Source organism: Thermogemmatispora onikobensis, from assembly GCF_001748285.1.
GTDB classification, from domain to species: domain Bacteria; phylum Chloroflexota; class Ktedonobacteria; order Ktedonobacterales; family Ktedonobacteraceae; genus Thermogemmatispora; species Thermogemmatispora onikobensis.
Map to the genome: position 1 here is coordinate 1 of NZ_BDGT01000020.1, position 57,671 is coordinate 57,671.

42 protein-coding genes and 1 pseudogene (1 of these 43 running past the window's edge) are annotated in these 57,671 nt (G+C 60.8%); 20 read left to right on the forward strand and 23 right to left on the reverse strand.

The window, feature by feature from the left end:
• Positions 1-929, forward strand: a pseudogene (locus tag BGC09_RS10490) (excinuclease ABC subunit UvrA); the annotation flags it as partial.
• A gap of 132 nt (positions 930-1,061) precedes the next feature.
• Here the strand turns inward: BGC09_RS10490 and BGC09_RS10495 are convergent.
• The 4 genes from BGC09_RS10495 to BGC09_RS10510 form a co-directional block, all read right to left on the reverse strand.
• On the reverse strand, positions 1,062-2,039 hold the full coding sequence (locus BGC09_RS10495) for an SMP-30/gluconolactonase/LRE family protein (RefSeq protein WP_069803959.1): 978 nt from the start codon (positions 2,037-2,039) through the stop codon (positions 1,062-1,064).
• 320 nt (positions 2,040-2,359) lie between these two features.
• Positions 2,360-2,662: a hypothetical protein gene (locus BGC09_RS10500; protein ID WP_069803960.1), complete on the reverse strand. Its 303-nt coding sequence runs from the start codon at positions 2,660-2,662 to the stop codon at positions 2,360-2,362.
• Positions 2,663-2,787: 125 nt separating this feature from the next.
• Positions 2,788-4,323: a hypothetical protein gene (locus BGC09_RS10505; protein WP_069803961.1), complete on the reverse strand. Its 1,536-nt coding sequence runs from the start codon at positions 4,321-4,323 to the stop codon at positions 2,788-2,790.
• Positions 4,304-5,071: an ABC transporter ATP-binding protein gene (locus BGC09_RS10510; RefSeq protein ID WP_084658384.1), complete on the reverse strand. Its 768-nt coding sequence runs from the start codon at positions 5,069-5,071 to the stop codon at positions 4,304-4,306. Before BGC09_RS10510 ends, BGC09_RS10505 begins: the two co-directional genes overlap by 20 nt.
• Positions 5,072-5,500: 429 nt before the next feature.
• Here BGC09_RS10510 and BGC09_RS10515 point away from each other — a divergent pair, with 429 nt between their 5' ends.
• Positions 5,501-6,616, forward strand: a complete 1,116-nt coding sequence (locus BGC09_RS10515) for a helix-turn-helix domain-containing protein (protein ID WP_069803962.1) — start codon at positions 5,501-5,503, stop codon at positions 6,614-6,616.
• A gap of 1,449 nt (positions 6,617-8,065) precedes the next feature.
• Here the strand turns inward: BGC09_RS10515 and BGC09_RS23410 are convergent.
• The 5 genes from BGC09_RS23410 to BGC09_RS10545 all read right to left on the reverse strand — a co-directional run bounded on the left by BGC09_RS23410 (position 8,066) and on the right by BGC09_RS10545 (position 13,672).
• Positions 8,066-8,194, reverse strand: coding sequence for a hypothetical protein (locus BGC09_RS23410; RefSeq protein WP_275935507.1), 129 nt, complete (start codon positions 8,192-8,194; stop codon positions 8,066-8,068).
• A gap of 357 nt (positions 8,195-8,551) precedes the next feature.
• Entirely contained in the window at positions 8,552-10,087 is a 1,536-nt protein-coding gene (locus BGC09_RS10530; RefSeq protein WP_069803965.1) for a glycosyltransferase family 4 protein, read from the reverse strand.
• A gap of 215 nt (positions 10,088-10,302) precedes the next feature.
• Positions 10,303-11,172, reverse strand: coding sequence for a peptide chain release factor N(5)-glutamine methyltransferase (prmC, locus tag BGC09_RS10535; RefSeq protein ID WP_069803966.1), 870 nt, complete (start codon positions 11,170-11,172; stop codon positions 10,303-10,305).
• 76 nt (positions 11,173-11,248) lie between these two features.
• The gene (locus tag BGC09_RS10540; protein ID WP_069803967.1) at positions 11,249-11,656 is read right to left on the reverse strand and encodes a DUF2203 domain-containing protein; all 408 of its coding nucleotides are present in this window, start codon (positions 11,654-11,656) and stop codon (positions 11,249-11,251) included.
• Between the two features lie 72 nt (positions 11,657-11,728).
• Entirely contained in the window at positions 11,729-13,672 is a 1,944-nt protein-coding gene (locus BGC09_RS10545) for a hypothetical protein (protein WP_069803968.1), read from the reverse strand.
• A gap of 384 nt (positions 13,673-14,056) precedes the next feature.
• Between BGC09_RS10545 and BGC09_RS10550 the strand changes: the two genes are divergently transcribed.
• On the forward strand, positions 14,057-14,674 hold the full coding sequence (locus BGC09_RS10550; protein WP_084658387.1) for a sulfite oxidase-like oxidoreductase: 618 nt from the start codon (positions 14,057-14,059) through the stop codon (positions 14,672-14,674).
• 146 nt (positions 14,675-14,820) lie between these two features.
• Here the strand turns inward: BGC09_RS10550 and BGC09_RS10555 are convergent, their stop codons facing one another.
• From BGC09_RS10555 to BGC09_RS10590, 6 genes are all read right to left on the reverse strand, one after another.
• On the reverse strand, positions 14,821-15,630 hold the full coding sequence (locus tag BGC09_RS10555; protein ID WP_141727732.1) for a hypothetical protein: 810 nt from the start codon (positions 15,628-15,630) through the stop codon (positions 14,821-14,823).
• Positions 15,631-15,848: 218 nt separating this feature from the next.
• Positions 15,849-17,312, reverse strand: coding sequence for a SpoVR family protein (locus tag BGC09_RS10560; protein WP_069803970.1), 1,464 nt, complete (start codon positions 17,310-17,312; stop codon positions 15,849-15,851).
• 25 nt (positions 17,313-17,337) lie between these two features.
• On the reverse strand, positions 17,338-18,486 hold the full coding sequence (gene yhbH / locus BGC09_RS10565) for a sporulation protein YhbH (RefSeq protein ID WP_052890013.1): 1,149 nt from the start codon (positions 18,484-18,486) through the stop codon (positions 17,338-17,340).
• 293 nt (positions 18,487-18,779) lie between these two features.
• On the reverse strand, positions 18,780-20,675 hold the full coding sequence (locus BGC09_RS10575) for a PrkA family serine protein kinase (protein ID WP_069803972.1): 1,896 nt from the start codon (positions 20,673-20,675) through the stop codon (positions 18,780-18,782).
• A gap of 850 nt (positions 20,676-21,525) precedes the next feature.
• Positions 21,526-22,971 (reverse strand): sensor histidine kinase, encoded by a 1,446-nt coding sequence (locus tag BGC09_RS10585; protein ID WP_069803974.1) that lies wholly within the window; start codon positions 22,969-22,971, stop codon positions 21,526-21,528.
• A gap of 284 nt (positions 22,972-23,255) precedes the next feature.
• Positions 23,256-24,128, reverse strand: coding sequence for an SAM hydrolase/SAM-dependent halogenase family protein (locus BGC09_RS10590; protein ID WP_218104015.1), 873 nt, complete (start codon positions 24,126-24,128; stop codon positions 23,256-23,258).
• 436 nt (positions 24,129-24,564) lie between these two features.
• Here BGC09_RS10590 and BGC09_RS10595 point away from each other — a divergent pair, with 436 nt between their 5' ends.
• From BGC09_RS10595 to BGC09_RS10615, 5 genes are all read left to right on the forward strand, one after another.
• Entirely contained in the window at positions 24,565-26,910 is a 2,346-nt protein-coding gene (locus BGC09_RS10595) for a hypothetical protein (RefSeq protein ID WP_069803975.1), read from the forward strand.
• A 292-nt stretch (positions 26,911-27,202) separates the two neighbouring features.
• Positions 27,203-27,790 (forward strand): hypothetical protein, encoded by a 588-nt coding sequence (locus BGC09_RS10600; protein ID WP_069803976.1) that lies wholly within the window; start codon positions 27,203-27,205, stop codon positions 27,788-27,790.
• 263 nt (positions 27,791-28,053) lie between these two features.
• On the forward strand, positions 28,054-28,362 hold the full coding sequence (locus tag BGC09_RS10605; protein ID WP_081838886.1) for an ATP-dependent Clp protease adaptor ClpS: 309 nt from the start codon (positions 28,054-28,056) through the stop codon (positions 28,360-28,362).
• Between the two features lie 350 nt (positions 28,363-28,712).
• Complete coding sequence (locus tag BGC09_RS10610; protein WP_069803977.1) at positions 28,713-29,279, forward strand: universal stress protein; 567 nt, start codon at positions 28,713-28,715, stop codon at positions 29,277-29,279.
• A gap of 470 nt (positions 29,280-29,749) precedes the next feature.
• A complete protein-coding gene (locus BGC09_RS10615; RefSeq protein WP_069803978.1) occupies positions 29,750-30,355 on the forward strand; it encodes a GAF domain-containing protein in 606 nt (201 codons plus the stop codon).
• Positions 30,356-30,464: 109 nt separating this feature from the next.
• Here BGC09_RS10615 and BGC09_RS10620 read toward each other — a convergent pair whose 3' ends face one another.
• Positions 30,465-31,640: a DUF711 family protein gene (locus BGC09_RS10620; protein WP_069803979.1), complete on the reverse strand. Its 1,176-nt coding sequence runs from the start codon at positions 31,638-31,640 to the stop codon at positions 30,465-30,467.
• Between the two features lie 158 nt (positions 31,641-31,798).
• Between BGC09_RS10620 and BGC09_RS10625 the strand changes: the two genes are divergently transcribed.
• The 7 genes from BGC09_RS10625 to serS all read left to right on the forward strand — a co-directional run bounded on the left by BGC09_RS10625 (position 31,799) and on the right by serS (position 43,476).
• Positions 31,799-34,921, forward strand: a complete 3,123-nt coding sequence (locus BGC09_RS10625) for an AAA domain-containing protein (protein WP_084658389.1) — start codon at positions 31,799-31,801, stop codon at positions 34,919-34,921.
• An 8-nt stretch (positions 34,922-34,929) separates the two neighbouring features.
• Complete coding sequence (locus BGC09_RS10630) at positions 34,930-35,949, forward strand: ribokinase (RefSeq protein ID WP_069803981.1); 1,020 nt, start codon at positions 34,930-34,932, stop codon at positions 35,947-35,949.
• A 140-nt stretch (positions 35,950-36,089) separates the two neighbouring features.
• Positions 36,090-36,401 (forward strand): iron-sulfur cluster assembly protein, encoded by a 312-nt coding sequence (locus tag BGC09_RS10635; protein WP_069803982.1) that lies wholly within the window; start codon positions 36,090-36,092, stop codon positions 36,399-36,401.
• A 569-nt stretch (positions 36,402-36,970) separates the two neighbouring features.
• Positions 36,971-38,014: a LamG-like jellyroll fold domain-containing protein gene (locus BGC09_RS10640; protein WP_141727734.1), complete on the forward strand. Its 1,044-nt coding sequence runs from the start codon at positions 36,971-36,973 to the stop codon at positions 38,012-38,014.
• A 224-nt stretch (positions 38,015-38,238) separates the two neighbouring features.
• Positions 38,239-39,969, forward strand: a complete 1,731-nt coding sequence (locus BGC09_RS10645; protein ID WP_069803984.1) for a zinc ribbon domain-containing protein — start codon at positions 38,239-38,241, stop codon at positions 39,967-39,969.
• A 279-nt stretch (positions 39,970-40,248) separates the two neighbouring features.
• Positions 40,249-41,337: a hypothetical protein gene (locus tag BGC09_RS10650; protein WP_141727735.1), complete on the forward strand. Its 1,089-nt coding sequence runs from the start codon at positions 40,249-40,251 to the stop codon at positions 41,335-41,337.
• Between the two features lie 849 nt (positions 41,338-42,186).
• Positions 42,187-43,476, forward strand: coding sequence for a serine--tRNA ligase (gene serS / locus BGC09_RS10655; RefSeq protein WP_218104016.1), 1,290 nt, complete (start codon positions 42,187-42,189; stop codon positions 43,474-43,476).
• Between the two features lie 73 nt (positions 43,477-43,549).
• On the opposite strand, the gene BGC09_RS10660 is transcribed toward serS, so the two are convergent.
• A complete protein-coding gene (locus BGC09_RS10660) occupies positions 43,550-44,083 on the reverse strand; it encodes a metallophosphoesterase family protein (RefSeq protein ID WP_069803986.1) in 534 nt (177 codons plus the stop codon).
• A gap of 150 nt (positions 44,084-44,233) precedes the next feature.
• Here BGC09_RS10660 and BGC09_RS10665 point away from each other — a divergent pair, with 150 nt between their 5' ends.
• On the forward strand, positions 44,234-44,944 hold the full coding sequence (locus BGC09_RS10665) for a metallophosphoesterase family protein (protein WP_069803987.1): 711 nt from the start codon (positions 44,234-44,236) through the stop codon (positions 44,942-44,944).
• A gap of 138 nt (positions 44,945-45,082) precedes the next feature.
• Here the strand turns inward: BGC09_RS10665 and BGC09_RS10670 are convergent, their stop codons facing one another.
• From BGC09_RS10670 to BGC09_RS10695, 6 genes are all read right to left on the reverse strand, one after another.
• Positions 45,083-45,286 carry a hypothetical protein gene (locus tag BGC09_RS10670; protein WP_069803988.1) on the reverse strand — a complete coding sequence of 68 codons (204 nt, stop codon included), beginning with the start codon at positions 45,284-45,286 and terminating at the stop codon, positions 45,083-45,085.
• A gap of 652 nt (positions 45,287-45,938) precedes the next feature.
• Complete coding sequence (locus BGC09_RS10675) at positions 45,939-47,201, reverse strand: ABC transporter substrate-binding protein (protein WP_069803989.1); 1,263 nt, start codon at positions 47,199-47,201, stop codon at positions 45,939-45,941.
• Positions 47,202-47,434: 233 nt separating this feature from the next.
• Entirely contained in the window at positions 47,435-48,688 is a 1,254-nt protein-coding gene (locus BGC09_RS10680; RefSeq protein ID WP_069803990.1) for a branched-chain amino acid ABC transporter permease, read from the reverse strand.
• Positions 48,685-49,584 (reverse strand): branched-chain amino acid ABC transporter permease, encoded by a 900-nt coding sequence (locus BGC09_RS10685; protein ID WP_069803991.1) that lies wholly within the window; start codon positions 49,582-49,584, stop codon positions 48,685-48,687. Before BGC09_RS10685 ends, BGC09_RS10680 begins: the two co-directional genes overlap by 4 nt.
• 217 nt (positions 49,585-49,801) lie before the next feature.
• Positions 49,802-50,674 (reverse strand): ABC transporter ATP-binding protein, encoded by an 873-nt coding sequence (locus tag BGC09_RS10690; RefSeq protein ID WP_069803992.1) that lies wholly within the window; start codon positions 50,672-50,674, stop codon positions 49,802-49,804.
• Positions 50,671-51,474 (reverse strand): ABC transporter ATP-binding protein, encoded by an 804-nt coding sequence (locus BGC09_RS10695; RefSeq protein ID WP_069803993.1) that lies wholly within the window; start codon positions 51,472-51,474, stop codon positions 50,671-50,673. Before BGC09_RS10695 ends, BGC09_RS10690 begins: the two co-directional genes overlap by 4 nt.
• 343 nt (positions 51,475-51,817) lie before the next feature.
• Between BGC09_RS10695 and BGC09_RS10700 the strand changes: the two genes are divergently transcribed.
• From BGC09_RS10700 to BGC09_RS10715, 4 genes are all read left to right on the forward strand, one after another.
• The gene (locus BGC09_RS10700) at positions 51,818-53,959 is read left to right on the forward strand and encodes a helix-turn-helix domain-containing protein (RefSeq protein WP_084658391.1); all 2,142 of its coding nucleotides are present in this window, start codon (positions 51,818-51,820) and stop codon (positions 53,957-53,959) included.
• Positions 53,960-54,346: 387 nt separating this feature from the next.
• Positions 54,347-55,513: an acyl-CoA dehydrogenase family protein gene (locus BGC09_RS10705; protein ID WP_141727737.1), complete on the forward strand. Its 1,167-nt coding sequence runs from the start codon at positions 54,347-54,349 to the stop codon at positions 55,511-55,513.
• A 210-nt stretch (positions 55,514-55,723) separates the two neighbouring features.
• Positions 55,724-55,972 carry a hypothetical protein gene (locus tag BGC09_RS10710; RefSeq protein WP_141727738.1) on the forward strand — a complete coding sequence of 83 codons (249 nt, stop codon included), beginning with the start codon at positions 55,724-55,726 and terminating at the stop codon, positions 55,970-55,972.
• A gap of 378 nt (positions 55,973-56,350) precedes the next feature.
• Positions 56,351-57,671 carry the 5' portion of an MFS transporter gene (locus BGC09_RS10715; RefSeq protein ID WP_069803996.1) on the forward strand. 143 nt of this gene lie beyond the right edge of the window, so the window shows 1,321 of its 1,464 coding nt (coding positions 1-1,321); the start codon lies at positions 56,351-56,353; its stop codon lies off the right edge, out of view.

Genomic DNA, 57,671 nt, shown 5'->3' on the forward strand with positions numbered 1-57,671 from the left:
GCGTCTCCGGCTCGGGCAAAAGCTCGCTGATGATCGATATTCTTTATCGCAAACTGGCGCAGGCGCTCAACCGCGCCCACGAGAAGCCGGGAGCCCACGACCGTATCGAGGGCATCGAATACCTGGACAAGGTGATCGATATCGATCAGTCGCCCATCGGACGCACGCCGCGCTCAAACCCGGCAACCTATACGAATGCTTTTACGGGCATCCGCGACCTGTTCGCTCAGGTGCCCGAGGCACGTCTGCGTGGCTACCAGCCAGGCCGCTTCTCCTTCAACGTCAAGGGGGGGCGCTGCGAGGCCTGCAAGGGCGAGGGTATTGTACGCATCGAGATGAACTTTTTGCCCGATGTCTACGTGCCCTGTGAGGTCTGTCACGGGAAGCGCTACAATCGCGAGGCGCTAGAGATCCGCTATAAGGGGAAGAACATCGCCGAAGTGCTGGATATGACCGTCGAGGATGCCATGCACTTCTTCGAGCACGTGCCGACGGTCTACAGCAAGCTGAAGACGCTCTACGATGTTGGTCTGGGCTATATCCGCCTGGGCCAGCCGGCGACGACCCTCTCCGGCGGCGAGGCGCAGCGTGTGAAGCTGGCCACAGAGCTGTCGCGCCGCGCTACGGGTCGAACCCTCTATCTGCTGGATGAGCCGACGACGGGGCTGCACTTCGCCGACATTGAGCGCTTGCTCAACGTGCTCCAGCGCCTGGTCGATGCCGGCAATACGGTGCTGGTCATTGAGCACAACCTTGATGTGATTAAGTGCGCGGACTGGATCATTGATCTGGGACCGGAGGGCGGCGAGGCCGGCGGCGAGGTGATTGCCGAGGGCACCCCCGAGGAGGTGGCCAGGCAGGAGCGTTCTTACACCGGCCAGTTCCTGAAAGAGATCTTCGCCCGCGAAGGCCGGGAGGTCAGGATCTGAGGGCTCCCTCCCGGTCCTTCGCCCCTTGCTTTTCTGCCGCTCAGCACCCTCCAGAGCGCTGCGAGCGCCTGGGACTTGTGCAGCAGCAGGGCCACCCGTTGTCTCCCTGTCCCAGTTCCCTATTAGTGGCCGCTAGCTGGTCCAATGGCGCATCGGCAGTCCAGGCACAGGTGAGCGGAAGGTGGGCAGGCGTGACATCGCCAGCGAGCCAATGTAGACGGTCCGCAGGTCAGGCCCTCCAAAGGTGATGCTGGTCAGCGATTGGAGCGTCTGCCCGGCACAGGCGGCCATGTCGGCAGGGGTAGCCGTGCCGTTGGCGATTTTCTCTTCGAACGTTGACAGGACCTCCTCGTTGGCCTCTTCGAAGACGACATGATAGTCACCGTCGGTGGTGATAATGCCGAGGCCGTTGCGCAACGGGGTCGTCACCCAGACATTGCCTTCGGCATCAAAGGCAAAGCCATCGACGACGGCCCCCAGGCCAAGACCATCGGGTCCAAAGACCTCTTTATCGGTCAGGCTGCCATCAGGCTGGACGCGGAAGCGCAGGATGCGGTTTTTCATGGTCTCGGCAACATAGAGAAATTCCTCTTTGGCATCCAGACGGATCTCGTTGGTGAAATAGATGCCATCATAGACGATACGGGGTCCCTTCTCGTCAAGCAGCACAATATAGCCATCGGGCCGTGGCTGTGCCGCGGCGGGCCACCACTGCTGCTCTCGCGTTGAGAAGGCCAGCCAGAGGCGATCTTTGCTGTCGATAAAGACATAGTTGGCGCAGGTGGTGGGAACGCCATCGATCTCGGTCAGCACCTCCTTACTGCGGCCATCGGGATAGAGGCGCTGAATATGCCCGTTGCCGATATTGGCGATGTAGAGCGAGCCATCGCGCGCCATCGCCAGGCCATTGGGTTCGCCTCCCAGACCACCGAAGAATTGTTGGCCGCCATCGGGAGCAATGCGCATGACTCCGCCGCGACCGTCTGAGGTCCAGAGGGTGCCGTCCGGCTGCGCGATGATCGACTCGGGGCGGACAAGGTCGTGGCCAGTGTAGGTGAGATCGCTCAGTTCAAGGCGAAATTCTTTGATAGGGGAATGGCTCTCGCTCATGGTGCTTCCTCCCTTTCTTCTTTGAAAAGGGTCCTGCTACCTGGACCAGTCGTTGATCGCCATAAGGTGACTGCCTTCGTCATGGCGCCGCTACTGGCCTCAGAGGCCGAAAGAGGCACACAGAAGTCGCTGCCTCATTCTGTGACAGATTGTATACTATCGCATCAGACTGATGCAACAGTATGGCACGGGCGCGAGAGCCAGCCCGGTTTCTCCTGCGCTTGCTGGAGTGCAGTACCCGGCGAGCAGCGAGCTGCAGCACAGTCGACCCGTCCTGCAGCCCGGAGCAGGGTAGTGCGCAACCGCGAGGGAGGACGCAGCTAGATGTTTGAGCGGGAGCCTCTGCTCGTGCCGCCCCTGCCCAGACCCAGCAACCAGGCCGGGACGGTGCAGAGCAGGGCCAGAATGATTCCAATGAGAGCCATGTTCTTTAGATCCAGGGCTATGCTAAAGGATGGGCCGCCCTCGAGCTCGGCGAGTGGTAGCGAGAAGAGCACCAGGTGAAGCGACTGCCCCGTCAGCATCCCATAGGCCGTCAATCCTGCCACTCCCAGGAGCAGCAGAAGCAGAGCCGCGAAGATTCCAAACATTACACATTCAAACACACGTCTGACCAGTTGCATAAGGATCACTCCTCTCCTTCTTCCTTGTGCCAGTGAGCGAATCAATCTGCGCCAACATCAGCAAGCTATAAGAAATGCTCCTTTTCTTCTCTTCCAGAGCCAGTCTGTGCTGATGGCTTCTTCGTTCAATCACGCTCGTGCTCCAGGCGGGTGGTTCCCAGCCAGAGGCTGCCTCTGTAGAGCGCCAGCACCAGCAGCAGGGCGAGGGTGACCTCGATCAGCAGCTGCCCCCAGCTGCCACCAGGCAAGGCTGGCAGCATTCCCTGTATAGAAATGTAGAGGATGGATAGAGGCAGATCGACGAGAAAAAGTGCACAGCCCAGGGTCAGCATGCTCAGCGGATCATCGGGGGAGTAAGGCAGCAAAATGCCCATGAGGAAGCAGAGCGGCGTCACCATGAGAGCAGGTGGCAGCCAGAGCAGCAGCAGACCGGGCAGGCCGGCTACCAGCAGCAATACCAGGGTTGCCAGTAACCAGAGGAACAGCGTCAGCCCCAGGCAGGTCCAGAACTTGGCGGAGAGCAAAAGACGCAGCTCAAGCGGCGTCGCAGCCAGCAGGCGGTAGGCCCGGCGATCGCGCCCCCATGAGGACTGGCCGAAGCCGGCCAGCAGCGGTAAGAACAAGGGCGGGACCACCTGCGCTAGCGTCAGGTGGAAGAGGGGATTGGCCGCGCGTGTCAGGAGCAGGCCCACCAGTGCGACCAGCCACATCCCAAAGATCATCACTCCGTCGATGACCAGGTAGGGAGAGCGACAGAGGCTCTTCAGCTCGTAGAGGCAGGCTGTCCACCAGAGAGGTGGCGCGAAGGGAAGCCGACGCAGGGGGGCCCACTGACCGCGTGTGCCGCTCGTCAGGCGTTCGCAGCCTTCCAGCAGCAGGGTATAGAGTAGCCCAGCCAGCAGCGTCGCGGCCAGCAGAAGCGCGATCCCACTGAGGATGGCCTCCGGACGCGGCTCCAGAACAAGCGCCATCCAGCGGGCCGGCCAGAGCAGCGTCCAGAGCGGCAGGGGACTCGACAGGGCCGGCAGTAGCGTGAAGATGGGCGCTTCCAGTAGGACCAGTCCCAGGGCCAGGCTTAGACCCAGCACGCTGAGCCGTACTCCTTGATGCTCTCCGCCGAAGAGACGCAGCGCTCCATAGAGCAGCGCCTGATGAAAAGCCAATGTCAGGAGATTGTAGCAGAGAAGGGCTAGCACAAGCGCCAGCACAAGTTGGAAAGGGGTAATCAGGCCCAGGGTCATCAATGCTAACAAGGCTGGTCCCCAGAGCAAGCCCTGGACAACCAACAGTGTCAGTAAGCCCGGCAGTAGCAAGCCAATTCGCAGCTGCAGCGTCGACAGAGGAAGTGGCAGCATCATGCGCCTTAGCCGCGTATCATCGGGCGAGAGCATGATAATCAGAGTAAGAATGATAAATGAGAAGACGAGGAAGAAATTGCAGAGACTCAGCGTTATCAGTGGCCGTAGCAGCTCTCCCAGGTCCCCTTCTGGCAACAAGCTCTCGCCAAGCTTGTGGAAGAAACTATACGTCAGCAAGCCAATCAAAGGCAGGGCCAGGAGCAAGAGCGGGAGCAGCAGCCACAGCCCCGGGAGACGGCGCAGTAGCTGAGCCAGGCGATGGCGCCAGGTTGTGATCACCAGTCTAGAAACGTGCCAGAACACGATCAAGCTCCTTCTCCTGCTGAGCCAGCCCGAGAGCCTGTAGAAAGGCCTCTTCCAGGTTGGCAACACCATAGTGCTCTAGTAAGGCCCGCTGGGTACCCTGGGCCACCACCTGGCCCTGATGGAGCAGGATCACCTCATCGCAGAGGTCCTGAGCCATGAGCAGGTCGTGCGTGGAGATCAGCACGCCTACCTCCCGTTCTCGCAGCCGACGCAATAGACGCTTGACCAGAATGGTCATCTCGGGATCAAGGCCCGAGAGCGGCTCATCGAGCAGCAGCAGGCGCGGCTGATGGAGGAGGGCCGCAATGACCTGCAGCTTCTTGCGCTGGCCGTGTGAATAGGTCTCCAGGAGGTGGTGAGCCTTCTCTTCAAGCCGCAGAAGGGCCAGATACTCCCTGGCCAGATTCCACTGTTCTTCAGAGAGGCCATAGATGCGACGGAGGAACTGGAGATATTCGAGGCCGGTGAGGTGCTCGATCACATCCTGGGAGTCAGGAACAAAGCCAAAGAAGGCTTTCTTGCGCGCGGGCACGCGCTGAAGCTCTTCGCCATTGAGGAGAATGGAGCCGCTCGTCGGTGGTAGCAAACCGACGAGCATTGAGAGCAAGGTGGTTTTGCCCGCTCCGTTGGGGCCAAGGAGGCCCACAATCTGACCTGCCGTTACCGTGAATGAAACGCGATCGACGGCTGTGAAAGTACCGAAGCGCCGGCTAAGCTGGCGTACTTCGAGCAGCGATGCTTGCATCCTACCTGTTTCCCTCCTTGCATGCGAATGAAGCTAGAGTAAGCTCTAGCTCTGATTGGTAGTAAGAGTGGGGAACGTGTCCTTACGTCTCTGGCGTCGCTGCCGTCTCGAACAGACCTGGCATCCCAGTGAGCGTTGTGTTTTTTCAGCTCCTTTCCGCCGGCTGCTCCTGATTGCAATCCTCTGCCAGGACTCTCTCTTTGGTTAAACGTTTCACTCTCGCTTTTTCCAAGCGCTACGCGGGTAGCTCTTTCTAAGAGGATACCATATCTTCTCTGGAAGCAGTTGCTCCTTCCTGATGGAATGACATCGAGATAGCGAAGTTGAAATATAGAAGTTCATGCTTTATAATCCTCTGCAGAGAGCAGATCCCTGCACTCTCCAATTTTCTGCTATCAGACCGCGACAGGGAGGTCGGAGGCGATTGCCATGAAGCGCGAAAGGGGCCAGCGCTGGGAAGAGAACAGCGCTTTGAGAAAGGCGCGCGAAGAGCGTGGCTGGAGCCGTGAATATCTGGCCAGTGTGCTTGGCACCAACGCCTTTACGATCTACCGCTGGGAAAGTGGTAGGGCCTATCCAGGTCCCTATTTCCGTCAGAAGCTCTGTGCTGCCTTCGGATACGAGCCCACAGCTCTTGGCCTCACTGGCAGAAAGCGGCATGCCACTCCTCCCTTGGGGGAGCCGACGAACCCGCATCCGCAGCCAACACCTTCTTCCACGCCGCCTTTGTCTACATTTTGGTCGCATCTGCCCTTGCAGGGACGCACAGCTCTATTGAATCAGCTGCGGAATTCGCCACGCCTGGCTGCCCGTCTTGCTCCCCATCGCATTGTACCGGTGCCGCCGCTAGAGCCAGCAGCGGCTCTGGAATTGCTACGGATGCTCGCGCCTCAAGCTGTGAACCAGGAGCCAGCCCTGGCCATGCGCTTAGTCGAAGCTGTTGGCGGCTTGCCTCTGGCCATCTTACTCCTGGGCAGTCACCTCTATGAGGAGTCGCTGTACGAGCAACCGCGCCGTATTGCAGCGGCTTTTCGCTGTCTTCTTGAGCGGCCTGCTCGCTGGTTCTCGCTCTGCTTGCCAGCGAGTGGCAACCATGCCGGCCTGCTCAGGGAGAGCCTGCAGCGCAGTCTTGCTCGTTTGCCTTCCGCTGCCCTGGCTCTTCTCCATTCCCTGGCTGTTTTCTCTCCCCAACCTAACAGCTTTAGCGAGGAGGCTGCCGCTGCAGTTTGTCTGTGTGAGGCGACGACCTTCACTATGGCGCTCGATCTCCTCTGTGATAGCGGCCTGCTGGAATGTCGGGCCGCCCGTTATAGCCTGCACCCGGTGGTTGGCGCCTATCTTCGGCTTGATCAGCCCGAGCTGAGCGCCGCCGAGCGCCATTTAGTTGACTACTACGCCGCCCTGGTCCGGCAGCAGCTCGCTGCGGGCAGCCCTCCATCGCTCGTTGAGCAAGAGAATCTTCAGACCGCTCTGCAGCTAGCAAAGCAGCACACGCTATGCGCAGAGCAACATCTCCTGCAGGCGGCTCTCGAGGCCCTGGAGTAACGGCGTTTCTTTCTGAGCGGCTAGGCCCGCCGGACCTTCCAAGAACAGCGAGGGAGCAATCTGTTATGTCAGGACTGCCCCCTCTGCTCGCTGATCAGTCAGCGCACAGTCCTGCTTAGAACGCCAGGGCCTGCCCCCGTCGGGGTGGACCTGGCTGTAGCGGTACCACTGCAATAGCTTCTTTTGGTCCCAACTAGCCTGGCCCGGTCGTCTCCACTTTCAGCCCCTCCAGCACTGCCCGCTAGCGCCTGGACTCTGCTGATGGTCCATCCGCCAGTCTACCACGTTCGCTCAAATCCCTTGAGAAGCATCAGAAGGCTACCAGCGGTGCACCTGGCCTGCTGTTTATAGCGTTGCAGATGGGAGTATAAAAAGATCCCCCTGTTCGTCCACCGTGGCTGTCCAGGGGCTGGCTTCAGCTCCACCAAGCCCATAACCACATAGGAAACTGTTGTCCCAGTACACCCAGACTAGTGAAGCGGTGACTGTGAGTAGATAGTTTCCCGACGAGGCCGTAGCGTCTGGAGCAATAGCCCGAGCTGCCACAGAGCTAGTCTTCTGCTGAAGGGTCTTAGCAGTTACAAAGGCAATCCCTGGCGTCTTCCTCAACTTCGCTAAACTATATTTTTTCACCACCCCATGTGCTGTCTGTACCGTCTGATCAGGCTGGGGAGCAGAATCGGCAGAAACTCGAGTCACAGGAACGAAAGCGATGACAAGAGCAATCAGGACAGCCAACCCCCAGTGCTTTGGGCAAGGCCTTTGCTTCAACCAGCCCGATAGCTGCCACTTGCCGCACTTGACGCCGCTGACGACGGGCCCGCCAGGTCTTCACGCTCAGCTGGATCTCTCTGACAAGCAGGACGAGAGTCACCAGCAGCCCCACACTGAGCACCGGGGTCGCAGCTTCCAGGATCATTACCTGCTCCGGACACGGCATCTCAGGAACCTCCTTGGAGCGTCAAGAAAACAAAAAAGCCAGCTGCCAGTACAGCGACGAATACGCCTATCGCTCCAATCAGCTGCCCCACACGTTCCGGACCAGGTGGCAAACGCCACACTCGTAGCCAGAGGATCAGATCGCTGACGAACAGCGCCAGGAAGCAAACAAGAGGCAAAATTATGCGAAGCACGGCAGACTTCTCCTCTACAAGGGTAACTACAGCTCGCCAATCTCATAGTACGAATCCCTTCACAAGAGGCGTTCTCACCCCACAACCCTTGAAAGATGCATCTAAGGCAAGAATACCAGGTACTCATCTAGAGAGCCAGCGCCTTTACTAGTCTCCTTGCTAGTCTTCTTCTCTCATCCTCTCCTCACTTCATGTAGGGCCGCCAGCCCAATCTGGCCGTTACTGCTAACAATGTAGCCCTCTCCTATCTGCCGTTGCCGATCAGCCAGCACAACGTCTAGACTGTATTCCTGAGCCTTACGACTGTACGTAACTGTTACGTCTTGCTGCGATCCTGCGATCCCAATGGTTGTCTATAGCAGAGCGATAGAATCGTTTCCTGCTCCCAGCGCGGCCCCGTCTGACGATAGAGATAATAGCCTTCCAGCAAAGCATCAGAAAGCATCAATCCTCTTTGCTTCAAAAATTCCTCTACCTGAGTAAAACCTGGCATTGTCGTAAGCGCTGCTCTTCTAGCCTAACAGGCTTGAGTCTTTTGGCTAGTCCTTTTTCTTTGTGAGGTCCACAGAGAAATCCGCTATAGTGTGTCTGGCATCGCCTGCATTACCTCATGGGGCATAGATCAGCCTTCCCCACTTACCCCAGCAATCCGCGCGAGCAGAGTCTTCTTTATCACAAGCCCTGGTGATGATGGAACCGAGGGAATTCTTCAACAATTATGCTGATAAGATCAACCAAGTCTCAAAAAAACGTATCGAGGCATAGGCAATGGCCTTGAGCCAGCCAGGCTGGCTCAAGGCCGCTAATGCAGCTGATCTATTCCGGTCTGCAGTCGCCATTCACCTGGCTCCAGGCGAGAGGCCTCCTCGCTGCTTGAGGCTGGTTGCGTCCAGCTATTGCCGCTGACCTGATTCCTCGTTGAGGCAGGGGTCGAGGTCGAGGTCGAGGTCAGGTGTTCCGTGGGCAGTGTCGTCTCTTGCTCCTGAGTCGTCGCCGAGACGGCAGCGCCATCGGCATGGCCAGAAGGAGAAGAATCACCGAGTTGGAGGCGTCCCCCGCGCTGACGTTGGCGATAATCGATCCAGACGATCAGGGCCACCATAATCACCACTACCAGCAGAATACTGATAAACTTAAAGAGATGGGCATTTTGCCGATTGGCAATATCAAGCGACAAAATTGACAGGCCAGCCGCCAAAACCCCAAAGGCCAGGGTCACACCATAGAACAGATAACAGATCTGCTTCACCGTCAACCCGGCAGCCATCAGCCGATGGTGCAGATGCGTCTTGTCATAGTGCCAGGGGCGCTGACCGTGCCGCACGCGATTGATCGCCACCACCGCCACATCGAGAATCGGCACCCCGAGCAACATCAGGGCCAGGGCCAGCTTTGCGCCGCCAATCGTCGACATCACCGCCAGCCCCAGGCCCAGAAACATCGATCCTGTATCGCCCATAAAGATACGCGCTGGATTCCAGTTATGGGGCAGAAAGCCCAGCACCGCACCCGTGAAGATTGCCGCCAGTACCGCGATGCTCTCCTGATGGAAGACCCAGCTAATCAAAGCGGTAAACAGACCGGTGATCCCTACCACTCCAGCGGCCAATCCATCGACCCCATCGATCAGATTGACCGTATTCATCATGCCCACCATCCAGAACCAGGTAAAGCAAAGGGCAGGGATCGCCGCTAGCGTGATCGCATTATCGCGCACTCCCAGATAGACCAGGCCAGGAGCAAAAGGATTATTAAAGGAGAAGAGAAAGATCCCGTGAAAGCGGCCCTCCCAGGGCGCCAGCAGAATCGCCGCCGCCACCGTTTGCGCCAGCAACTTAATCAGAGGTTTCAAACCAATCAGATCATCGATGAGGTGGACCGTCACCAGGAGCAGCGAAGCCAGCAGGAACAGCCAGTAGACCGTACTCTCCACATACAGAGAGGTAGGGATATTGCGCGCTGGCGTATAGAAGAGCAGCGAGGCCACCACGAACGAGAGAAAAATAGCCACGCCTCCCAAACGAGGGACAGGGACCGTATGCACACGGCGCTCCGAAGGATAGTCGAGCCAACCCATACGGCGACAGAGCGCTCGCACGACAAAAGTCAGCAGATAGGTCAGAACAAAAGCAGCAATGCCTCCGAGCAAGGGCAGCGCCAGTGGAGGAAGCCAGGAAGCCACAGGCAGAAGCGCCGCCATAGTCAACTGCAAGTCACCGGCCTGGACCATGTACCGTCTCCTGTGAGGAGCCTGTCGCTGCTCCTCACCGTGTTCTTCATCTGCCTCTCCGTTGCCCTGGCCGGCCAGCTTCACCACTTCCAGTGTAGTGGCAGCCATCCAGGAAACACAACGGTAGTCCGATTATACGGACTCTATCAGAAGGAACGCAATGAGTTCCCCGATTTATACTAGTCCGGAATGGGAGAGCAAAGGAAAAGAGTATGCCCATCTGGCGTGCTTTCGTCTCTTACCCTTTACCCCGGTCGTCATTCTCTCTCCGTCCGCCGCGCGGGCGGCTACCCTCTACGGTCAGTCCGCAGAGAGAAGACGCCTCAGAAGGCCAGAATGAGGAGGCGCTCCTGACCCGCATAATCGCGTCGACAGGTCAGTCGCAGCGCAGGCCAGAGCTGGCGAGCGAGTGCTTCTAGCGCCTCACGCTGCCGATGGCCGATCTCTAGAAAGACCATCGCCCGCTCTTTGAGCAGGGGACGCTCGTGGAGCTGCCGGAGCAGGCGCTCCAGCAGCGCTAAACCGCGGGGACCGGCAAAGAGAGCCTCCGGTGGCTCAAAGTCGCGCACATCCGGGGCAAGCAGCTCTCGCTCCTCAGTGCCAACATAGGGAAGGTTGGCCACCAGCAAATCGACCGGCTCGGGCAGCGGCTCCGCCAGGTCACCCTGCAGCAGGCGCACGCGCTGACTGACTCCATGCCGCTGACAGTTCAGTTGCGCGACCTCTAGCGCCTCCGCCGAGCTGTCGCAGGCATACAGGTAGGGCAGACGCGGCTCACTCACCGCTAGAGCCACGGCGATCGCACCAGAGCCAGTGCCGATATCGGCCACGATCGGCACCTCTTCCCGCCTCAAGCGCTTCCGCGCTTCAGCAAGAACCTCCTCTACCAGGAGCTCTGTCTCGGGGCGCGGAATGAGAACACGCCGATCGACGAGCAGGTCCAGCCCGAAAAACTCCTTGTGACCAAGCAGATAGGCCACTGGCTCACCGCGTTGGCGCCGCTCCAGTAAAGCCGTCAAGCGTTGCCACTCTGCCGCTGTCAGCTCCCGCTCAGGATGAGCATAGAGGGCTGCGCGCTCCACGCCCAGGACATGGCCCAGCAGCACCTGCACATCACGTCCAGCCTCCTGAGCGGGTCGGCCAGCGGCCTGGAGCAGACGCCTTCCCCACTCCAGGGCCTCTCCGACCGTCATCAGCCTTCCTCCCTCGTTCGCTCCGACTTGTCTCGACTCAGCAGCCTGCTTCAGCCTCCTCCGTTCTCCCCCCGCTCTACTCCTGCTCCTCATCAAGCGGGCGTCGCCCCTGAAAGCCCGCATCAAGTGGATGCCAGTACTTGATGCGCTCTTCCCCCAGGTGCCAGCAGAGATAGACCTCCCGTCCCTCCCGCAGGCTCAAAAAGTCAACCAGACCCATATCGGGATCTTTCAACTCACAGCCCAACTCGCTAAGTTCCGCCAGTGCCTCCTGCAGCCGCCGCAGATGGAGCACCTGCGCTCGCTGAATCTCCATCATGGTCTCATTGACATCATGACCATTTTTCATGATACGCAGTCGGATCGCATGAGCACGCTCTTCCCCCTCCCTGAGCTGACGCCGCTGCTCCTGAATATGATGCAGGATCGGCGAGATGACCGGCAGTAGGGCCTCGGCCTCCTCGCGCGTAAAATAATGAGGCATCCCAACCCTCCTTCTTTTAGGACTACTGTCACTCCAGCTGTCTGCCCTGCCGCTCTCCCCCCAGACCCGCGGCTAGCGACCAGCGGAGGGAGTGCCCTTGCTCGCAGGGGGCAGCGTAGGAGTCACCTGCGGCGAAGCCGTTGGTGGCGGGGTCGCCGTTGGTCCAGCGAGCTGGATGCTCACATCATCGAAAGTCTTAAAGACCATCACCTGCCCACCGCTATCATAATAGTCGCCTTTGACTACATCCCCAGGCTGCACCAGCGGCAATTTCGGCGAGAGCGAGAGATTAGCCGTGAAGATGTACGGCTGGCCAGCAAGCTGCAGGTAAAAGATTGTGTTCGACCCCTCCTGTACGGAAGCAATGCGCACCACCTTGCCTACCACGCTCTTGACGGTGCCGCTGGTGGGGCGGTTGGCGGCTGACGCCTGCTGCGTCAGCCATTGCTGATAAGCCTGCAAGGCGCCGCTCAGCGTCGTATCGTACTGGACATTGCTGCCATTGAGGTTGCGTGCGTCCACAATGCCCACCGCCTGAAAGATACTGCCGCTGCTGACATGTTGGACAAAGATGGCGACCCAGGTCGGTTCTCCATAGAGCTGATAGAGCTGTACACTATCAACATCGTAGCTGCGCAGATTAGCTCGCGTCGACTGAATGGTATTCTCGACATTGCTCCCGATGCCAATCCCCGTCAGCGGGTAGAACGTTCCGCGATTCGTATGGGTATCAAAGAGAACGATGCCCGTACTGGAATTGTCATTGAGCGACGAGGAGGTCATGGGCACCAGCCAGACCGGCTGATCAACACTGTTATAAAGCAGCTGGGGCTCGCTCGCCGGCACCTGCTGATTGGCGCCCGAAGGATTGAACCAGGGAGCGGCATGGTAGAGACCCCACCACTGCAGGTACTGCGTGACGGTCGCCGCCGGCATGACGCGATCCACCCAGCTCGGAACCTCCTGGGGAAGATAGCGCGTGATCTGGCCAGTATGGGCATCAACCAGCAGGACCTCGCTCAGGACGTCACCGGTATAGCCTCGCGAAGGCTGCATCAGCGAGATGGTCCAGTAGGGATGATAGCGGTCATCCAACTCTAACGTTGGATCAACCAGACGCCCATAGGTGTAGCCGCTCAGATAAACGTGACGCAGCAGATCCTGATTGAGCAAAGCCCCCGGCAAATAGGCCAGGGTCTTATCTCCCCCAGTCATCAGCCGCGGAGTCGCTTCGGGATTCTCAGCATCGACAACTACAAAGCCAGGAGTATGGGAGTTGGAGAGATTGACAAAGATGTTGTTGTAGCTGAGCGGCGCTACGTAGTAGAGGTGATGGTTGATGGACTGCAGTGTGTAGCTGTTAGGATCGAGATTGTAGGTCGATCCGAGATTCTGGCCGGTAGCCCCCAGGATCTGCTGCCCCTCGTAGGCCGCTACACCTGGACTGACCAGCACAATATGGTTGGGATCAGTCGGCGGCAGCGTCGGCGAGTTGGCCGCTTTGATCTGGGGAATGGCCGCCAGAGCTTTGGCATTGCTGTCAAACCAGGTAGTGAAGACGACGATGAGTCCCGAAACCACCAACCCCACGATCCCCACTACTACCAGCCCAAAGAGGCCAGCCGCCACGTTCCCACGCGCAACAGCCTGACTCTGCTTGCCCACCTCCTCCTGTCGTGCCCCTTGTCCCCGCGTCACCCGGCGTCTCTCTGTACTCGTCGCCGTCTCCTCCCCTACTCTGAGAATCGGACGCAACAGCGATAAGAGGTTCGCCAGGCTACTGATCGCCAGCGGCCAGAGCACCCACTGCCAGCCCCCTAGCGGTCCAGTCAGCGCCGGAAGTTCAAAATAGACGAGTAGAAAGCAAAAGAGGACGTTGAAGAGGAAATAGCTCCCGAACCAGCGCAGAAAGCGGCGGGCCTCAAACGGCTCCCGCCGTCCAAATCCCAGGCGACCCACCGTCAATATAGCCATGACAATCAGCGCCCCGCCGATTGCCAGAAGGACCGTAATCATCGCACGCTCCCTCCTGCCTCTGCCTCCAGCAGGTAAACCCACGTAGTGATCTGCTCTGCTCACTGGTAAAGCGAGGGATCTGCTCAAGCTCGCGGCCTGCTCTCGCCCACCCCTGTCTCCGGCCATCCTATCTATCCTGCTTCATTCCTCCGTGGTCTGGTCCTCACCAGGCCGGCACCCTCGCTTGTACAGCTGCCCCTCTATTGTAGTGCCTGCTAGAATAAAGCACAACACCCGCCCATCAGCAGTCCTCTGGAGTCCCTCACCAGCCCAGGGGAATTTTCCTCTGGGCGAGACTGTTATGACTGTTGTAACATACTGTCTGCCTGACCTTTGCCAGCTATTGCTCACCTGGAGATTACCAGGCACAAGGAGTCAAGCCGCATGAGTCTGTTTAAACGACAGGCATCCGAAACAGCAACCAATCCCACCGCCAAAGAAGGGATGGGAGCAGACCGGCTGCCGCCCGGCCAGTATCTGACCAAGAAATGGCCTGTACTGAGCTACGAGCGCACGCCGAGCTTCCCGCCCGACTGGCGACTCAAGATCACCGGCGAGGTCGAACATCCTCTTGAACTGACCTGGGAAGAATTCCTCGCGCTACCACGGGTGACCATTACCACCGATATCCATTGCGTCACCACCTGGAGCCGTTTCGATAACACCTGGGAAGGCGTCCACATCCGCGAGCTTCTCAAGCGCGCCCGCCCGCTGCCGAGCGCCAGGTACGTCATGGCCCATTCCTGGACCGGCTATACGACCAATATGCCGCTCTCCAGCCTGGACGACGATGACGTGCTGATCGCTATCAAGCACGATGGCAAAGACCTGGAGCCGGAGCACGGCGGCCCGGTGCGCCTGGTCGTACCCAAGCTCTACTTCTATAAGAGCGCCAAGTGGCTCGACGGACTGGAGTTCATGGCTGAGGACCGCCCGGGCTTCTGGGAGATGCGCGGCTACCACAACCGCGGCGACCCGTGGCAGGAAGAACGCTACTGGTAGTTGCTTGTAGTTGCCTGCCCTTTCGCTAGCAGGCAACAGAAAACAGACCGCGCGCCGGTCGCCCCGCCCCATCATTGCCGAAGCTTGACCTCAGCAAGGCTGGCCGGAGCACCGGCGCGGCGCAGTACGTCGATTGAGACAGAGCGCTAGGAGCGGTTCCTGCGCAGCATGTTAATCACGACCGCGATCAAACTATAGAGCGAGTCGCCAGCTCCGTAAAGACAGCGCTTTCTGGCCTTACCGCGTGGGTTCATCTTCCCTCCACTGCCACTCTCTGGGGTGAGGCTTCCCTCAAACGCCAGCGGATGAGCCTCATCCGCCTTATCATCGCTCCAGTGCAGCTCAGGAAAGGTGCGCACAGCCACCTCAGCCGTATAGTCACCACAGGCGATCAGCGTCGCCGGCGAGAGGACCCGAAAGCGCCATTCCGGCTCCACCTCCTCCATCAGGAGCAGCTCGTCCAGCTTCTTCACGCTCTCAAAGGAGCCATCCAGATCGAGGCCGAGCGCAGTACGCGCAGCTTCCATGAGGACGTTCATATTGTGCACTGCGACGCTGGTGTGCTCATCGTGAGGAAGGCGGGGATCACGAGGATCGACTCGCCGCACCAGCTCCTCCTGGAGCGCCCGATAGCCCTCATCCAGCTCCCAGCTGAGGGGAAAGGGCTGGGACCAGTCCCCAGCACTCTGAACGAAGCCATTCTCCTGCAGCACCTCCTCCTGAGCAGGGGTCAGTCGATCCTCCTCTCGATGCACAATGCGCAGAGAGATCCCCTTGGGCAACCCCTCCCTATAGAGCATCTCATTGCTCACTGCGCTCCAGCGAGCACGATCGATCACCTGCCGGAGTCCCTCGGCGAAGGCTGGCGCATCCTCCTGCTGCGGTTCATAGTAGATGCCAATCAACTGCCACAACCCGGCCTCTTGAGCGATGAACATGTTTGCGGTAAACGGCATACACTCCTCCCTGGAAGATATCAGCGATCTCGACCAGGAGCGACAAAGAGGAGCGCCCGCCAGTGGTCCGTTTTTACCCCTCAAGTACCTGGAGGAAATGCAGGAATAGGTAACCCAAGGCCATATTTTAGAGCAGATCACCCAAAAAGACAAGTGGCGCGGCGGCCAGGCAGAAGCAGCCAGCTACCGCGCCAGTCCATAGGGGTCCGAGCCAGCCATCAGCGCTCAAGCGTCGTCTTACTACTGCGCTCCCCATCGTAAGAGAGCAGAATGCGCTTGCCATCGTAGACTGTCTCCAGATGCACCGGGCGGCCCCAGAGCTGATAGACATACTGCAGCGTTCTCTCAGCATAGACCAGGTCAAGGTCCTGGCCCTCGTGCAGATGACGCAGGTATAGCTCACGGTTGCCCCGATAGTCGCCGTCGTCGACCACAATATAGGGGAAGCCAAAGTTGGTCATGCTGGCCACGATGCCGTCGCGCACCTTCTCCCAGTTCTTTTCTACAATCACCCACTCATCGCCTTCCTTTTTATACAGGTAAAGATCCAGCTCCTCAACCAGATCCTTGGTCAGATAGTTGCGCAAGAAGGAGACATCGTTATCCAGCTCGCGAACCTCAAAGATCTTCTGGCGACCCATGCCCGGCTTGCGCCCCAGGCGCTCCTGCTCCTCCCTGGTTGGGCTATCCCAGCGGCGCTCGATATCCTCGAAAATCTTGTAGCCCAGATAGTAAGGATTGAGCGAGGTGCGCGAAGGCGAAAGGACGCTCGCGTGCATGCGCGCAAACTCCACCGTCTCGGCATCGGAGATAATGCCGCGATCGGCCATTTCGCGCATGATGCGCGAATGCCAGATAGAGGCCCAGCCCTCGTTCATGACCTTGGTTTGCATCTGGGGCACAAAGTACAAGAACTCCTGGCGCACAATCTCGATCACATCGCGCTGCCACGGCTCCAGAATAGGCGAATGGCGGATCAAAAAGAGCAGGAGATCCTTCTGAGGCTTCTCAGGGAACTTTGGAGGACGGCCCCGGCGGCGCTCACGCTCCTCCTCGGCGCGACGCTCCTTCGCCTCGCGATCCAGTGCCCAGAGATCATCGTACTCCGTCGAGGGCCGCGTGCGAGACTCCTCACCTCGTCTGAGCTGCTCCTCTTCCTCCTCGTCGTCCTCGCCTCTCAAGAAGAGATGGTAGTCAACATGCTCCTGAATCGAGAGCACGGCGTCGAGAAAGTGCTCCACCTCCAGCTTGCCGTGATCGAACTCATACCTGGCAATGCGCTCGGCATTGAGGCTGGCGCGTTCGATCATCCGGCGCGACGTATGCTGGAAGTAGACATTATTCTTAAAGAAATCGGTATGCCCGAAGACATGCGCCGCCACGAAGGTATTCTGGAGCAGATCATTCATCTCCATCAGGAAGGCGTAGCTCGGGTTCGTGTTGACCACCATCTCATAGATCTTGCTCAGCCCCAGGTCATAGAGCATCTTCTGACGGTAGTAGGCCTTCCCGTGAGTCCAGTGGCTGAAGCGGCCCGGCAGGCTGTAGGAAGCGAACTCGTACATGATGGTCGCCGGGACCAGCTCGAAATGAGTCGGGAAGGGGTCCAGCCCGAACTCATGGGCAATATCCCAGGCATAGCCAATGCGATCACGCAGGCGCTCCAGATCGGTCTCCGCCATAGGCATCTCTCCCTTGCCGTTACACTTATCTGCCAGCAGGCACAGCGTCGCCGCGGCGCGCGAAGAACTTGCGCAGCGCCGGATAGACTTCCTTCTTATCCGAGATCGTCACTGCCACAAACTTCTTGTCCGTGATACGGCTATAGGCCGACATCAACGTACTGGGAGAGCGATAGTGACCCTCGCGGATCTCACCATAGCCGAAGATATTGCACAGCTCGATGAGCTGCTGCACCAACTGCACGCAGCGATCATTATCCCAGGGAAGGTTGTCGCCATCCGAGAAATGGAAGGGGTAGATATTCCAGTCGTGGGGATTAAAGCGCTCCTTGATGATTTGTAGCGCCAGCTCATAGGCCGACGAAACCTGCGTGCCGCCGCTCTCGCCCTTGTGGAAAAACTCCTCTTCCGTGACCTCCTTGGCCTCGGTGTGGTGGCTGATGAAAACAATATGGACGTTATTATACTTCGTTCGCAGGAAGCGCACCATCCAGAAGTAGAAGCTTCTGGCGATATACTTCTCAAACTCCCCCATCGAGCCGGAGACATCCATCATGGCAATCACCACGGCGTTCGACTCGTAGCGGATGGTCGGCTCCCAGACCTTGAAGCGCAGATCCTCGTTCTTGATGTCCTTAAAGCGCGGCTCGCCCTTGGCGGCATTGCGCTTCATATTCTCCAGAATGGTGCGCTTCTTATCAAGATTGGTCAGCGGGCCATGCTTGCGGATATCGGTAAAGCGCACGGCATCGGTCTGCAGCTCCTGCTGGCGCTTCTGCTCCAGATTAGGAAGCTCCAGATCCTCGAAGATCAGCTCTGACAGCTCCTCCATGCTGATCTCGGCCTCGTAGTAGTCGTAGCCGGGATCTTTGCCGGCCTCGCCTTTCTTGCCGCGGCCCGCGCGTGGCTCCTGAGCAATCACATCGCCGACGCGGCTCTTGCCATCGCCCTGGCCCGCATGAGACTGGCGCCCGGGATCATAGCGGAAGCGGTACTCCTCCAGCGAGCGGATCGGCACGCGGACCGTCTTCTTGCCATCGGAGAGAATGATACTCTCTTCGCTGACAATCTCCTGCAGATTCTTTTTAATAGCCTCGCGAATCTTCTCCTTGTGGCGCTCCTGGTCAATCTGCCCCTTGCGGTGCAGCGACCAATCGTGCTGCGAGACGGACATAGCGTACACTCCTTCCTGGCTGGAAGCGCAGCGAAAAGAGAACAGGGGATGAACCACCGGCCCAGCTCCTCACCCCCACACCCTGGGCCTGGGCCGGCCTCTGCTTTCGCTGCAGCTGCTCTGGTCAGCCTGGTCAGCCTGCCAGAGTCAGCCGATCGGCAAGCGAACAAGAGCCGGGCAGGAGAGTGGCGCGGCTCGATCGGCTGGCTGCTCAGCGCTGTGGCTGGCCACGGCCACGCCAGGGCCTGGGTAGTTCGGCAGCGCGGCTGGTTCACCCCCTGGAAAACTATTCCTTAGCGATTCAACAGGCTTCCGACGTAGCGCAAGATCTCATTGGCGCAGACATGGCAGTAGCCATGCTCCGTCATCAGACGATCAACCACCTCATTAATCTTACGCAGCTGCTCCTTATCAGGCGTGCGCGTCGAGGTTGTGATCTTGACAACATCGCGCAGATCGGCGAAGAGCTTCTTCTCGATGGCTTCCTTCAAGCGCTCATGGCTGGTATAGTCAAAGGTCAGCCCCTTGCGCGCCAGCGACGAAATGCGGATCAGAATCTCCTCACGGAAGGCCCGCTTGGCGTTCTCCGTGATGCCGATCTGCTCCTCGATCGAGCGCATCAGCTGCTCATCGGGATCGATCTCCTCATCGGTGATGGGATCGCGCAGCTTCGTCTTATTGCAATAGGCCTCGACGTTGTCCAGGTAGTTATTGAGCAGCGTGCGCGCCGCCTCCTCATAGGAATAGACGAAGGCGCGCTGCACCTCCTTCTTGGCCAGCTCGTCGTACTCCTTGCGCGCCTCACTGATAAAGTTGAGGTAGCGCTCGCGCTCCTCGCGTGTAATGCTTGTATGCTGATCAAGGCCATCGCGCAGAGCACGCAGAGCATCGATCGGATTGATGCAGGTCACATTCTGACGCACCAGAGCATTCGAGAGACGGTTAATGACATAGCGCGGCGAGATGCCGTCCATGCCCTCGCGCTGGGCCTCCTCCTGCAGCTCGCGGACATCCTTCTGCTTGAAGTCCTCGATGTCCTCACCGTCGTAGAGGCGCAGCTTCTTCATCAGGCTCATACCAGCCTTCTTCGATGGCTCCAGGCGCGTCAGGACAGCAAAGATGCTGGCAATACGCAGCGTGTACGGGGCAATATGCACGTTACGCAGGGCGCTCTGCTTGAGGAGCTTCTCGTAGATCTTGATCTCATCGGAGACGCGCAGGTTGTAGGGCACCTTCACCAGAATGATGCGGTCCTGCAGCGCCTCAGACTTCTTGTTGCCGACGAAAGCCTGATACTCATGCTCATTGGTATGGCTGACTACCACCTCGTCGGCATAGATCATACTAAAGCGGCCCGTCTTGATATTCTGCTCCTGACTGAGGGTGAGCAGCACATACAGGAACTTCTCATCGACCTTGAGCATCTCGATGAATTCCATCAGGCCGCGATTAGCAACGTTCAATTCGCCGTCGAAGCGGTAGGCGCGGGGATCGCTCTCGACACCAACCTCACCGATCGTCGAGAGGTCGATGCCGCCAACCAACTCGCTGATGTCCTGGCTCTTGGGGTCTGATGGGGTAAACGTGCCGATGCCGACGCGATACTTCTCGCTAAAGGCGATGCGCTGGACGGGGACATCTTCAATGCGCCCGTGATACTCGTTATCGAGCATGTAACGGCAGCGCGGGCACAGATCGCCCTCGATGTAGAGGCCAAACTCCTTCTCGATATCGGGGCGCAGCTCCTGGGGGATGAGATGCAAAGGCTCCTCATGCATCGGGCAACCTTTGATCGCGTAGACGGCGCCGGCCTCGGTGCGCGTGTAGGCTTCCAGGCCCCGCTTGAGCAACTGCACAATGGTCGACTTGCCGCCTCCAACTGGCCCCATCAGCAGCAGAATGCGCTTGCGCACCTCCAGGCGCTGGGCTGCCGAATGGAAGTAGTCGACGATCTGCTGCAGCGCCTTCTCGATGCCGAAAATCTCCTGGCTGAAGAAGTTGTACCGCAGTTCGCCGTTGCGCGTAGTCTCGACACCCGCCTCCATGATCATGTCGTAAATGCGCTCATGCGAGAGGCGGGCGACTTTCGGCCTCTTACACGCGATCTCAAAGTATTGGGCGAACGTCCCCTCCCACGCAAGTGCTCGCTCTCGGTCCCGATATTCCTCTAACCGCTTCACCAGGTCCATAGGTTACCCTTTCTTCTTCTGTCTGCTAGGCTGCCGGCCAGTTCTGCAGGCGGGACGCTTCGCCTCAGACCAGCGCCGGCGGGACGGGAAGAACGCTTACTGACTGTTACACCGGGTGTACGCCTTTGCCGAGGTTCCTTTCCTTCTATGCCTGCTATGACTACAATGACTGCTGCTCCTTCCGGCGCGAAAAACAGGTAAACTATGATATCAAAGGGCTGGTTTTCCGCTCGATCTGCATGCCAAGCTAGAGAACCAGCCCTTTCTACGTTGCAACATGCGATATGACTGTACTTGCTGCCTGCATCTTCTGCTCGCTCTCCTTCCGCTTCTCCTCTCGCCTGCCTTCAATACCCTCTCGCGGCTTGCCAAGCTGCAGCGAAGATGGGCCGCTGAACGTCTGGCCCTCGGGCCGCGTGGAGCAAGTGCTCTCCCTGCTTTTTGTTCTCTCCCCTCCTTCTCCTTGCCCCTGCGCTCCCCCCGAGAGGTCCCACTTGTTCCCCCTGCAGGGGATACCGTGTCTGGTTGAATGTCATATGTTGCTTGATTCGGACGTGTTCCAGAGTAAACAGTAACGGTAATCGTAGCATACAGTACAGACCGGCCCCTGTCAAGTGGCGACCGCCGCTTTTCAGCATCCCCCATCTGGGTCATCTCCTGGCTGCTCCCTCAGCCTCGTCGCTGGCCAGTCTTCCCTGCATGCACCTGGCTGGCTGGCTGGCCCACGCCGGTTCTTTCTTTCGACAGGGGGCGAAAGCGGCAAACCGTTCCGGTGGAGGTGGCGAAGGCGATAGCCGCAGAGCGCTGGCTGCCGAGGCCGTGTCGGGCCTCTCTAAGCGGGCAGGGCCAGCTATCTGTCTACTTCTTCATGCTCTTCACGGGCGCGATCACGCGCGGTGTCACGCGGGGCTTCGATGAGGGGGATGCTGACGTGGAGGCGACAGCCACCGTCGGCGGGACAACTGAGATGCAACTCGCCCCCTAGCTCGTGCACGCGCTCACGCATGCCGATCAGGCCGTAATGGCCCGGCCCCGAACCGGCGTCCGTGAGCGGAACGAAAAGGCTGTCGCTGGCAACGGGAGCCTCGTCTCGGCTGCAGGCCGCGAGCTGGGCCTGCACCTCCAGCGGCAGACCAACGCCGTTGTCGGCAAGGGTGAGCTGAAGCCGGCCAGCTTCTGTGCGCAACCGCAGCCAGACCCGTGTGGCCTGGGCATGCTTCTCGATGTTGGTGAGGGCCTCTTGAATGATTTTGAGCAGGGTCTCAATGATTTTGAGCAGGGCCTCTTGCCGGTCACCGGGCAGATGCTCCAACTCGGGGGGAAGGTCTAGCTCCAGGCTCCACCCGCAGCGCGCCGCCCGACGCTGGGCAATGGAGGTAATCGCTTGCCGGAGGGAGCCTTGCAGCAGCACAGGTGAACGCAGATTCGCGATGGAGGCCCGTAGCCCGCTCATGGCCTCGCGCGTGACTTGCAGCGTCTCGACAATCTCCCGCTCACAGCGCTGCGGGTCCCGACCGACAAGGCGACGCAGTACCTCTAGCTTGACACTGACCAGGGTAAGGGCATGACCAAGAGTGTCATGCATTTCGCGCGCCAGGCGCGTGCGCTCGCGCAGGACGGCCAGCTCCTGTTCCTGAGCCGCCGAGAGCGCCAGACGCTGATGGGCCTCCTCCAGTTCACTATGGGCCTGGGCCAATTCCTGTAAAAGGCGCGCATTGCGTTCCTGTTCTCTGAAGAGACGGGCAATGGTAAGGGCCGAGATAACCGCAGAGCTGAGCGAGAGAAGCAGTCCCCCTAGCACACCCAGATCATTCAGCTCCAGAGGCCAGTGGAAGACCCCGCTGAGCAGCAGGAAGGTCAGGAGCGAGCAGAGTAGCGGCCAGACGAGGAAAGGCAGTTCAAAGATGGAGAAGCAGAGACCAAAGACAAGCCAGTAGTCCCAGGCCAGACCGCGGTCAATGCAGGCCAGCGCCAGACAGATGAGATAGCAGCAGGCCCAGAGGATCAGGGCATAGGGACGAGCTGGAGGCCAGCGACGCTCTAGCCGTAGCCACATACGCCCAAAGTGGAAACCCTGTACGAGGAGCAAGAGTAACGAGAGCAGGATAATAGTCACAGCCCGCCAGTCATGAAAGTAACTGGGAGAAGCGCTAAGTACTATATAGTCAGCGATGGTCAGGGCAACGATATAAAAGAGGAGCCATTGCAGGCCGAACAGGCGCAGACGACGGTGAAATCGCTGCTCAGCCTCGCTGGCAGCCGCCATGTGCTCCTCACTCTTCTCGACAGCGGTCATGGTCTTCACCTGCTCTCCTCTCCAGAGCCTGCCTGGCCTGCTTGCTGAGGATTTCCTGACGATGCCACTGGCGCTTCGTCGCTCCACACCGCACCTTGCTGGTAGCGGCAGAGCTAGATGGGCTGTCGACCCATCCGTCTTGAACCTGCAGCCGAAACGGATGGCCGCAGCGACACGACGGGATGGGTCGACCCGCGTTCTCTGTTCGCGTTGTCAGTCCCTGTCTACAAGGATCAGTATAATCGCTGGGACTGACAGGCGCCAGTGCCGAAAGAACGAAAGAACTAGGCTTCCTCTATGACTAAAGTCACGGCTTCCCCTACGGAGATACCCAGGGCGGCAGCGGCGTTGCCATTGCGAATGGCCACCCCCACATAGCCGGCGCTGTCGCTGTAGATGAAGGGTTCGCCTTCGCCAGCCTCTCCGGCAAAGAAGGGCTGCCGCCGCTCGATGGTCAGGCGACGCCCGGGTATGAGCAGGCGCACACGCGGGGCAGTGAAGAGGTCAGGCACGAGGGTCAGGGGAATGCTCGTCACCAGGTTGCCAAAGTGGTCGATGTAGATGACGCTGGACTCGATGCTCCCTCCCTCGCGCCGCGGCTGGCTGAGATCAAGGCGCTGCAACGAGCCAGGATCAAGGATAGTGCCGAGGTCCGCGAGCGGCACCCCACGTGCCAGATGGGCCGCCGCCGGCGCAAAGATGTCTCGCCCGTGGAAGGTCGTGCTGACCACCGGCAGACGATAGGCCGGGTTCTCCAGAGCCACTGCCCGACGCAGCGGCTGCTCGGCCAGCACATAGCTGAAGAGACCATTGTCCGGCCCAACAAAGAACCAGTCGCCGGCTTCCAGCACAATGGCCCGACGCCGGCTCCCAACCCCTGGGTCCACAACACAGAGAAAAATACTGCCCGCCGGAAAATAGCGATAGGCGGTTGAAAGCAACCAGGCCCCAGCCGCGACGTTCTGGGGCGCAATGTCATGGCTGATGTCTATTAACTGCGCCTGCGGGACAATGCTGGCAATGACTCCCTTCATGATGCCCACAAAGCCGTCGCGCAGGCCAAAGTCGGTCATGAGGGCAATGACAGGAATGGATCGGCGAACGGCGGCCTGCTCGTGAGCGCTGGCCGCCTGGGGCTGCTCTTCTTTTTGCACCATGATGGCTTCTCTCTTCGCTTCGTTTCAGCCGGCCCCACAGAGAAGGCCGGGCCTTTTCTTCTTTCTGTGTAGTCGCTGGCGAACACCCTGTCAAGAGGGCTCAAGAGGGCAGGCCAGCGAATCGCTCAATGGTACTGGCCAGCTACCCTTCTTTAGCCATTGTATGCTATACTAGCCACGATATAGAGCGGTCCTGACAAGAATACAGGTAGAATAGAAGAATAGTCCAGGCAATTTCAGTCTTTCTTGAGCCTGTTCTTTCTGCGCTACGAGCGGGTGGTCTGGGTATTCCCGGCCAAAACGCAGCTTTGCAGTGAAACATTCCCTATTTGATTCATTTGCACACGATCACTACAGACAGTCGAAACTCGATGGAAAAGGAGGCGGCGCTTCTTCCCCACGTCTGCAGTCAGGGAGATGCGCTCTGCATGAGCCGATGAATGTCAGTACCGGTGGCTCGCATATCCTTATTTTTGAACGCGATCAGCAACTTGCCGCCTTGCTCAGTAGCGAGCTGCAGCTGGCAGGCTATGAGTGCCATATAGCTCGCACGGCAGTGGAAGTCTTTGACGCGATTGCACGCCATCAGGTGCGGCTGGTCTTGGTCAACCTGGCCCAGGCGGCGGCAGGGCGCCGTGAGTTCTGGGTGGCGCTAGAGGCCCAGCGTCGGGGGCGCGGTGTCCTGGTGCTGACCTATCGCTGCACCAACCTGGCCGGCTACGGTCCGTATGATCCCGAGGAGCATCGGCAGAGCGTCGATGTGGAGGTTGATGGGATGCTCGGCATCATGCGTCTGGTCGAGGCGGTCCGGGCTCAGGTGCCTTTGCCGGCCACGGCCTCGCATCCCCAGGTACGCCTGGCCGATCTGCCAACGCAGGCGTCGCCCGCTCCTACCCTGACAAGTCTGCAGCAGACGGTTCCACACCCGGCAGTCTTTTCGCCAAGCCAGAGCCAGGTCAGCGAGCTTCAGCGGCAGTCATCGCCGGCTCCGTCGGCCTATGCGGCCAGCGCCCAAGCGGTCCCTTCTGTTCCCCCGCCGCCGACCTTCACCGATAAGATCCGGGCGGTGATCTACCCGGGCAGCCGCAGCTTTTCGCCGGCTCCGGCCTCTGCGCCCGCGCAGGAGGCTGCCTGGGGGGCAGCCTTCGGGGCAGACGGCTTCCAGGGTCCCGATGGGTTTGTGACCTCCGCCTCCCCTTCCTCAGCACGCATACCCGCCGTTTCGCCGGCGGCCAGTGCCGGCTCGCGCCAGCCGCCGCTCAACCAGGCTGGCCAGTTCTCGCCTGCCTCTCCCGCGGCTGCGTCTTCTCCAGCGCAGCCGCCATACTATCCTCCTTCGGCCCAGTCTGCGCCGCTGGAGTTCTATGCCCAGCAGCGATCTCAGCCGCTGGAGCCGTTCGTCCAGGAGTCGGCAGAGACCTTCTATCAGGCAACGCGCTCTCAGGCTTCGGGGCCTTTGCCCCAGCCCCAGGCGGCGCTTTCTGGCGAGCAAGTGCCTCCGCAGATGGCGCATCTTCCTTCTATGGCTCAGGTGAGTCCCGCGCCTTTCGCCTCGGCATCCCAGGCTGCAGCGCCAGCGCCAGCGCCAGTCTATCAGCCGGTCTTTCAGGAAAGCCCCTATCATCCCAATCAGGCCTATACCCAGTACGCGCCACCCGAGGAGAAAGGGGAGTCGAGCCTGGCGCAGCTGACGCGCCTGCTGCGCGAACGTTCCGCCCTCTCTGCTCCAGGAGAGCGTGGACCAGAGCCGGGCGAGGCGCAGATCCCACCTGGTGGAGCGGCAGCTCCAGCGGCCCCAGCCTCGCCTTCGCCGTTGAGTACAGCCTCGCTGCGAGCAGCGCCGATTCAGGGCTTGCAATCAGACCAGGAGCCTGATTATCGGCCCTCGCGCTCGGCGGAGTCTCATGCCGTGGCCCGCAGTCATCTGCAGGCCCTGGCGGGCGCCAGTCCGACCATTGGAGAGCTGTCGTCGCTGCGCATGGCCTCCCCATCTTCGGCGTCTGCCACGGCTGCGGCCCAGAGCCAGGCGGCAACTCAGCACCACACCGCTCAGGCCCGGGCTTATAGCGCTGAGCAGCCAGCGGTCGAACGGCGTCCGGCCTATAGCAGCCCCCATGAAGCCCGAGCAGAGGACCTCTCTCCCGGCCAGATACAGATACGGAACGCAGGGCCAGTCGAGCAAGCCGAACGGGAGGCGCCCGCCCCCCCCAGCCAGCCCCTGTCTGGTGACGACCTGGCCGCTACGGCTGACGAGGAGACCAAGAAGGAGATGATGCAGCATGCGGAGGCTGCCCCAGTCGAGACAGCGCGCCGCCTTTCGTTCGATCGCGAGTCGATCACGTCCGATACGACCTTGCTCGACATTGTGCAAAGCCTGCCGCCGATGGAGCCGCCTCCACAGCGGCAACAGCCGCAGTCGCCACCAGTTCTCAATGGACGGGCCACGCGCTCGCTTGGCAGCGTCCTGTTGGAGGGCCATCTGGTACCACCCGAGCGCCTGGAGGTAGCGCAGAACGTTCAACGCATGCTCCGCGGGGTCGATCTCAATTATCAGTTGGGGGAGATTTTGCTCATGTTCAAGCTGCTGACCCCCGATCAGCTGCTAGCGGCTAGCCTGGTGAGCTATGGTCTGCTCAATACGGCACAGATCCGCTCGCTGGGCCGCATCCGCCAGGAGCTGCATTCGATGGGTCTGGAATACGATCTGGAGAATTTGCTCATCCTTTTCCGCATCCTGACTCCCGAGCAGCTGCGCGAGGTGCGCGCCAGCTGGTCGTCATGAGCGCTTCCTGCTCCTGACCGGCGCTCTCCAGCAGGCGTGAGATTGATCAGCAACGACACAGACAACGCAAGAGGCCTGGCCCGCCAGCGCGGGCCTTCCTTATTTATCTTCACGCGCCGGGCCTGGTCCAACCACAACCAGACCCTCCTTGCCCTGGCTACGCTCTCTCCTGACCGTAGTGGGGCAAGGAGAGCAGGGTCGGTCGCTCGCCTTGCTACCTCCCGGCACGGAGATTGGCTATAATGTCTGGTGCTAAGAGAGCGCATTTCCATCCTTAGCAGGAGCCATTCTCATGCCACAACAACAGCAACAACAGCAACAGTTTGCCGACTACGATCTCCTCGCAGTGTTTAGCGATGAGGAGAAAGCCAGCACGGCTGAGGGGAAGCTGCGCCGGGAGGGTTTCAAGGATGAGGAGATTTATCGCCTGAGCGCCGGGGCAGTCAAAGGCGGAGAGTTCCGCGATCATGGTCCACGCCAGGATCGCAGCGCTTTCTTCTTGCAGACGACGCGCAGCGGTCCCGCGCCGGCACTGCTGCTGGTACTGGCACTGGTGGCGGGCCTGGTCATGGGCCTGCTGGGCTTTGCACTGGGCTTCGCCTTTCCCGCCTCTGAACACGGGCTGATTACGGTGATCGGGGTGGCAGTGGGCCTGGTCTGCGGCGTAGTGCTGGCCTTTGTCCGCGGGAGCCGGGTGCGCGGCGCGATCGGGCAGGACCTGTCACGCCTCCCCCAAACCACCGCTCCCACGCGCGAGGCACGGACAGTGATCGCTTTGCGCTTGCTCGATCCCGAGAATATCAGCCGTAAAACCCGGGCACGGGCGATCTTGCTCAATAACGGAGGCCGCATCGATCGTAGGGTGGGCCGCCGGGAGTGAGGAGCGGCGAGCCGGGCGCAATGGAGCGCTCTGCTCCCGCTTTTTTTCGCTCGCTAGCAGTGACGCAGCGCTCGCTGTAGTCTGCCCATTGAAGAACCTCATAGCAATAATGAGGCAGGTGAGGGTCTTACCACTCTGCTGGGCAAACACTGGTAATATCTTGGTTTCTCGATTAGAATTAGAATAGATTTACAGCAAAGTATTGGCAAGCGCCGGCGGCCCTGAGCAGAAGCCCAGGGATGCCCAGGCGGGAGAAAGAGCGTATGAAGGGGAACACTGTGCCACCAGCGAGACTGCAGGTTGATCTGGAGAAGCTCGCGCGCCTGCGCGACGCGCTCTTTCCACCGTATAAGGTCATTCTCTTCAACGACGATGAGAATACCATGGATTATGTGGTTGCTGCCCTACTGCATGCCGTCAATAGCCTGACGCTGCCAGAGGCAGAGCGCATCATGCTGACAGCCCACGTGACTGGGAGCGCCGTGGTTGTGGTCTGTCCCAAGGAGCTGGCCGAGTACTATCAGGAGCGCCTGCTCAGCTACGGCCTGACAGCTACGATCGAGCCGGATTAGCCACCGGCTGGGTCCCTTGGGCTAGCCGCCTACTCCGCGGGAAGCTTCCTGGTCCAACCCGCTGGCCCACTCGTTGCTGACCGGGTTGGCCGGACCGGTGGTTCTGGCTGCAGAGTGATCGCGCTGGTCGCCCAAAGAGAGTAAGGACTGGCAGCAGGCTTGCTAAATAGCGCTCACTACCATTGACGCTGCCAGTCTCTTCCACTTAGAATCTGTAGAAGGGCCTGCAGGGATGCAGCAAGTAGGCTCTTTCAGGCGTATGCAGAGGCGCAACGCGCAGAGCCTGCAAGAGATCCGAACGAAGATGATGCTGTTTTGTCAGATTCGAGATCGAGAAGAGGGGAGACACTATGGTTCACCTATGGCGCTCAAGAACGAAGGAGGAGGCCGAGACCACCAAGGCGCCCGGGGTCGGAGCCACCGGCGATATCGCGGTGATTGTCGAGGGGAAGAAACTGGATACGGAACTGGTCAGGTTGGCTTGCCTGATGGCCAAGCGCGCCAAACGCAAGGTTCACCTGGTCCACATCATCGAAGTTCCTCGTACCCTCCCCCTCAAGGCTGTCCTCACAGAGAAGTCGAATGCCGCTAATAAGCTGCTCTCCGAGGCCATTGCCATTGCTGAAGAGGCCGGCTGCGATGCTGTCGCCGAGATTGTCCAGGCCCGCGATGCCGGCCCGGCGATTGTGGATGAGGCCCGCGATCATGGCTGCGCTCTGATTATGCTAGGGTTGGTGCGTAGCCACCGCTCCCAGAATCATCTGGGCAAGACGATCCCGTATGTGTTGCTCAATGCCCCCTGCCGGGTCTGGGTGATCCAGGACCCCAATGGCACGGCTGCCGCCGGTACACCCAGTACACCCGCGACCGCCGCCACGAGCAATAGCAGCAGCGATGCTAGCGCCTCAAAAGCATGATGATAGATTGGTATTCATGCCACATACACATACTACTCTAGCCGCCTATGACTGCTTCAGGATACGCTGAATACGGGTGAGGCGCACCCCACACGCTAGCTAGACGTCTACGCCAGACTGCTACCAACATAGCCAGACGCTAGACGCCAGAGACCAGGCTCAGTCTGGCCAGACCGTGAGAGGCTCTCGCCCCGGCGCGTGAGACCTGCGCCGCCACCGGGGACTTTGCTTCTCTCGCATTGCGTCGCAGCGCCTGGCCTTGCAGGTGCCTTCTGTTTTTCACGCATGGCGAACGCTCGCGATGGGTGAGGGCTGGCTTTTTCTCTTCTCTTTCGCTCGCTTGCTTTGATGGGTCAGCCTTTTTCTGATCGCTGCCAGCATGCTGATATGCTATAATTAAAGTGAGCGGAATTCTTCTTTTTGTTGACTCAACCGGCTATCACCAGCTCAATCCTGGGAGGAGTCTCGCCATGACGACTAACCCACAGAATGCAGGGCCTCCGCCACGCTCCCATAAGGATTACTATACCGCCCTTCATCAGGCTGCGCTGACCTTCTCGTCCAGCCTTGAGCTGGACGAGGTGCTCCACAGTGTGGCTAAAAGCATCGCCGAGGCGATGCAGGTGAAAGCCTGTGTGCTACGTCTGTTCAACAAGCGCACCGGTCAGCTTGAGATCAGTGCCTCCTATGGGCTGAGCAGCAACTACCTCGGCAAGGGCCCGGTAGATGTCTCTCATAGCCCTATTGATCATGAAGTGATCCAGAGCGGCAAGCCGGTCTTTATTCCCGATGTGCGCGTCGACTCCCGTTTTCAGTATCAGGAGGCCGCGCGGCGCGAGGGCCTGGTCTCGCTGCTCTGTGTTCCACTGGAGGTGCGTGGCGAGGTCATCGGCGTCTTGCGTGTCTATACTGCCGAGCCGGCGACCTTCCACGAGGATGATGTGCAGTTCCTGACTGTTCTCGCCAGTCTGGCCGCGCTCGCCATTGAGAACGCCAGACTGTACGAGAATCTGAAGAGTTCGTATGATGGCGTGATGGATGCTCTTTGGGGGAGCAGCCTCAGTCGTCAGCCATAAGCTGGCGCCGTGGTCGCCCCCTGTCCTCGACCTTGCCTTGCGCCTGCCTGTTTTTTGCTCCTTGCTTCCCTCTGCCTGATCCGGTTTCCGTTGTGTCGATTTGCCCACTTCAGCGGATACGTGTGTTGGTGAGATAGGGCGAGGTGAAGGTCGTGCGTTCTCCTGGCCGTTTGCCAGGTACAGGGAAGAGCCGCGCCGCCAGTGGCTTGCGCAGGCGTGTGGCCAGGGTAGCGACGTCGAGGAGGAGGCCGGCAATGGTCTGCTCTGAGCTGTCGCCCGGCAGAGGAATGGTGTCCAGTCCTGTGCCGCAGACAGCGGAGTAGAGTAGCAATTGATGAATGTGCAGGCGCCCCTCCTCCCAGCGTCGCCCTAAAAGGGCGTCCTCCAGTACAGGCAGCATGAGGCCACAGTAGCCACAGGTGGGCAAGGCAGTGCTTTGGAGACCACGGGTAATCGCGGCGGCGACGGTCAGAGTACCCGGATCACCGATGAGGCCGTAGCCACAGGCTTCGAGCGCGGGTACAATGCTCTCTTCGCCAAGAGGGGCAGGCGAGAGGTCAAGGCCATTGTAGTGGAGCTGGTGCTCGTCGCTGAGCACGCGCGCCAGGCCGGCCAGCGGTCCCAGTTGCTCTTCAAGTGTGCGACGAACAATGGCACTGATCGTTTCCGGGGCCAGGGGGTGGTGCGCTTCTGCTGCCGCGGCGCCAAGGGCCTGGCCAAGGAGAGGTGCGCCCTGAAGACCCAGGCCGAGGCTGGCTGGACCGCGATGGTAGGCGGCGGGGAAGAAGGGACAACCCGGTTCGACACAGGCCAGCGCGGCGAAGCGGAAGTTGCCATCGCCTTCGGGAGTCTCCCGGGCTAGACGGAGTATGAGGCGGGCTACGGCTGGAGCTGCGTCGTGACGCAGACCTTGCTCGCTACTGGCCAGCAGGACGCTGGCGCTGAAGGCCGGGCCAGCGCTGAGGAGGTCGACAAGCAGGGCCAGGCGCTCAAGCGGAAAGCCCGGCTCGACGGCAAGAGCGGGACCGAGCGAGCAAAAGACGATTTCTGACTCTGTGAGCATCTCTTGTAGCTCACGCCCGTAACGCTCGACGTCTTTGGCCGGCCAGGCGGCCAGGTCGCTGAGCAGCGGACGGGTGGCGAGGCGCTGCGTCTGCACCTCATAGCCCGCCTCGTGCAGACGAGCCGCGATGGCTCGCAGCTGCTGGGCCAGACGCCGCACAATGGCAGGCGTCAGCGGATGTGGCTCGGCTACGCCCAGGGTGATGGTGCGAATGGGGACCATTGTTGCTGACTCCTTTCCTCCCTCGTTGCTATCCGTATACAATATCTCAGGATACGCTATTTGGAGGCGGGCCGCCAGCAGACCAGCCCACGCCAGCGATGTCGCGCTCGCTGCCTTCGATGACAAGCTTGCAGGGAGAGAGGTGACAGCCAGGTGCTATGTCTATGACGTTAGAGACCGCCCAGCAGGCTGGCACCTGCTTTTTGTGCTCGCTTGCTGCCTTGACTCGCCCCTGCGCTGTTCCCCGCCTTGAAGGCTTTCTCCTTGCCGCCTGGGAACAACCGGCCAGCTCCGGTGAGCGCCTGCCCTGCCTGCTGTTGAAATGTACCGAGGGACTGGTCTCTCTCCAGTTGACCCGCGACTATCGGCGCCTGGTGCAGGAGCTGCGGGCCCGTGGGCGCCGGGCGCGCGGGCTACGGCTGCGGGCCTATCACCTGCCCACTCCGGCCCAGCCTACTGAGCAGCATGGGCGCCCCGTGCTTTCCTATCGTGCTGACCCCTGGACGCTGGTCGTGATCGAGCCGGATACGCTGCTCAATATTACGGACCTGCTTTACGCCGAATATTGTCCGCGTCAGTATCTGCTTCAGCGCCTGCTTCCCAGCGAGGCAACGCTGGAAACGTTGCGCGGCACGCTCGTCCATGCCTGCTTTAAGGAGCTGCTGAAGGCCCATGATCGCGGCTCGCTGACAGAGGAAAGCGGCCAGGCTCTGACGCTACTGCATCAGCAACTGCGTCGGGTCCTGGAACACAGTCGCCTTGAGCTGGCGCTCTTGAACCTTGCGCCAGAGCAGTTGGAAGCAGAGGTAGCTCCCCATTTGGAGAGCCTGGCGAACTGGTTCGAGCAGCAGCGCAGCACGCTATGGGATGTGCCTTTGCCGGCTGAGGGTCCAGCGGGTCCTGTGAGCAACCCGGGGGAGCACGGCGATCATCTGGTGCGCGCAGAAACGTTTCTGCTGGCGCCAGAGATCGGTCTGAAGGGGCGCTTAGATGTGCTTTGGCAGCAGGGAGGGCGACGGCGGTTGCTGGAGTTGAAGACGGGCGGCGCCTCGGGACCGCTGCCACGACGCAATCATCGCTGGCAGGTGCACGGCTATCACGCGCTCTTGACTGTCCGCCGCCAGGCTCGCACGCAGAAGGCCCTGGCGACCCTGCTCTATAGCGGCACACCCGGCGAGGCCCAGGCTTTTGGGATTCCTTTCTCGATCCGCGAGTTGCAGCAGGTGAATGAGCAGCGCAATCTGCTGGCGATCAGCCACGTCACTGGCGAGCCTTGCGCTCCGCCGGGGCCAGGGCGCTGCTCGAAATGTGCGCTGCGGGAGGAGTGCCGCCTCGTCTCCTGGCTGCTGGATTGGGAGCCGCCGGCGCTGGCTGCAACTTCGGACGCCACGCCTGCCTCCAACGCGCCCGCGCTGCCACCGCGAGCCGCCGGGCTTACGGAGAGTGACCGCGCTTTCTTCGCCCGCTACTACCGCCTGCTTCAGGCCGAGGGCCGGGCCAGCGAGCAGGAGCAGGCCCTGCTCTGGCAGGCACCGGTCGCTGAGCACGTGGCCCGCGGGATGGCGATCGCTGGACTGACCCCGCTGGAGCCACCTCAGCTCACAGAGCAAGGCGAGTGGGTGCAGCGCTTCCGCTGTGAGAATCGGTCGGAGCTGCGCAGCGGCGATGAGATCCTGCTCTGCGATGGCCACCCCCTGGATGGTGAGGTGGTCACGGGTACCGTTCTGGAGATCGGCGCCCGCGAGGTAACGGTCTGGACCCCCGAGCTGATCGCCCATCCTACCTTGATCGAGCGCCACGCCACAGATGTGGTTCATCTGCGCACGCTGCAGAATCTCTGGCGCTGGTTAGATGTGGAGCCGCGTCTGCGCGAGCTGGTCTATGGCCTGCGCCGTCCGCGCTTCAGCGATGAGCCGGTGACGTCGCGGGCAGACTTCAATCGCGAGCAGAATCTGGCAGTAGAGCGCGCACTTCAGATGCAGGATTATCTGCTAATCCACGGTCCTCCTGGCACGGGAAAGACCGCGGTCATTGCCGAGATTGTTAAACGGCTTTGTCAGCGCGGCGAACGGGTTCTGCTGGCAGCCTTTACGAACCAGGCGGTGGATAACATGCTGCTGCGTCTGGAGGCCGAGGGCTTCCATGATTACCTGCGCCTGGGACATGAGCGCAGCGTGGCCGAGGGCGTTCAAGACCATCTCTTGAAGCACCTGGCCCCGCTTTCGCCGGAGCCAGGAGAGGCAGCCACCGAGGAAGGGCGGGCCGACCTGGCCACCGCCAGACTGCGGGCCGCCCTGCGCATGCTGCCCGTGGTGGCCTCGACGACAGCCACCTGGTCATCTGAGCGCTATGCGCCCGCAGAGGCTCAGGGGAATGAGGCTGACTCGCTGCTGCGCTTCGATGTGGCCCTGATCGATGAGGCCGGCCAGTTGACGGTTCCTGCGCTGCTCGGAGCTTTGCGCTTTGCGCGACGCTTTATCCTGGTGGGCGACGAGAAGCAGTTGCCGCCGCTGGTGCTGAGCCGTGAGGCGGCGGAGGGCGGCCTGCGCGAGTCGCTGTTTAGCCTGCTGAAGCGCCGCGATGAGGAGTATCTGGCCAGGCACCCGGGAGCAGAGAGCGCCTGCGTGGCCCTGACAACCCAGTACCGCATGCATGAGCAGATCGCGGCCTTCCCTTCGCGCTATTTCTATGGGGGAGAGCTGCGCGCCCATCCGTCGGTGGCACGGCGTCAGCTCAGCTTAGGCGGGCCAGCGGCGCCACGTCTGGGCGAGCGGGCGGCCATCCTGCGTGCCTTGCGTCCCAGCCAGCCAGTAGTTTTTCTCGATGTGACCACTCCCGAGAGCGAGGCTCGCGTTAGCCAGGCTGAGGCTCGTCTGGTGCGCGAACTGGTCACGGCGCTGCTGGCGCGCGGAGTCGGTCCATCGCAGATCGGGATCATCGCGCCTTATCGCGCTCAGGTGGCGAACCTGCGCCGCCATCTGGTCTGGAAACAGTACGGCGCTCCCCATCCGGCTTTGACGATCGATACGGTCGATCGCTTTCAGGGTGGCGAGCGCGCAGCGATCATTATCTCGTTCGCCACCACGCAGCCGCCGCCGCCGGACAGCCTGCTCTATGAGTTTCTGACCGATGCCCACCGCCTCAATGTGGCCCTGACCCGCGCCCAGCGCAAACTGATTCTCGTGGGGCATGCTGCCGCACTGGAGGGGCTGCCGCTCCTGAGCGATCTACTGAGCTACTGCCGCGAGCTGGGGGCCTTTATCTCAACGGAAGAGGAGTAAGCCAGACAATGGAGGAGCAGAAGCGCATTTTAGTGGTTGGTAGTCTGAACATGGATCAGGTGGTGCAGGTGCCGCGCCTGCCGGTGCTCGGCGAGACGCTGCTGGGTGCCGGCTCGTTGAAGCTGGTGCCCGGGGGAAAAGGCGCCAATCAGGCGGTGGCAATGGCTCGTTTAGGGGGGACCGTGATGATGGCCGGTCGAGTGGGCCGCGATCCTTTTGGACAGCAGCTACTGGCAGCCCTGCAGGCGGCAGGCGTCTCTACGGAGCTGGTGGCCAGCGATGAGGAGGAGGCCAGTGGCACGGCCTTTATTTTCCTCGTAGAGCAAGACAATGCCATCATCGTGGCGGCAGGTGCCAATGGCCGCCTCGGGTATGACACTGGGCACATGGCCCGCATCGAAGAGGCTCTGTCACACGCCTCGGCCCTGGTCCTGCAGCTTGAGATTCCTCTGGCAACGGTTGAGCACCTGATCAAGGCAGCCCGGGCTGCGGCTGTCCCGGTCGTGCTGAACGCCGCTCCAGCCCAGCCTTTGAGTCCCGAGCTGCTGCGCCAGATCGAGCTGCTGATTGTGAACGAGCACGAGGCTCAGGCCCTGGTCACAGCCCTGGAGACAGCTCCCGGTTCCAGCGAGACCGTAGCTGAGCCAGGGGAGCCGGAGGCAAAGGATGGCCTGGCCCAGGCGCGCGCGCTGGCTCTGCGACTGCATGAGCAGGGAGTAGCAACGGTGGTGGTCACCCTGGGGGCGGCGGGGGCGCTGCTGGTCACCAGGGAGACCCAGGCAGGCAATGGCCTGCTCTCCCTCTATGAGCCGGCTCCCCGCGTCCAGGTGACCGATACGACGGCTGCCGGCGATTGCTTCGTGGGTGCATTGACGGTCGCGCTGCTGGAGGGCCAGGCCCCCGCTCAGGCTTTGCGCTTTGCGATCTACGCCAGTGCCCTGAAGGTGACGCGCTTCGGCGCTCAGTCTGGCCTGCCGAGCCGGAGCGAGGTGCTGGCTTTCCTGACCGGAGGCGAGCCTCCAGCTTAGTCTCCCGGCTGGCGGAGGACAGACAATGTCTCTACCGGCTTCTTTTGACAAGGCCTCGGCCTTGCGCTATATTTATGTGGAGTAATCCCTACTATGGTACTTGGAATATTGAGCTATCAGCAGGGAAGGAGCAGCAGACTATGCCCCAGATCAATGAGGCCGAGGTAATCGAGGCCCTGCGGGAATGTTACGATCCAGAGATTCCCGTCAATATCTACGACCTCGGCCTGGTCTATGGGATCGATATCAATCAGGAAACAGGCCACGTGCATATTAAGATGACGCTGACATCAATGGGGTGCCCATTGGTGGGCGACGTGATGTCTGAGGTCGAGATGCGCGTCAGCCAGGTCGAGCATGTCAAGTCATGCGATGTGGAGATGACCTTTGATCCTCCCTGGACGCCTGACCGCATGAGCGAAGATGCAAAGTGGGAGCTGGGTTTGATCTAGCGAGTGTGGTGTCGCTTCCAGCGGCTGCGAATCTGGCCTTGGCCTTGCCACCACGCCCGCTGGCCGCAGAGGACAGACACCTCGCTCCCTCCTCCCCCACCATAGGGCTTGCCCTGACACGTGACCATCCCCCGGCAGCGCGGCGCTCCATCGCCTCTGTCCGCTTGCTGTCGCGACATTGGCTCGCTGCCTGCCGGCTGCGGTCTGTCACGTGTTATTTTTTTCTCTTTTTACCCTTCCCTTCGACAAAGCAGTGTGTTATACTGAGTGTCGTCAATCAATACATTTATCTTCATAATATGAAAGGATGAGGAGCACCTTCTTCCGCCCTGGAAGGGAGCCCTCAAACGTCTTCTCTTCTTCCACTCTCTGTGCTGCATCGCCAGCCCTGGCCTGGAAGGAGGGCACTTACTTGCAGCGAAAGAATCGTGAGAGGAAATACATGGGCAGCATCAGCTTCGTGCGAGCAGAGAAACTGGAGTCTCGGGAGCCGGGGCACGGGTGCAAGGGAGCGATCTAGGTAAGGATAGAGCAAGAAAATTGAGAGAGCAGGAGGTTTGAGAAGACTCATGGTCAGGCACTGTGAGTTTTGCTACGCAGCGGTGCCCGCGGATTACACCACGTGCCCTGTCTGCGGAGGGGCGCTAAGGGCGAGCCGGGGCGAGCCAGGCCCTCCGGCCCCACCTGGTGGACAGTCAGCGACGCCGATGTCGGCGGCGCCGCGGCGCCTATCCCATTTTCACCGCAGCGAGTTCTCGAAGAAGAGCAGCTTTTCGCTGTCGCGCACGCTGCGGCTCGGCTTCGTCTTGATGCTTTTCCTGTTTCTGACAGGGTTGGGCCTGCTCATCTACGGCGGCATCTACCATCCAGCCCAACTGCGAGCGGGGGCCACGGCTACAGTCAGCGCTGCTTTGACGGCCCTCACGCAGAGTACTGCCCAGGCGCATGCCCACGCCACAGCAACAGCCATTACCCAGGCTCATGCTACGGCCACCGCTGCCGCCCAGGCGACCGTCGTTGCTGCTGCTACGGTCACCGCCCAGCAGGCCACCTACACAGCGGCCACGCAAGGAGCACCAACCCTGGTCGATCCTTTGACCGGGCAGAACGGCAATCTGTGGACCCTGGATAGCAACCTGCGCGAGGGCTGCCTCTTCTCCGGCTCTAGCTTGCATTCGATCGTCTCCAGCGACCATGTCTTCGTCCCTTGCCTGGCATTGGCTACGAGCTTTGCCAACTTCACGCTGCAGGTTCACATGCGCCTGGCGCGAGGCGATGGCGGCGGCCTGGTCTTCCGCGCGAACGCGGGTAGCGGCACCGGCTATCTCTTCTTCGTTGGCAGCGATGGGAACTATAGCCTCATGCTCTCCGATGGGACCCAGGCGAACGCTCTGGTGGGTGGCCCAACGCCAGCTATCCATACGGCGCCTGGCCAGGATAACTTGCTGACGGTGATCGCCCGCGGCTCATCAATCCTTCTCTATGTTAATAAGCAATACGTGGGCAGCGCCCAGGATACGAGCTTTAGCACGGGACAGATCGGGGTCTTCGCCATTGATCTTGGCCATGTGACCGATGCTGCTTTTTCCCAGCTCCAGGTCTGGTCGCGCTAACCATCCATGCCCGTTTCTCCTCCTGCTCTCTGTCTGCATACCTTGCCGTCAGAACCAAAGCCAGAGATAACCAGGGGCAGGAGCGGTTTTCGCCCATGCTACCGCGCCCGGCTCGCTTCTCACAAGCTATGTTGAGATCACTTGGCATAGATTGAAAAGCATGTTATGCTGATGATGCATTCGGGAGTCACTACGCTCAGCCCTTGAGGAGGATCTTCTTACCTATGCAATGCCAGATCTGCAAGGCCGAGCTGCCCGCGGGGGCACGGGTCTGCCCAGCCTGTGGCGCTCCTACTCCTTACAATGTGCTGGAGCCAGAGAAGGAGCAGACCTCGTCTTCTACGTTCGGCAGCCCAGATGATACGCTGATTAAGCACCGCTCCGAGAGGAGCGAAGAGTCGACTGGCGTCGAGGATAGCGAGCGCACCTTGCGCGCTCCCTACAGCGAGCCTACGGTACGAGCGCCTTCGCGCTGGCAGCAACCGCCGCCAGTGCCGGCCAGTGCCGAAGGGGAAGCGTCTGCCCAGCCGGGCGCGGCTCAAGCTTCGGCTTCGGGAGATGCGCATCCTCACGCCGATGCGGCAGCGGGTGCGACGCCAACGGCATCGCCAGCCAGCGGGCCAGCTGCGGCCCCTGCCCCCCCCTCTCAGCCCAGCAGTGTAGCGCCGGTCCCGCCGCCACGGGATGTGGCTACCAGCTATGGGTGGGTGCCGCCATCTGCCAGCTCTGGCAGTCCCTCCTATCCTGGCCTGAGCGGCACTGTTCCGCCCTCGCCCGCTCAATTCCAGACAGCGGGGGCCGCGCCGCCCCCAACCGCTGGTTCCCCGCCTCAGCCGGCCAGCCAGGTTAGCCAGAGTGGTATCTTAACGCCTCCTGGACCTGGCTATCCGCCCGCAGCAGCTCCGCAGCCAGGGCCTCTCAGTCCTTCTGGCGTCTCCTATCCTGGCTATCCACCTTCATTCTTCCCGCCCGGCCCAGCGAGTGCAGCAGGTCCTAACAGAGAGGCGGGCGCCGCCCTCCCTCAACAGAGTCAGCCTGGCTGGCCGTGGTATTCACAGCAACCAGCCCCTGGAGCACCCGCACCAGGAACAGGCCCGGGCTTTCCCCCCGCTCCCTCTGCGCCAGGACAGGCCAGAGGAGGCCGGTCTACGTTGCTACTCATTCTGGCCATCTTGCTGATTTGTGTCATGATCCTGCTTGGGAGTACCGTCTACCTCGGCGTCATCCGCCCAGGCCAGGAGCATGCCGCCGCCACGGCCACGGCTCAGAGTGCCACAGCCCTCGCTCGCAGCCACCAGACGGCGACAGCCGTTGCTCAGGCGAATGCCACGGCCACGGTGACTGCTCTGCAGGACAATCCCCAGGCGTTCTATAGCTATGTCACCTCGCAGACTCCCCAGGTGAATGACTCGCTGGCCAGCCAGAGCGCCAGCAACTGGGATGATACACGCAATAACGATGGCAGCGGCTGCCAGTTCAACAATGGCGCTCTGCATATCCTGACTACTACCAGCACCCCGGCCTGGGCCTGCGCTGCCAACGCCTCGACGTACCACAATCTGGCCTTCCAGGTTGATATGACGATGGTCAAGGGCGATAAGAGCGGCCTTCAAACTATGGCGGGCCTGGTCTTCCGCCTTAATGAGAACGCGAGCAGCTTCTATAGCTTCACCATCAGCCCCAGCGGTGCCTACCTGTTGAGTAAAGTCAATAACGGGAATGTCACCTATCTCTCTGAGGGCGTCAGCTCCGCCATTAACGCCAATCTCGGCGAGAGTAATACCCTGACCGTCATCGCCCAGGAGAATACGCTCATGCTGTTCGTGAACCAGCACTACCTTTCTACGGCTCACGACAGCACCTTGACGAGCGGAATGGTCGGTCTGATTGCGCTGAACGCCGGCAAGATCTCCGCCGACGCTGCCTTCCAGAATGCGAAAATCTGGCGGCTGTAGGCAGGCTTTCGAACGGGAGGAAGGAGATCAGCGGTGGTAATGTGACGAGAGGCGAGCCGCTGGCCCAAGTGTAGTGTAGAAATACCGCTCACCACGGGGATGGGGCAGGCCCTGCCCTCCCCGAGACTGCCAGCACTCGCGCCCTTCTCTCCCGCTGGAGGGTCTTCTGCACGCTTCGCCAGGTCCAGGCAGAGCTGGTCTTGTATACAGTGTTCATGCTATAGTAGCAGAGAGGAGCAGAAGGAGAGAAGCCTCTTGCCAAGCGAGGGAGTGCCATCTATGCCAGGAAAGCAGCACTCAAGCCGCCCACAGGTGAGCACTGGCGGCCCCGAACCGGAGCTACCACCACCTCACACGTGGACGTCAAGAGCAGAGGGGAGCAGCGAGATTTCCGCCGAAAGGCCAACAGAAGGAGGAGGGTCACAAGAGCAGGCTGAGACAGGGACGCTCGTGCAGACGCCTGCTGCTGAGCCTGCCCCTTTCCGGCTGCGCTCTGCCGGACTCTCGCGCGGTCAGTGGTGGCTCTATGGGTCGCTGGCCGCTCTGCTGCTGCTGACAAGCACGGCTCTGCTCGTGATGCTGACCACGGGCCAGGCCACGGCCATACTTCAGGCCCAGGCCACTGCCCGCGCCCAGGCCACGCGCCAGGTTCTGGCCAGCGCCAGCGCTCAGGCTGCAGGCACCGCGCAGGCCCTGGCAACCCAACAGGCGGCGATCTACGCCACCGCCACAGCCCAGAGCCTGGCAACAGCTCAGAATAGCCAGCTCACAGCGACCGCTACCGCCTACGACGAGCGCCTGAGCCAGATTACGCAGGGCCAGCCGGCCTTCAGCGACGATCTGAGCAGCCTCGATGAGAGCCACGGCTGGGACCAGGGCTTCAGCGACGCCGGCACCGGCTGCTTCTTCAACAACGGCGCCTATGAGGCGCGAGCCGGTCACCCCGGACTGCTACAACCATGCCTCGCTCACAATACAAACTTCAGCCAGTTTGTCTACGAGGTCCAGCTGACAATTACCCACGGCCAGGAGGCCGGGCTGCTCTTCCGCGCCAGCAGCGATGGCCAGAGCTACTATCTTTTCCGCGTGAGCATCAACGGCTCGTTCGCTCTTGATCTCTACCAGGGTCAGAGGGGCCAAACCCTGCTGACCGGCTTTAGCCCGGCGATCAGCAGCGGCCTGACGCAGACGAACATTCTGGGCGTGCTGGTCAGTCAGGAGAGCATCGTGCTCTATGTCAACGAGCAGGCCGTGGGCAGCGTGCAGGACCACACTCTCTCAACGGGGGCGATCGGCGTCGTCGCCATCGATGATCAGCTGCCCTGTGTGGCTCAGTTCAGCAATGCCCAGGTCTGGGCCCTTCACTAGTGAGCCGTCTGCGCCGTGGTCTGGAATCAGACAGGCTGCAGCCACCAGTCCGGAGCGCTTTGTGCATAAAGGCATGCCGCTGGGGGCCCCTGGCTTCATCCAGGGGAGAAAGATGGCATCCTGCTCACCCTCACCCTGGGGTTGACTCAGCCGACTCTCCTATGGTATCCTGCTTTTCAGGCTGAAGGCACTGGCTTGTTTGTGACCAGCAACAGCTGTGCCTCATCGTGCAGAGGGGCGGCGGAGCAAACGGGTCAATTGCGCTCTCCTGTCCTACGGGGCGGTGGGCTGCTGTCAACCAGCCCTGAAGCCCGGGCCAACACAGCTGCGGGCAAGCCCCTGGCTTGAGTCAGGGGTCGTTGACTGAGTAAAGGCGAAGAACAGGACAAGTACTTCATGCCTGCGAGCGCTAGAGAGCTGCGGGTTGGTGCAACGCAGTGCCGGGGATGAGGGAATCCACCTGGGAGCCCACGCGATGAGCGTTTGCGGTGGCCTCCGTTAACAGGCCAAATGAGGGATGGCTCTGCACAGCCAGTTTCTAGAGTCTCTTGCTCTCTGGCTAGCCGGCAACAGAGCATCTAAACAAAGGTGGCACCACGATCGACGCAGCAATCAGCGTTGTCGTCCTTGCACAGTGGACGATAACGCTTTTTTTATTGCTGCAGGACCGTTATAGGCGGTCAGTTGTCAGGCTCGCGGCCCCCTGGCCGGTTCGGGCTGCACCTGACGTCTTGCAGCCAGGGCGGATCATAGTGATCTGACCATCCCGGCCAGCGAGCTGGCGCGCGCGACCTGCTACAGACCAAGGCCCAAGACCCATGTTTGAGGACGAAAAGAGCAGAAGGAGGGATGTTTTTCGTGCTGGATCTTGGCTTCATTCGCAATCATCCAGAGCTTGTCAAAGAGGCTGTACGCCTCAAGCAGAGCGATTTTGATGTCGACCAGTTTCTGGCCCTTGACCGCCAGGTCCTCGAACTGCAGCATCAGGTCGAGATGCTGCGGGCAGAGCAGAACCAGCTTTCGAAGCGCATCGGACAGGCCGGCAAAGACAAGGAGCTGCGCGAGTCCCTCATCGTCCAGGGCAAACAGCTGGCGGCACGCCTCAAGGAACTGGAGCCGCAGCTGGAGGCTCTCAGCGAGCAGCGCCAGCAGCTCCTCTACCTGGTGCCGCAGATTCCTGATCCCTCGGCTCCAGTCGGCACGAGCGAAGAGGACAACGTCCCAGTGCGCTATTGGGGAGAGAAGCCACAGTTCGACTTCCCGCTGCTGGACCACTATACGCTGATGCAGAAGCTGGACCTGGTCGACATGGAGCGCGCGGCAAAAATCGCCGGCTCGCGCAGCTATGTGCTCAAAGGCGATGCCGCTCGTCTTGAGCTGGCCCTCTTGCACTTCGCTTTCGATCGCATCGCCGCCAAGGGCTTTACGCCCCTGATCGTGCCGGCGATGGCGCGCGAGTTCTGTTTCATCGGCAACGGCCAGTTTCCGCGTGGACGGGACCAGGTCTATGCCCTGGAAGGCGAGGACACTTTCCTTGTGGGAACCGCCGAGGTCTCGATTACGGGCATGTTCAAGGACGAGATTCTTAGCTACGAGGAGCTGCCCCTGACCTTTGTCGGCTTCTGCCCCTGCTTCCGCAAAGAGGCCGGCACCTATGGCAAGGACACGCGCGGCGTCTTCCGCGTCCATCAGTTCAACAAGGTCGAGCAGTATGTGATCTGCGAAGCCTCACACGAGGAGTCGGTGCGCTGGCACGAGCAGCTGATCCACAACGCCGAGGAGCTGGTTCAGGCCCTGGAGATCCCCTATCGCGTGGTCAATGTCTGCACCGGTGACATGGGCGATGGCAAGGTCGGCATGTACGATCTGGAATGCTGGGTTCCCAGCGAGGGCCGCTATCGCGAGACGCACTCTTGCTCGTACTTCCACGACTGGCAGGCGCGGCGCGTCAATATTCGCTACCGCGATCGCGACGGCAAGGTGAAGTTCGTGCACACGCTCAATAACACGGCCATTGCATCGCCGCGCATCCTGATCCCGCTGCTGGAAAACCATCAGCAGCCCGATGGCTCGGTACGCATTCCCGAGGCCCTGCGCCCCTATCTGGGCGGCCAGGAGGTGCTGCGGGCACGCCACTGATTGCCGCCTCCTGGCCTCCTTCCGTTGGGCTGCCGACCAGCGAGCGCCGGGGCGGCTCCGCCTTGGCGCCAGCTCAGCAGGTAGAGGAGGCAAGGGGGATGATTTCCCCACGCGGGCTACCGCTGGCGTCTTCAATGTAGAGACGGCCAATCGTGCAGACTGGCTGACTGCGCCGATCGGTAGCGCTGCCAGGATTGAAGAGCAGCAGCCCGTCCCGTTGACAGAGATAGGGAACGTGGGTATGACCGAAGATCACACAGCGCGCCCGCGGGAACTCCCGACGGGCCGCCTCCAGACGCGCCACATCCTCACTGCGCCCTCGTCGCGCGCCATCCGGGCTGAGGATGTGGACCACGCCAATGCGGCAGCCGCCGATCACCAGCTCGCGCTTGAGGGGCAGCGCACGCCGCACTTCGTCACTCTCGACGTTGCCCTGCACAGCGACGACGGGCGCGATGGTCTCTAGCTCACTGACGACGGAGAGCACCGAGAGATCCCCGGCATGAATGATCAGTTCGACACCGGCAAAATGGCGCCAGAGGACCTCGGGCAAAGCTTTGAAGCGCGGAATATGGGTATCCGACAGGACGCCGATGACGTGTTCCATCGGCTCTCACCTCCGTTGCAGCAGACAGGTCCACCCCTGGCCAGACCAGACGGCAAGCCGCTGGCTGCTTTGCCCGACGGCGGGGCAGACTATGCCTTGCCTTCCTTGTCGCTCGCTCGCTCGCTCTAAGGAGAGAATAGCAGATTGACTATGCGCATTGCCATTATCTCTGATATTCATGGGAATCAGGTGGCCCTGGAGGCCGTACTGGAAGATCTGCGCCGCCAGCCAGCAATCGATCAGCTAGTCATCGCTGGCGACCTCTGCTTGAATGGCCCGCGCCCTCGTGAGGTGCTCACGATTGTCCAGCAGCTCGGCTGCCCGGTCATTAAAGGCAACGTCGATGAGGAGGTGGTCAGCACCGCCCCCGAGAAAGGGCGCAAAAAACAGAGCACCGTAGCCTGGACGCGCGAGCAGATCGGACCGGAAGGCATCGCCTACCTGCGCGACCTGCCTTTCTCGTACCGCGTGACCAATCCCAATGGCAGCGATGTCCTGGTCGTGCACGCCAACCCGCGCAATTTGGAGGACGCCATCCCTCCTCACGCCTCCGATCAGGAGCTGGAGCGCTTGCTCGACGGCCTGGATGAGCAGATTGGCGCCCTGGCCTTCGGCCACCTGCATATCGCTTACCTGCGACGCTGGCGGCGACTGTTGCTGTTAGATGCGGCCAGCTGCGGCCTGCCACGCGATGGAGATCAGCGCGCCGCCTACGGCATTCTTAGCTGGCAAGGCAACGACTGGGAGGGGGAGATCCGCCGCGTGCCCTACGATCTGGAGACCGTCGTCGCTCAGATCCGCACCAGCGGCATGCCCCATCCCGAGCGGCGCATCAACATCCTGCTGGCGGCCCACTACTGAGGTCCTCCAGCGCGCAACCGCAGTCCAGAGCGGAAGGAGTAGAATACAGAGCAACGGGGCACCGGCAGTGGTGGGGAGTCGCCACAGCCTGCGCCCCGTTGCTAAGGTGAAGCGCTGAAGCGGAGCAGCTATTTTGCTCTATAAGACATGCAATAATTGACAGAAGATACAGGTACAGGTCGCAGGATGACCAGGAGCATGCTCCAGCAGCGACGGCGGTTGCTCGTTGCGAGGCAGCTCCTGCACTGGCATCGCCTCCTCACCAAGATAGCTGGCAGCATCGCCGATATCGACCAGCTCAAGCTCGCGCACAATTTCCTTCAGTTCACTCGTAGTCGCCATGCTCAATGATCCCTCTCCTCTCGCAGGACACTCAGCCCCGGGACGCAGAGAGCCCGCACGAGTGGCGCACTCCTGCTGCAACAGAGAGCATACCTCACATTGCATCAGGAAATGCTCGATAGAATACTCCGATTCGATAAATTTCAATAATTAAGCAATAAAACCAGGCTCTGTTTGGCTTTACGCCGCTTACTGGAGGCGGCGAGGCCGTAGCCAGGGCCTTTTATTTGCTCGGCTCAGCCAGAGAGTCGGCGCCAGTTTGCCGAGCGGGAAGCCAGAGAGCTTCCACTTAATATATACGTGTCCAGGTTGACATTCATCGCCGTAAGTGCAAGCGAATAGGCCAGTTGGGTCAGGCAAGCGAGCAAGAGGCAAGCAGACAAAGAGAATGGGGGGGCGGCAGGCAGGGCGAACGCAGCGGTAGCGCGGCGAGATCACCCTCACAGGAAGCCAGAGCGGCGGAGTGGAGGCGGCGCGAGGGGAGGGCAGTGATGTAGCATCCAGGGCCGGGCCGGCGTTGGAGCTTTGCCCAGGCGAGTTGCTCACCGGCTGTCCCCATTCCGCGGGGCCGCAGACAGGGGACAGCCGGTCGTCATGAGCAACCACACACCAGGGCAGACAGGGAAGAAAAGGAGCGAGCTAGCGAACCTGATTAGAAATGAGACTGGCTGGCGGCCACCCCAGTGAAATCTGACGAGAGCGGCTTAACACCGGCAGGCTGGGTAGCATCAACCTGGTAGATCACCGAATCGCGCGTTGGCACACGCTGGTCGGGCGTCGAGCCATAGTGCGCCGGCGGCAGCAAGCCACCCATATCCACCGACTGCAGCGACTCGAAAGCGCGGAAGAGGCCATCGCGTGTCAGATCACCGTTCTCCATTGCCTTCTTCAGGATGGCGTAGGTCACGTAGGACTCGGCATAGCCAAACTCGAAGTAGCCATCGGGCTGCTGCTTCGGGAAATACTTGGCCTGGTCCTCCAACATCTGCTTCATCCCTGGCACGCTCGTATCGCCCCAGGCCGCTCCCTGCGAGACGACCCAGGCCCGGCTGATCAAGGGCTTGAGCGCCGGCACCGCCAGCAGCTGAATCGAGAAGGCCGGGCTTTGCAGAATCCACTGCGGATTGTAGCCCAGCTTGTAGGCTGTAGCGATAATGGTCGCTGTCGCCGTTGGCAGCGTTGTCATAAAGACGTACTTCGCACCAGAAGCCTTCAGCTGCGCCACCTGAGCGGTGAAATCCGTATCATTGACCGCAAAGGAGACCTGGGCGACGTCGTGCAGATGGTAAGCGCTCACGGCTTCACGATAGCCTGTCAGCCCATCCTGGCCATAGTCATCGTTCTGGTAAATGATGGCCGTGGCCGGATTCTTGACGCCCAGCTTGTTGACGATGTAGTCAAAGGCATTCTCGACCTGCAGACGGTAAGGTGTGCCAACCAGGATCAGATATTTCTCACGCGCCAGCGCCGATGAGAGGGTTGCCGCCGAGACCAGCATGTGGTCGGCAGCCGCCAGATCCTTGATGGCAAAAGTCGGCTGCGTCCCGAGGCTGTCGGCGATCATCAGCACCTGGTTGCGAATCTGGTTATACTTCTGCACCTCCAGCTGCGGGCTATACTGCGTATCCTGTTCAACGAACTGGACCTTGAAGCCGTTAATGCCGCCGTGGTCATTGACATGATAGAAGAAAGCTTTCACCCCATTGGCGATCGGGATGCCGACCGGCCCGGCCACCGGTCCCGAGTAGGGCGAGAGAATGCCTAGCGTGATCGTCTTCTTGTTGAGATCGACGCCTGGTCCCGCCTTGAGGCCACCCGAGCTACTGCCCGTGCTGCTGCCCGCGCAGCCCGCAAGGATCGGTAGACCGGCCAGGAGGATGAGTATACAGGCAAAGAAGAAACGTTTAGTAACCATAAACAATTACCCCCTTATCGAGCCAAAGGCACAAGATACTACCAAAAACCCGGCTGGTTCGCCTTTTTCGCCTTTACTGGCTTCCTGACTGCAGACCTGCCGCCCGACCAGACCCGACCAGACCCCGGCCCGTGCCCCCACAGGCCGGTTCGCTTGCAACGCGGCAGGCAAGAGGGAGAGAAGGCGGAGGGAGGCAGACGCGACGACGCCCGTCAAAGCGCTCTCGGGCGCGCTCAAGAGGCGCCAGTTCCCCTGCGCCCCTGCCCCTCGTCAGGACCAGAGGAGCGCTGCTGAAGATCAACCACCTCGATGCTCTCACCTCCTTCTTTGAGCGTCGCGGCGCCCGCATTGGCGCTGGCCCCTGCTGCCTGCAAGCGAGGCCCACCAGGGCGTAGGCGACGCACCAGACCAATGACTCCGCCTGGCTCAAACAGCAGGAAGACAATGATGAGCAGGCCATAGAGCAGGGCATTCAGATCGCCGCTGCTGAGGCCCCCGCCGCCAGTGCTGGGCGGCAGCAGCGAGAAGTAGTCGATGACCTGGGGCAGGGCGAAGACAAAGGCCGCTCCCAGAATCGACCCCCAGACATCGGCAATGCCGCCGATGATGATGGCTGCCACAAACTGGATCGAGAGGCTCAGACTCCAATAGTCGGGGATCACATAACGCGCATAGGAGACATAGAGCGCGCCGGCCACGCCCGCCAGGAACGACGAGAGCACGAAGGCCCCCATCTTGACCTCAAAAAGGTTCACCCCCATGATGGCAGCGCCCACTTCGTGGTCCCGCACGGCCCGCATAGCACGACCGACGCGCGAACGGCTGAGGTTGTAGACGAAGAGTGCCGAGAACAGGAGGATGACCAGAATGAGCAGGAAATATTGTTGCCCAGAGGTCAGGGCGATGCCAAAAATGCTGTTCTGCTGGTCGAGCGAGAAGCCCCCAAAAGCCGGCACAGGGAAATTGCGCCCCTGCGGCCCTCCAGTGATGAAATTCAGGTTGCGGAACAGATAATTGCCGATGAAGACCAGGGCCAGGGTCACAATGCCCAGATAGAAGCCGCGCAGGCGCAAGGCGCTCGGTCCAATCAGCGCCCCAACCAGGGCCGCGACCAGGCCCGCCGCCGGCAGCCAGATGAAGACAGGCAGGCCCAGACCCCAGGGATCAAGCGCTCCCTGTGGCGGATTGCCCCCCAATAGGGCCGCCGTATAGCCTCCCAGCCCCATGAAGAAAGCCAGACCCAGCGAAATCTGACCGGTATAGCCTGAGAGGAGATTGAGCGCCAAAGTGGCAATCGCCGCAATCAGGCAGTAGTTGACAATGGTAAACCAGTCGTCGCCGGCCAGCGAGAAGAAGAGCAGCAGGGCCAGCACTCCAACCCCCAGCCAGAGCCAGCGCGCCAGGTTCCCTAGCAGGCGCGGCGGCTCGGCCTCCCGTGGCAGCTCCTGACGAAGACGGCTACGGCCACGCTCCCGTGTAGCGATCATACGCGCTCTACCTTTCTTGAGCCAAAGAGACCATAGGGACGAATCAGGAGGATGAGGATCATGATCAGATAGGGCGTCACTTCGTGCAGGCCCGTGCCAACCACTGCCGGCAGGCGACTCTCGTAGCCAGCCGTCAGGACGCTGGTCAGGCCGATGATGACGCCACCAACGACCGCGCCGCTGATCGAGTCGAGGCCCCCCAGAATGATAGCCGGGAAGGCCACCAGGGCCGCATTGCCAAAGTTGGGATCAATGGCCAGACTGTCGATCGCCAGCAGCACACCGCCAAGCGTTGTGATGGCTGCCGCCAGCCCCCAGGCCAGTGCATAGACAGTGCGCACGTCGATCCCCATAGCAAGAGCCGCCTCCTGATCCAGAGCCGTGGCCCGCATGGCCAGCCCATAGCGCGTGCGGCGAAAGAAATAGTAGAGGGCCGCACAGAGCACAATAGTTACGGCAATGGTCCAGAGGTCACTGCTGCCCAGATGGACCCCGGCCACGTTGAAGCCACTGGTGACAGTGAAAGGCGTGGCCGCCGGAATGGTGCGCGACCCCCAGCCTACAACCACAAGCGTGCGCAGAATAATGTCCAGACCAATGGTAATCATGAGGATAGTGAAAGGCGGACGACCAATCATCCTGCGCAGGACAAGACGCTCAAAGAGGAGGCCGATGAGAATCGTGACCAGCAGCCCCAACGGTAGCGCCAGCAAAAAAGGCAGGTGCCAGTTCAGAACAGCGCTGGCTACCACATAGGTGCCCACAAGCAGCAGCTCGCCCTGGGCGAAATTGATGACCTGACTCGCCTTGAAGATGATGCTAAAGCCCAGTCCGATAAGGGCGTAGATACAGCCCTGGGCCGCGCCCGCAAAGACCAGCTGAAGGAAGTAGGCCATAGCTCATAGCTCCTCCTGACACAAGCAAGCCGCAAATAGCGCGATCGAGCGACACGTAACAAGAGAGCGCCCTGGTACATTCAGGGCCAGAGAAGAAGCCTTCGGGCCTCTCCATACAAGCAAGCAAGTAAGCAAACCAACAAACCAACAAACCAACAAACCAACAAACGGACAAAGAAGCGAGTCTGCCGATTGATCTGCCAGCACGAGGCAATCTTTAGTTTTCGGAGACAGCGGGCAGGTCATCGGCGGGCGCCGGTAGCTGCTCCGATTCTTCGCCCAGATAGGCTTTGATGACCGCCGGATTGGCCTGGATTTCCGCAGGCCTCCCTTCGGCAATGACCCGGCCAAAGTCCAGCACCAGCACGCGGTCGGCCAGGCCCATGACCAGGGCCATATCGTGCTCAACGAGGATCTGGGTAATGCCCAGCTGCTCTTTGATCTCCAGGATAATGGCGGCAATCTCCTCGGTCTCTTCCAGACCCATGCCCGCCACCGGCTCATCCAGCAGCAGCAGGCGCGGCTCCATCGCCAGGGCACGCGCCAGGTCAGCCCGCTTCTGCAGGCCATAGGGCAGGCTGCCTAGAGGACGGTCGCGCACCTCTTTCATGTTTAGCAGATCAAGAATATGGAGACAATAGGCGCGGTTCTCCCATTCTTCGCGTCGAGTTGGACCGATAAACAGTCCAGCGCGCAGGATGCCACTGTGCATGCGTGTATGGCGTCCCAGCAGCAGATACTCTAACACAGTCATAGTGGGGAACTGGCCCATATTCTGAAAAGTTCGAGCAATACCAGCTCTTGCTACCTGATGGGGTTTGAAGCGCAGCAGGTTCTGACCTGCAAAGGTGACGTGGCCCGCCTCGGGCTGATAGACGCGCGAGAGCACATTAAACAGGGAGGTTTTGCCGGCGCCGTTGGGGCCGATAACGGCAAAGAGTTCCCCTGGCCAGACGACGAAAGAGACCTCGCTGAGGGCGCGCACGCCGGCAAAGCGCACCGAGAGCCGTTCAACGCGCAGGAGCGGCTCATTGGCCTTCAGCTGATGGTTGTTGCCGGGCAGGTTACTCTGGTTGGGCCTCTCGCTCATGACTGCCACCTCCTCTCTGCCGATCCCGCTCGCCGCCGCTGACGCAGGTACCCAAGCGCGAGCTGGCGCTCTCCTTCGCGCAGGCCCAGGTAGAACTGACGGATGTTCTCCTCTTGCAAGAGGCGCGCGGCTGGAGCTGCCAGAACCACACGCCCGGTCTCCAGTACATAGCCATAATGGGCGACCGAGAGAGCCATCTGCGCATTTTGTTCAACGAGCAGAACAGCGGTGCCTTCGGCGTTGATCTCGGTGATGATGCTGCGGATGCGCTGCACCATGAAAGGGGCCAGGCCAAGGGAAGGTTCGTCGAGGAGGAGCAGGCGCGGCGAGGCCATCAGGGCGCGCCCAATGGCCAGCATCTGCTGTTCGCCGCCTGAGAGATAGCCCGCACGACTGTTGCGCCGCTCGGCCAGAACCGGGAAGAGGCTCATGACACGATCGTAGGCCCGCCGGATAGCAGCGGGATTGCGCACAGTGATGGCGCCGGCGTGGAGGTTCTCATCAACGGTCAGGTCTTCAAAGAGGCGGCGCCCCTCCAGGACCTGGGCGATACCCAGCTGCACGATGCGCGTGGGGGAGAGGCGGTCAATGCGCTCGCCCTCAAAGAGGATGTGACCACCAACGAGGGCGCCACGATGCATTGGGAGCAGGCCGGAAATGGCCCGCAGGAGGGTGGTCTTGCCAGCTCCATTGGTGCCCAGCAGGGCGACGACCACCTTGTCAGGGATCTCAAGCGAGACACCCCGCAGCGCGGGGATGACGTTCTGATAGGTGACAGCAACGTCCTGCAGCACTAGCATAGGCGCTTCCTCCGTCGGCAGCGATGCTGACTCTCTCTCCCTGGCCCTGGCTCGCTTCCCTGCTCCGGCCCACCCGCCCGCGGATACTCCGCCGGCGCTGCAGCCCAACTCAGCCAGGCTTGTCTCTCTCTGCAACTAGCCCAAACAGGCTAGCCCCCCGCCTGCTCTCTCCATCTGCCTGCGCCGCCGCAGGACCGTCTCCTTGCCGCTGGCACCGACCCTGGCGGCCACTGGCGTTTCATGCAAGCCTATTGTAAACAGGCAGCGCGATGGTATACAATGTCTCTATCTACAAATTGGCGGATAGCTATTTGTTGGCTTCCACAATGGCGAGGGCGCCACTATGCAAGAGCATTGTCCAGATCCCTGGACCCCCGTGACGCATGCCCTGAAGAGCGCGGCCCTCTATCCGGGGCAGCGCGAGGACGCGATTGCGCGCGCTCTCCAGGAGCTGTTGGCGCGCGTGCCCGCCGTGGCCACGGCCTTGATCTGGCCTTGCCCGCAGCGCAAGGGGCCGTGGAAGGTCTACTATGCCGGCATCCGGCGTAACGCCATGCACCGCTGGCTCTCGGCACGCCTTGATCCTTCTCCTGAGATGCTGGCCAGCGTCCTCGAACGCGACCTGCGCACCAGCCTCAGCGAGATGCCCCCGGCCCTCCTCCTGAAGCTCGCTTCCCCCGAGAGCGCTCGGCGCGCCTTCTGGATTCTCTGGCCCACTCCTGGCGAGGGCGGCGCCTTCTCGCTACCGCCCAACGAGGGGCTGCTGCGCGTCCGCCAGACCCTGGAGGCTCTGCTGGAGGTAGAGGAGAAGGAAGAACAGTATTTCGCGCCTAGCTCGCCCGTGCATGATCGCTCCCTGATCGAGGCCCTGACCCACGGCGATGCCCAGGCCCTGGCCGCTATTTTGAGCCTGGCCCGCATCGTGACTCGCGCCGATTTTACCTTCTGGGGCCGCGCCTATAACGATGTGGTGGAGATCGCCGGTCACCTGGGAGCCCGTCAGAGCAATTTCGGCTTCGCCCTGGGCCTGGGACGCGGGATCGGCGGGCGCGTCGCTGCCTACGGCACCCCTATGGGGCGCGGCGACTACCGCAATTCCCCTTATCGCGACCCAAGCGTCTGCGACATTGTCGATCGCGAGCAGGTGCGCTCAGGCATGGCCCTGCCGGTGCGCTCGCAGACGGCCCCCGACGGCAGCGCTCATGTGGCCGCTGTCCTCTATACCACCCGGCGCACGGTTGCCCCCTTCTCGCTGGCGGAATTTCTCCTTGGCCAGCGCCTCACCCGTCTGCTGGAGCCACTGCCGCCCGCCGAGCGCCCTACCGTGATCCACTGGCCCGGCCTGGCGCGCACTCCCGATGCCAAGACGGCCTGGTACGAGCTGCTGCTGCACGCCAATCGGGTGGAGGCCGTCGAGAACTGGGCTGGCCAACTGATCAAAGGTCCGGTGATCGTGACCGATGGCAACGGGAAACCCTATGTCCTGGCGCGCAGCGAGGAGCTGGAGCAGTTGCGCGCCGAGCGCGCCCGCCAACCCGAGAAGGTGCAGGTGGTTCCGTTGGCGCTCGCCGGCCTCGAGCGCGCCGGCTCGGTCTATCTCTGCCCCGCTGTGCCATTACCCCCCCCACACTGGCCGGACTTCCTCTACGATCTGGTGGTGGCCTGCAACCTGGTGATTACACGCCTGGAACAGGTTCAGGATCAGCTCGATCGCCGCCGTGAGCAGTGGCTCCGTTCGCTGCTCAAGGGGCATTCGCTGCAATATGTCGAGCAAGATGGTTATCGGCTCGGCCTGCCGGTGGAGCGCGGTCAGTTCTGGGTACTGGCCTGGCCGCAGGAGAGCCTGCAAGCCATGAAGTCGGCCCGCAAGCGCATGATCGCCGAGAGTGTGGTGCTGGAGTGCCTGAAGAGTCCCTTGATCTTCGTCGACGACGACACGGCTATCGTCTTACTCGAAGGCCAGGCCCCTCAGCCGCCTTCCAAGGTGCGCGATGCTCTGCTGCAACACTGCGGCGTGCAGCCGCTGTGGATCGTCTACGGCGGACGCTATCACTCGCTTGAAGATCTGAAGATGGGCCTGACCCACACCATCGCCCTGGCCCAGAAGGCCCGCCGCGAGGGCTACGGCGAGTACTTGCTCGATGTCTATACCTTCGGCCTCGATAGCCTGCTGGAGAACCCGCGCCTGACGAAGGACCTGGAGGCTTTCGCCACCAAGCTGCTCAAGCCCTTGCTCGACTACGATCGTGCCACTGGCTCTCACCTGACGGAGACCTTCGTGCTGGCTCAGACCCTGGGCTCAGCCCAGGCTGTGGCCGAACGCCTGGGGGTCCACGTCAATACCATCCGCTATCGCTTGCACCGCGCCCAGGATCTGCTGGGCAGCGATGAACACACCCCCAAGGAACAAACGGCGATGGCCCTGGCGGCTTTCATCTGGCAACGCAGCCAGGCAGGAGAGGGCGCCGGCACCGCGAGCCTCTAGCTCTCACTCCGGCTCCCCCTCCCCCGCTTTGGCACGCGCTGCGCCCCCCCTCACCTGCGGGGATCGCCTTCCCCGGGACGGCACAGCCTCCTGTTCCCTGCCACAAAGAAGCAGCCTTGAATTTGTCAGTCAAAACATTGCCTTCCCCTGTTGCTCTCCTCATACAATAGCTCTGTACCCGGACCAGGCGTCCTGATCAGCTCTGCCTGCCATTGCTGGACAACTCACCAACCGGTCGCTCCTCTGTCGCCTGGAGGCAGCCCGCGCCATTCTTTAGTCAGCAGGCAAGGCCACCGCTGCCCGTCTTCAGGATGGGAGCGTGTTGGTCCGGCCCTGCCAGCAGGCAGGGAGAGAAGAAGCAGCCAGCAACCAACGAGGAGGAGAACTTTGGATTTCCGCCTGACAGAAGAACAGAAGATGATCCAGGAGACGGTGCGCGCCTTCGTCAAGAGGGAGCTGATGCCACTGGAAGGCGAGGTCTTGCGCAACGAACGAGAGGGACGCCCCGGCTTAGACCGCGCCAGGCTCCGCGAGCTTCAGCAGAAGGCCCGAGAACTAGGCTTCTGGGGCATCAACACGCCCGAGGAGTATGGCGGGGCCAACCTTGGCCCAATGATGACGGCAGTCATCACCATCGAACTTTATCGCACCTTTGTGCCCTTCACCTTCGGCGGCTCTGCCGATAATATTCTCTATAGCTGCAACGAGGAGCAGAAGAAGCGCTACCTGATCCCCACCATTAACGGCGAACGGCGCTCTTGCTTTGCCCTGACCGAGCCGGGGGCCGGCTCCGATGTCTCTAACCTCAAGATGCGGGCCGTCAAGGACGGCCATGACTGGGTCCTCAACGGCGAAAAGATCTTCATTACCAACGGCAACGAGGCCGACTTCGCCATGGTCTTCGCCCTCACCGACCCCGAGAAAGGGGTACATGAGGGCCTGACCTGCTTCCTGGTAGACCGGGAGATGGGCTGGCGCTCCAGCTATATTCCGACGATGGGTTCCTGGGGACCGGCATCCCTCTATTTCGAGAACGTGCGCGTTCCCGAGGAAAACATTCTGGGCGAGTTGAACAAGGGCTATCAGCTCGCCATGAAGTGGATCGGAGCCGGTCGCTGGCACATCGCCGCCCGCGCCGTTGGGGCCGCCGAGCGCCTGCTAGAGATGGCCATCGAGTACGCCCGCACGCGCGTGACCTTTGGCAAGCCCATCGCCGACCGCCAGGCCATCCAGTGGATGATCGCCGACTCCTACGTGGAGATCGAAGCCGCCCGCTGGCTCACCCTCTTCGCCGCCTGGCAGGCAGAGCAGCAGATGGATAACCGCCAGGCCTCCTCGGTGGCCAAGCTCTACGGCGCCAATATGGCGAATCGCGTCGTGGACCGCGTCCTGCAGATTCATGGAGGCATGGGCTACACTAAGGAACTGCCGATTGAACGCTGGTACCGTGAGATGCGGGTCTGGCGGATCTTCGAGGGCACCGATGAGATCCAGCGCTTCATCATCGCCCGCAATCTGCTCCGCGGCCATGTCAAGGTCGGCGAGACGTTCTAAGTAGCCTCCCCAGGCACAGCTCGGCCATCGTCCGCTGCTCCCAGCAGGAGGATGAGCAGGAAGCAGGAGAAAGGAAGAACAGAAGGAAAAGAAGGGCTTTCGCAGGCAGACCGGTAAGGCAAGGCAAGGATAGCCAGTTCTCACCTAGGGATGGGTTGGAGAGAGGTCGTCAATTGCCGCAAACTGCAGGAAGAGAAGGAGCTGGCTCTGATGTCTGCATCCGAAGAGCAACCCAGTCGAGACGGGTCCGAGGTAGCTCGCCTGCTAGCCCAGATTCAGGCCGAATACGAGGCGGCGGAGCGCGGCCTCCAGGGCCTGGCCGCAGGAGTAAGCCGCCATTGCTTTATCACACGACGCATGGAGCGCATGGGAGAGATTCATGCCCGGTTGCGGGCCCTGGTCGGCGAGCAAGCGATGACTCTGATCGCTCGCCAGCTTGATGGCCCTCAGCAGAGATAAGCTCAATTCCCTCTCCATCCACATGCTCAGCCCGCACGAGCCAGCAGTTGGCCCCGCCAGTTTGCAGCGCCCCTGTCGGGAGCGCAAGACGACGGGGCCAGCTGGCCCGCCTTCTTGTTGTTGCTGAGTACAATTTCTCCCCGCCAATTTGTCCTTCCAAACATTGTCTGCCTGCCACTTTTTCTCTACAATGGCTCTGCATACGTCACCTTCTCGCTATGTTGTCCGAGTGGATAACATGAGCACAGAGATGAGTACTCTTCTTCCTTTTTCGTACAAGGGAGGCTGCCAGGGCATCAGAGAAGAGAAAAGAAAGGATCTTCTCTTTCTCATGGAACATAGCTGATTTCCCAGACGTAGAAGCAATAGGAGTGCAGCATGTCAGCTCATACGAGCAGGGTTGTCTTTCCTGGCCAGAAGAAATCGCGCATCGCGGCGGCGATCATTGCCCGGCAGGACCGCATTCCGGTCTGGGCTTTACCTCGAACAGTGCTGTTGGTGATTGGTCTGGGGCTGCTCTTCACGTTCTACGACATTGGTGACATCAACGTCTCCTTTATTCAGACTTGCACACAAATTGTGGTTGGCTGCCTTCCGCTGACGGCCAGCCAGTATCTGGGCTTTCCCGTTCTGATGAACCTCCTGGGCTATGTGCTGGGGGCCCTGGTCTTTAGCCCTCTGGCCGATCGCTATGGGCGCCGCGATATGATGGTGGTGACGATGGCGATCACCGGCCTTGGTTCTCTCTACACGGCCTTTGTGGGAGACTATACGCATTTTGTGTTGGCGCGGACCCTGACCGGCGTCGGGATCGGGGCCGACCTGGCGCTGGTGAATACCTATATCAATGAGCTGGCGCCACGGGGAGAGCGCGCTCGCTACACTGCCCTTATTTTCATTATGTCTTCGATTGGAGGCTCGCTCGGCGTCTGGCTCGGCTTCTATCTGACGACGCCACCCGAACCTTTCCCTTACGGACTGCCTATTGCCCTGGCCGGCCCGCAGTTTACCTTCGGCTGGCGCATTGTCTATGCCATCGGCGCTTCCCTGGCCTTTATCGGCCTGCTCTTGCGCTTCCAGCTGCCCGAATCGCCGCGCTGGCTCATTACCAAGGGCCGCATCTACGAGGCCGAGCGCGTGGTCGAGCGCATGGAAGACCATGCCCGCCAGCGCCTGGGTAGCGAGCTGCCTCCGCCAGAGCCTGAGCTGCAGGCCCCTATCTACGACCGGCGCACCGGCTACAAGGAGATCTTTAGCAACACGCTCTATTTCAAGCGCACCATTCTGCTTCTGGTCATCTGGTTGCTGGCCTATATCACGGTCTATTCGAACATTTCAGGGATGACCACCTTGTTGGTGGCCCTGCACTATCCAGTCGCCGAGGCCGGCCTGATCACCTCTTGCGGCATCATTGGCAGTACGATTTGCGCTCTCTCAGCCTACCTGCTTGGCGAATATGTGGAGCGCAAGATCTGGCTGCTGGTCGCCGCTTTGCTGACCATGCTGGGAGAGGTCACCGTCGCTTTCAGCGGCAATAGCTTTGGGCTGGCAGCGCTCGGCACCATCGTGCTGGGCATGGGCTGCTATATCTGGCTGCCAATGGTCTATTCCTGGTCGACGGAGAATTACCCAACGCGGGCCCGCGCCAGCGGCTTCGCTCTGGTCGATGGCATCGGCCATGTGGGCGGCGGGATCGGCG

Bases quoted from the DNA above. Each gene is read 5' to 3' on its own strand.
- BGC09_RS10495 (WP_069803959.1), bottom strand. From the start codon at position 2,039: ATGAGCGAGAGCCATTCCCCTATCAAAGAATTTCGCCTTGAACTGAGC.
- BGC09_RS10500 (WP_069803960.1), bottom strand. From the start codon at position 2,662: ATGCAACTGGTCAGACGTGTGTTTGAATGTGTAATGTTTGGAATCTTC.
- BGC09_RS10510 (WP_084658384.1), bottom strand. From the start codon at position 5,071: ATGCAAGCATCGCTGCTCGAAGTACGCCAGCTTAGCCGGCGCTTCGGT.
- BGC09_RS10515 (WP_069803962.1), top strand. From the start codon at position 5,501: ATGAAGCGCGAAAGGGGCCAGCGCTGGGAAGAGAACAGCGCTTTGAGA.
- BGC09_RS23410 (WP_275935507.1), bottom strand. From the start codon at position 8,194: ATGCTTTCTGATGCTTTGCTGGAAGGCTATTATCTCTATCGTCAGACG.
- BGC09_RS10530 (WP_069803965.1), bottom strand. From the start codon at position 10,087: ATGGCTGCCACTACACTGGAAGTGGTGAAGCTGGCCGGCCAGGGCAAC.
- prmC (WP_069803966.1), bottom strand. From the start codon at position 11,172: ATGACGGTCGGAGAGGCCCTGGAGTGGGGAAGGCGTCTGCTCCAGGCC.
- BGC09_RS10540 (WP_069803967.1), bottom strand. From the start codon at position 11,656: ATGCCTCATTATTTTACGCGCGAGGAGGCCGAGGCCCTACTGCCGGTC.
- BGC09_RS10545 (WP_069803968.1), bottom strand. From the start codon at position 13,672: ATGATTACGGTCCTTCTGGCAATCGGCGGGGCGCTGATTGTCATGGCT.
- BGC09_RS10550 (WP_084658387.1), top strand. From the start codon at position 14,057: ATGAGTCTGTTTAAACGACAGGCATCCGAAACAGCAACCAATCCCACC.
- BGC09_RS10555 (WP_141727732.1), bottom strand. From the start codon at position 15,630: ATGCCGTTTACCGCAAACATGTTCATCGCTCAAGAGGCCGGGTTGTGG.
- BGC09_RS10560 (WP_069803970.1), bottom strand. From the start codon at position 17,312: ATGGCGGAGACCGATCTGGAGCGCCTGCGTGATCGCATTGGCTATGCC.
- yhbH (WP_052890013.1), bottom strand. From the start codon at position 18,486: ATGTCCGTCTCGCAGCACGATTGGTCGCTGCACCGCAAGGGGCAGATT.
- BGC09_RS10575 (WP_069803972.1), bottom strand. From the start codon at position 20,675: ATGGACCTGGTGAAGCGGTTAGAGGAATATCGGGACCGAGAGCGAGCA.
- BGC09_RS10585 (WP_069803974.1), bottom strand. From the start codon at position 22,971: ATGACCGCTGTCGAGAAGAGTGAGGAGCACATGGCGGCTGCCAGCGAG.
- BGC09_RS10590 (WP_218104015.1), bottom strand. From the start codon at position 24,128: ATGGTGCAAAAAGAAGAGCAGCCCCAGGCGGCCAGCGCTCACGAGCAG.
- BGC09_RS10595 (WP_069803975.1), top strand. From the start codon at position 24,565: ATGAATGTCAGTACCGGTGGCTCGCATATCCTTATTTTTGAACGCGAT.
- BGC09_RS10600 (WP_069803976.1), top strand. From the start codon at position 27,203: ATGCCACAACAACAGCAACAACAGCAACAGTTTGCCGACTACGATCTC.
- BGC09_RS10605 (WP_081838886.1), top strand. From the start codon at position 28,054: ATGAAGGGGAACACTGTGCCACCAGCGAGACTGCAGGTTGATCTGGAG.
- BGC09_RS10610 (WP_069803977.1), top strand. From the start codon at position 28,713: ATGGTTCACCTATGGCGCTCAAGAACGAAGGAGGAGGCCGAGACCACC.
- BGC09_RS10615 (WP_069803978.1), top strand. From the start codon at position 29,750: ATGACGACTAACCCACAGAATGCAGGGCCTCCGCCACGCTCCCATAAG.
- BGC09_RS10620 (WP_069803979.1), bottom strand. From the start codon at position 31,640: ATGGTCCCCATTCGCACCATCACCCTGGGCGTAGCCGAGCCACATCCG.
- BGC09_RS10625 (WP_084658389.1), top strand. From the start codon at position 31,799: ATGTCTATGACGTTAGAGACCGCCCAGCAGGCTGGCACCTGCTTTTTG.
- BGC09_RS10630 (WP_069803981.1), top strand. From the start codon at position 34,930: ATGGAGGAGCAGAAGCGCATTTTAGTGGTTGGTAGTCTGAACATGGAT.
- BGC09_RS10635 (WP_069803982.1), top strand. From the start codon at position 36,090: ATGCCCCAGATCAATGAGGCCGAGGTAATCGAGGCCCTGCGGGAATGT.
- BGC09_RS10640 (WP_141727734.1), top strand. From the start codon at position 36,971: ATGGTCAGGCACTGTGAGTTTTGCTACGCAGCGGTGCCCGCGGATTAC.
- BGC09_RS10645 (WP_069803984.1), top strand. From the start codon at position 38,239: ATGCAATGCCAGATCTGCAAGGCCGAGCTGCCCGCGGGGGCACGGGTC.
- BGC09_RS10650 (WP_141727735.1), top strand. From the start codon at position 40,249: ATGCCAGGAAAGCAGCACTCAAGCCGCCCACAGGTGAGCACTGGCGGC.
- serS (WP_218104016.1), top strand. From the start codon at position 42,187: ATGTTTTTCGTGCTGGATCTTGGCTTCATTCGCAATCATCCAGAGCTT.
- BGC09_RS10660 (WP_069803986.1), bottom strand. From the start codon at position 44,083: ATGGAACACGTCATCGGCGTCCTGTCGGATACCCATATTCCGCGCTTC.
- BGC09_RS10665 (WP_069803987.1), top strand. From the start codon at position 44,234: ATGCGCATTGCCATTATCTCTGATATTCATGGGAATCAGGTGGCCCTG.
- BGC09_RS10670 (WP_069803988.1), bottom strand. From the start codon at position 45,286: ATGGCGACTACGAGTGAACTGAAGGAAATTGTGCGCGAGCTTGAGCTG.
- BGC09_RS10675 (WP_069803989.1), bottom strand. From the start codon at position 47,201: ATGGTTACTAAACGTTTCTTCTTTGCCTGTATACTCATCCTCCTGGCC.
- BGC09_RS10680 (WP_069803990.1), bottom strand. From the start codon at position 48,688: ATGATCGCTACACGGGAGCGTGGCCGTAGCCGTCTTCGTCAGGAGCTG.
- BGC09_RS10685 (WP_069803991.1), bottom strand. From the start codon at position 49,584: ATGGCCTACTTCCTTCAGCTGGTCTTTGCGGGCGCGGCCCAGGGCTGT.
- BGC09_RS10690 (WP_069803992.1), bottom strand. From the start codon at position 50,674: ATGAGCGAGAGGCCCAACCAGAGTAACCTGCCCGGCAACAACCATCAG.
- BGC09_RS10695 (WP_069803993.1), bottom strand. From the start codon at position 51,474: ATGCTAGTGCTGCAGGACGTTGCTGTCACCTATCAGAACGTCATCCCC.
- BGC09_RS10700 (WP_084658391.1), top strand. From the start codon at position 51,818: ATGCAAGAGCATTGTCCAGATCCCTGGACCCCCGTGACGCATGCCCTG.
- BGC09_RS10710 (WP_141727738.1), top strand. From the start codon at position 55,724: ATGTCTGCATCCGAAGAGCAACCCAGTCGAGACGGGTCCGAGGTAGCT.